The 57671-nt window shown below is 44.3% G+C and carries 45 protein-coding genes and 2 pseudogenes (2 of these 47 cut by a window edge); 20 read left to right on the forward strand and 27 right to left on the reverse strand.

The window, feature by feature from the left end; all coding sequences use genetic code 11:
- From BCU34_RS20710 to BCU34_RS20725, 4 genes are all read left to right on the forward strand, one after another.
- A protein-coding gene (locus tag BCU34_RS20710; protein ID WP_059018605.1) for a serine hydroxymethyltransferase crosses the window boundary here: on the forward strand, positions 1-595 show its final stretch. 698 nt of this gene lie to the left of the window's left edge; 595 of the gene's 1293 nt are visible here — the last part of the coding sequence; its start codon lies beyond the left edge, outside the window; it ends in the stop codon at positions 593-595.
- A gap of 51 nt (positions 596-646) precedes the next feature.
- Positions 647-1027, forward strand: coding sequence for a glycine cleavage system protein GcvH (gene gcvH / locus BCU34_RS20715; protein WP_017105929.1), 381 nt, complete (start codon positions 647-649; stop codon positions 1025-1027).
- Between the two features lie 88 nt (positions 1028-1115).
- Positions 1116-3995, forward strand: coding sequence for an aminomethyl-transferring glycine dehydrogenase (gene gcvP, locus BCU34_RS20720; protein ID WP_102478978.1), 2880 nt, complete (start codon positions 1116-1118; stop codon positions 3993-3995).
- Between the two features lie 124 nt (positions 3996-4119).
- A complete protein-coding gene (locus tag BCU34_RS20725; protein ID WP_157934941.1) occupies positions 4120-4257 on the forward strand; it encodes a hypothetical protein in 138 nt (45 codons plus the stop codon).
- Between the two features lie 163 nt (positions 4258-4420).
- Here the strand turns inward: BCU34_RS20725 and BCU34_RS20730 are convergent, their stop codons facing one another.
- Positions 4421-4867 carry a hypothetical protein gene (locus BCU34_RS20730; protein WP_076670255.1) on the reverse strand — a complete coding sequence of 149 codons (447 nt, stop codon included), beginning with the start codon at positions 4865-4867 and terminating at the stop codon, positions 4421-4423.
- 384 nt (positions 4868-5251) lie between these two features.
- On the opposite strand from BCU34_RS20730, the gene BCU34_RS20735 reads away from it, so the two are divergent.
- The gene (locus tag BCU34_RS20735) at positions 5252-6634 is read left to right on the forward strand and encodes an MATE family efflux transporter (RefSeq protein WP_102478273.1); all 1383 of its coding nucleotides are present in this window, start codon (positions 5252-5254) and stop codon (positions 6632-6634) included.
- A gap of 106 nt (positions 6635-6740) precedes the next feature.
- Here BCU34_RS20735 and BCU34_RS20740 read toward each other — a convergent pair whose 3' ends face one another.
- The 10 genes from BCU34_RS20740 to BCU34_RS20785 form a co-directional block, all read right to left on the reverse strand.
- Positions 6741-7367, reverse strand: coding sequence for a LysE family translocator (locus BCU34_RS20740; RefSeq protein ID WP_102429068.1), 627 nt, complete (start codon positions 7365-7367; stop codon positions 6741-6743).
- A 226-nt stretch (positions 7368-7593) separates the two neighbouring features.
- Positions 7594-8454 carry a delta-class carbonic anhydrase gene (locus BCU34_RS20745; RefSeq protein ID WP_102478274.1) on the reverse strand — a complete coding sequence of 287 codons (861 nt, stop codon included), beginning with the start codon at positions 8452-8454 and terminating at the stop codon, positions 7594-7596.
- 371 nt (positions 8455-8825) lie between these two features.
- The gene (locus BCU34_RS20750) at positions 8826-9296 is read right to left on the reverse strand and encodes a hypothetical protein (RefSeq protein WP_102478276.1); all 471 of its coding nucleotides are present in this window, start codon (positions 9294-9296) and stop codon (positions 8826-8828) included.
- Between the two features lie 188 nt (positions 9297-9484).
- The gene (locus BCU34_RS20755) at positions 9485-9862 is read right to left on the reverse strand and encodes a VOC family protein (protein WP_102432421.1); all 378 of its coding nucleotides are present in this window, start codon (positions 9860-9862) and stop codon (positions 9485-9487) included.
- A 209-nt stretch (positions 9863-10071) separates the two neighbouring features.
- Positions 10072-12108, reverse strand: a complete 2037-nt coding sequence (locus tag BCU34_RS20760) for a M4 family metallopeptidase (RefSeq protein WP_102478277.1) — start codon at positions 12106-12108, stop codon at positions 10072-10074.
- Positions 12109-12578: 470 nt separating this feature from the next.
- On the reverse strand, positions 12579-13601 hold the full coding sequence (trpS, locus tag BCU34_RS20765; RefSeq protein WP_102478278.1) for a tryptophan--tRNA ligase: 1023 nt from the start codon (positions 13599-13601) through the stop codon (positions 12579-12581).
- 297 nt (positions 13602-13898) lie between these two features.
- Complete coding sequence (locus BCU34_RS20770) at positions 13899-14708, reverse strand: hypothetical protein (protein ID WP_102478279.1); 810 nt, start codon at positions 14706-14708, stop codon at positions 13899-13901.
- A 149-nt stretch (positions 14709-14857) separates the two neighbouring features.
- Positions 14858-16189 carry a D-serine ammonia-lyase gene (locus BCU34_RS20775; RefSeq protein WP_102478280.1) on the reverse strand — a complete coding sequence of 444 codons (1332 nt, stop codon included), beginning with the start codon at positions 16187-16189 and terminating at the stop codon, positions 14858-14860.
- Between the two features lie 133 nt (positions 16190-16322).
- Positions 16323-17108 carry a helix-turn-helix transcriptional regulator gene (locus BCU34_RS20780; protein ID WP_102478281.1) on the reverse strand — a complete coding sequence of 262 codons (786 nt, stop codon included), beginning with the start codon at positions 17106-17108 and terminating at the stop codon, positions 16323-16325.
- A gap of 40 nt (positions 17109-17148) precedes the next feature.
- A complete protein-coding gene (locus BCU34_RS20785; RefSeq protein ID WP_050648620.1) occupies positions 17149-17682 on the reverse strand; it encodes a YbhB/YbcL family Raf kinase inhibitor-like protein in 534 nt (177 codons plus the stop codon).
- 243 nt (positions 17683-17925) lie between these two features.
- Here BCU34_RS20785 and BCU34_RS20790 point away from each other — a divergent pair, with 243 nt between their 5' ends.
- Together BCU34_RS20790 and BCU34_RS20795 are read left to right on the forward strand one after the other, a co-directional pair.
- Complete coding sequence (locus BCU34_RS20790; protein ID WP_102478282.1) at positions 17926-19380, forward strand: DUF3404 domain-containing protein; 1455 nt, start codon at positions 17926-17928, stop codon at positions 19378-19380.
- A pseudogene (locus tag BCU34_RS20795) lies at positions 19320-19565 on the forward strand (DUF2861 family protein); the annotation flags it as partial. The gene BCU34_RS20790 and the pseudogene BCU34_RS20795, both read left to right, overlap by 61 nt.
- A gap of 95 nt (positions 19566-19660) precedes the next feature.
- Here the strand turns inward: BCU34_RS20795 and BCU34_RS20800 are convergent.
- Positions 19661-20563 carry a LysR family transcriptional regulator gene (locus BCU34_RS20800; protein WP_102478283.1) on the reverse strand — a complete coding sequence of 301 codons (903 nt, stop codon included), beginning with the start codon at positions 20561-20563 and terminating at the stop codon, positions 19661-19663.
- A 128-nt stretch (positions 20564-20691) separates the two neighbouring features.
- Between BCU34_RS20800 and BCU34_RS20805 the strand changes: the two genes are divergently transcribed.
- The 7 genes from BCU34_RS20805 (at position 20692) to BCU34_RS20835 (ending at position 30485) form a co-directional block, all read left to right on the forward strand.
- Positions 20692-21756 (forward strand): HlyD family secretion protein, encoded by a 1065-nt coding sequence (locus tag BCU34_RS20805; protein ID WP_102478284.1) that lies wholly within the window; start codon positions 20692-20694, stop codon positions 21754-21756.
- Between the two features lie 3 nt (positions 21757-21759).
- Positions 21760-23310 (forward strand): DHA2 family efflux MFS transporter permease subunit, encoded by a 1551-nt coding sequence (locus BCU34_RS20810; protein ID WP_102478285.1) that lies wholly within the window; start codon positions 21760-21762, stop codon positions 23308-23310.
- Between the two features lie 275 nt (positions 23311-23585).
- Entirely contained in the window at positions 23586-25175 is a 1590-nt protein-coding gene (locus BCU34_RS20815) for a response regulator (RefSeq protein WP_102478286.1), read from the forward strand.
- Complete coding sequence (locus tag BCU34_RS20820) at positions 25169-25501, forward strand: Hpt domain-containing protein (RefSeq protein ID WP_017082339.1); 333 nt, start codon at positions 25169-25171, stop codon at positions 25499-25501. Before BCU34_RS20815 ends, BCU34_RS20820 begins: the two co-directional genes overlap by 7 nt.
- A gap of 201 nt (positions 25502-25702) precedes the next feature.
- Positions 25703-28906: a response regulator gene (locus tag BCU34_RS20825; RefSeq protein WP_102478287.1), complete on the forward strand. Its 3204-nt coding sequence runs from the start codon at positions 25703-25705 to the stop codon at positions 28904-28906.
- A 9-nt stretch (positions 28907-28915) separates the two neighbouring features.
- Positions 28916-29392, forward strand: coding sequence for a hypothetical protein (locus BCU34_RS20830; RefSeq protein WP_102432439.1), 477 nt, complete (start codon positions 28916-28918; stop codon positions 29390-29392).
- A 1-nt stretch (position 29393) separates the two neighbouring features.
- Positions 29394-30485 (forward strand): sulfate ABC transporter permease, encoded by a 1092-nt coding sequence (locus BCU34_RS20835; RefSeq protein WP_102478288.1) that lies wholly within the window; start codon positions 29394-29396, stop codon positions 30483-30485.
- An 84-nt stretch (positions 30486-30569) separates the two neighbouring features.
- Here the strand turns inward: BCU34_RS20835 and BCU34_RS20840 are convergent, their stop codons facing one another.
- From BCU34_RS20840 to BCU34_RS20850, 3 genes are all read right to left on the reverse strand, one after another.
- The gene (locus BCU34_RS20840) at positions 30570-30980 is read right to left on the reverse strand and encodes a phosphate ABC transporter substrate-binding protein (RefSeq protein ID WP_102286177.1); all 411 of its coding nucleotides are present in this window, start codon (positions 30978-30980) and stop codon (positions 30570-30572) included.
- A 9-nt stretch (positions 30981-30989) separates the two neighbouring features.
- Positions 30990-32126, reverse strand: a complete 1137-nt coding sequence (locus BCU34_RS20845; RefSeq protein ID WP_102478289.1) for an outer membrane protein — start codon at positions 32124-32126, stop codon at positions 30990-30992.
- Between the two features lie 118 nt (positions 32127-32244).
- Entirely contained in the window at positions 32245-33711 is a 1467-nt protein-coding gene (locus BCU34_RS20850; RefSeq protein WP_102478290.1) for a methyl-accepting chemotaxis protein, read from the reverse strand.
- A 621-nt stretch (positions 33712-34332) separates the two neighbouring features.
- Here BCU34_RS20850 and BCU34_RS20855 point away from each other — a divergent pair.
- A pseudogene (locus BCU34_RS20855) lies at positions 34333-34509 on the forward strand (gamma-glutamyltransferase); the annotation flags it as partial.
- A gap of 227 nt (positions 34510-34736) precedes the next feature.
- Here BCU34_RS20855 and BCU34_RS20860 read toward each other — a convergent pair.
- Both BCU34_RS20860 and BCU34_RS20865 read right to left on the reverse strand, forming a co-directional pair.
- A complete protein-coding gene (locus BCU34_RS20860) occupies positions 34737-35795 on the reverse strand; it encodes a hypothetical protein (RefSeq protein ID WP_102478779.1) in 1059 nt (352 codons plus the stop codon).
- Positions 35796-35888: 93 nt separating this feature from the next.
- Complete coding sequence (locus tag BCU34_RS20865; protein WP_102478780.1) at positions 35889-37220, reverse strand: anaerobic sulfatase maturase; 1332 nt, start codon at positions 37218-37220, stop codon at positions 35889-35891.
- A gap of 137 nt (positions 37221-37357) precedes the next feature.
- On the opposite strand from BCU34_RS20865, the gene BCU34_RS20870 reads away from it, so the two are divergent.
- Both BCU34_RS20870 and BCU34_RS20875 read left to right on the forward strand, forming a co-directional pair.
- Positions 37358-38146 (forward strand): formylglycine-generating enzyme family protein, encoded by a 789-nt coding sequence (locus BCU34_RS20870; protein ID WP_102478781.1) that lies wholly within the window; start codon positions 37358-37360, stop codon positions 38144-38146.
- An 80-nt stretch (positions 38147-38226) separates the two neighbouring features.
- The gene (locus BCU34_RS20875; protein ID WP_102478782.1) at positions 38227-39909 is read left to right on the forward strand and encodes an alkaline phosphatase family protein; all 1683 of its coding nucleotides are present in this window, start codon (positions 38227-38229) and stop codon (positions 39907-39909) included.
- 123 nt (positions 39910-40032) lie between these two features.
- On the opposite strand, the gene BCU34_RS20880 is transcribed toward BCU34_RS20875, so the two are convergent.
- Positions 40033-41127 (reverse strand): substrate-binding domain-containing protein, encoded by a 1095-nt coding sequence (locus BCU34_RS20880; RefSeq protein WP_102431209.1) that lies wholly within the window; start codon positions 41125-41127, stop codon positions 40033-40035.
- An 81-nt stretch (positions 41128-41208) separates the two neighbouring features.
- On the opposite strand from BCU34_RS20880, the gene BCU34_RS20885 reads away from it, so the two are divergent.
- Positions 41209-42327 (forward strand): substrate-binding domain-containing protein, encoded by a 1119-nt coding sequence (locus BCU34_RS20885; RefSeq protein WP_102479200.1) that lies wholly within the window; start codon positions 41209-41211, stop codon positions 42325-42327.
- The gene (locus BCU34_RS20890; protein ID WP_102479201.1) at positions 42324-44798 is read left to right on the forward strand and encodes a putative bifunctional diguanylate cyclase/phosphodiesterase; all 2475 of its coding nucleotides are present in this window, start codon (positions 42324-42326) and stop codon (positions 44796-44798) included. Before BCU34_RS20885 ends, BCU34_RS20890 begins: the two co-directional genes overlap by 4 nt.
- Before the next feature lie 231 nt (positions 44799-45029).
- Here BCU34_RS20890 and BCU34_RS20895 read toward each other — a convergent pair whose 3' ends face one another.
- The 9 genes from BCU34_RS20895 to BCU34_RS20935 all read right to left on the reverse strand — a co-directional run bounded on the left by BCU34_RS20895 (position 45030) and on the right by BCU34_RS20935 (position 56990).
- Positions 45030-45935, reverse strand: a complete 906-nt coding sequence (locus BCU34_RS20895; protein WP_102431212.1) for a LysR family transcriptional regulator — start codon at positions 45933-45935, stop codon at positions 45030-45032.
- 78 nt (positions 45936-46013) lie between these two features.
- Positions 46014-47393, reverse strand: a complete 1380-nt coding sequence (locus BCU34_RS20900) for a BatD family protein (RefSeq protein ID WP_102479202.1) — start codon at positions 47391-47393, stop codon at positions 46014-46016.
- Positions 47390-49114: a vWA domain-containing protein gene (locus tag BCU34_RS20905; RefSeq protein WP_102479203.1), complete on the reverse strand. Its 1725-nt coding sequence runs from the start codon at positions 49112-49114 to the stop codon at positions 47390-47392. The genes BCU34_RS20900 and BCU34_RS20905 overlap by 4 nt, the downstream gene beginning before the upstream one ends.
- Complete coding sequence (locus BCU34_RS20910) at positions 49107-50186, reverse strand: vWA domain-containing protein (RefSeq protein WP_102479204.1); 1080 nt, start codon at positions 50184-50186, stop codon at positions 49107-49109. The genes BCU34_RS20905 and BCU34_RS20910 overlap by 8 nt, the downstream gene beginning before the upstream one ends.
- A complete protein-coding gene (locus BCU34_RS20915; protein WP_102479205.1) occupies positions 50179-50721 on the reverse strand; it encodes a DUF4381 domain-containing protein in 543 nt (180 codons plus the stop codon). Before BCU34_RS20915 ends, BCU34_RS20910 begins: the two co-directional genes overlap by 8 nt.
- Positions 50721-51683, reverse strand: a complete 963-nt coding sequence (locus tag BCU34_RS20920; RefSeq protein WP_102479206.1) for a DUF58 domain-containing protein — start codon at positions 51681-51683, stop codon at positions 50721-50723. The genes BCU34_RS20915 and BCU34_RS20920 overlap by 1 nt, the downstream gene beginning before the upstream one ends.
- 12 nt (positions 51684-51695) lie before the next feature.
- Positions 51696-52679, reverse strand: a complete 984-nt coding sequence (locus BCU34_RS20925) for an AAA family ATPase (protein WP_004730485.1) — start codon at positions 52677-52679, stop codon at positions 51696-51698.
- Between the two features lie 184 nt (positions 52680-52863).
- A complete protein-coding gene (locus BCU34_RS20930; RefSeq protein ID WP_102479207.1) occupies positions 52864-55236 on the reverse strand; it encodes a tetratricopeptide repeat protein in 2373 nt (790 codons plus the stop codon).
- 206 nt (positions 55237-55442) lie between these two features.
- On the reverse strand, positions 55443-56990 hold the full coding sequence (locus BCU34_RS20935) for an arylsulfatase (RefSeq protein ID WP_102479208.1): 1548 nt from the start codon (positions 56988-56990) through the stop codon (positions 55443-55445).
- A 346-nt stretch (positions 56991-57336) separates the two neighbouring features.
- Here BCU34_RS20935 and BCU34_RS20940 point away from each other — a divergent pair, with 346 nt between their 5' ends.
- Positions 57337-57671, forward strand: partial view of an arylsulfatase gene (locus BCU34_RS20940; protein ID WP_077681544.1) — the start only. 1228 nt of this gene lie beyond the right edge of the window; the window shows 335 of its 1563 coding nt (coding positions 1-335); the start codon lies at positions 57337-57339; its stop codon lies off the right edge, out of view.

Here is a 57671-nt window from a genome sequence, read left to right on the forward strand (position 1 = left end):
TACGACAACAACGCACAAGACACTTCGTGGCCCACGCGGCGGTATGATTCTGACTAACCACGAAGACATCAACAAAAAGATCAATTCTGCAGTGTTCCCTGGCCTACAAGGCGGCCCACTAATGCACGTTATCGCGGCTAAAGCAGTAGCATTTGGCGAAGCACTTGGCCCAGAATTTAATACTTATATTGATTCAGTGATCGACAACGCAAAAGTTCTTGCTGAAGTGTTGCAAACTCGCGGTTGTGACATTGTGACTGGCGGAACAGACACGCACCTAATGCTGGTTGACCTTCGCCCTAAGGGCTTGAAAGGTAACGTAACTGAAGAAGCATTAGAACGTGCAGGGATCACATGTAACAAAAATGGCATACCATTCGACACAGAGAAGCCTATGATTACTTCGGGTATTCGTTTAGGTACGCCAGCTGGAACCAGTCGTGGTTTTGGCACTGAAGAATTCAAACTTATCGGTGAATGGATCGGCGATGTACTTGATGGCTTAGTTGAAAGCCCTGAAGGCAACGCTGAAGTTGAGCAACGTGTTCGCAAGCAAGTTAAAGAGCTTTGCAAACGCTTCCCTCTTTATCGTTAAACCGTTTTTAAGATTTAAATTAAAACCTCATAAATTTTTGGAGAATAAGCAATGGACAATACACTAAAGTTTGCAGACAGCCACGAGTGGGTAAAAGACAACGGTGACGGTACTGTAACTATCGGTATTTCTGAGCACGCTCAAGAGATGCTAGGTGACGTTGTGTTTGTTGACCTGCCTGACACTGGAGACGAAATCGAAGCCGGCGAAAGCTTCTCTCTAGTTGAATCAGTGAAAGCAGCTTCTGATATCTACGCACCAATCTCTGGCGAAATCGTAGAAATCAACGAAGAATTAGAAGATAGCCCTGAGTTAATTAACGAAGAATCTTATGAAGGTGGTTGGATTGTTAAAGTGAAGATGTCTGATGCGTCTGAACTAGACAACCTTAAGGATGCGGAAGAATACCTAAGCTCTATCGAAGAAGACTAATAGGTTCCTCATTACGATAAAGCTGCTCTTTAGAGCAGCTTAATTTTAGGGGCTAGCTCACGGCTCCAAAGAGAAAGTAGAACATATCATGACTGAATTACTTCAAAGCCAATTACTAAAAGACCTGGGTACTCAAAACGAGTTTGTTGCTCGTCATAACGGCCCTAATAAAGCAGACCAGCAGAAAATGCTTGATGCGATCAACGCGACTAGCTTAGACGCACTGATCGACGAAACGGTTCCTGCACAAATCCGTCTTGAAAAACCAATGACACTTGCTGCGCCACTGAGCGAAATGGACATGCTGACCTCTCTTAAAGAGATCGCTAACCTAAACCAAGTGAAACGTACTTTCATTGGCCAAGGCTACTACAACACATTCACTCCAAACGTTATTCTACGTAACGTTTTAGAGAACCCAGGCTGGTACACAGCTTACACACCATACCAACCAGAGATTTCTCAAGGTCGTCTTGAATCTCTACTAAATTACCAACAAATGGTAATGGACCTAACCGGTATGGAAATCGCGAACGCATCCCTTCTTGATGAAGCGACAGCGGCTGGCGAAGCGATGACACTGTGTAAGCGTGCTGGTAAAAGCAAGAGCAAAGTATTCTTCGTTGCTGACGATGTTCACCCTCAAACACTAGAAGTTGTTAAAACTCGTGCTGAGTACATCGGTTTTGAAGTCATGGTTGGTGCTCTTGAAACACTTCCAGAGCAAGACGTATTTGGTGCGCTTCTTCAATACCCTAGTACAACGGGTGAAGTTCGTGACCTAACAGACATCATTGCGAAAGCTCAAGCTAACAAAACACTGGTTACAGTTGCTACTGACCTACTTGCTTCTGCTCTACTTAAGCCTGCTGGCGAAATGGGCGCAGACGTAGTTATCGGTTCAGCGCAACGTTTCGGTGTTCCTATGGGTTACGGCGGTCCACACGCTGCATTCATGGGTACTCGTGAAAAGCATAAGCGTACAATGCCAGGTCGTGTAATCGGTGTATCTATCGATACTCACGGTAACCAAGCGCTACGTATGGCAATGCAAACTCGTGAGCAACACATCCGCCGCGAGAAAGCGACATCGAACATCTGTACAGCTCAAGCACTTCTAGCAAACATGGCGTCTTTCTACGCGGTTTACCACGGTGCAGAAGGCCTACGTACTATTGCTCGTCGTACACATCATATGACAGCTATCCTAGCAGCTGGCCTGACTAAAGCGGGTTACGAGCTAACGAACAACAGCTTCTTCGATACCATCACGATCAACTCTGAAGAGAAGACAGATGCACTGTACGCGAAAGCGCAAGCAGCAGACGTCAACCTTCGCCTTCTTAAGGGTAAGATCGGTATCAGCTTAGATGAAACAACAACGATCGACGACGTGAACTCACTGTTTGCAATCTTCGACGTGAAAGAAGACGTTCAAGCACTATCTTCTGACATTGCTTCAAACGAGTTTGCAGCAATTCCAGAAAACTGCCGTCGTGAATCAGAGTTCCTAACTCACCCAGTATTCAATACGCACCACAGCGAAACGCAAATGATGCGTTACCTAAAACAGCTTGAGAACAAAGACTTCTCACTAACGCACGGCATGATCCCACTGGGCAGCTGTACGATGAAGCTGAACGCTGCTGCTGAGATGATTCCAGTAACATGGCCTGAGTTTGGTTCTATTCACCCATTCGCACCTCTTGATCAAGCAGCAGGCTACACAGCACTAGCGAAAGATCTTAAAGAGAAGCTATGTGAAATCACTGGTTACGACGATTTCTCACTACAACCTAACTCTGGTGCATCTGGCGAATACGCAGGTCTAATCGCGATTCAACGCTACCACGCAAGCCGCGGTGACGCTCACCGTAACGTTTGTCTGATTCCAAGCTCTGCGCACGGTACTAACCCTGCAACAGCATCAATGGTTTCAATGAAGGTAGTGGTTGTTAAGTGTGATGAAGATGGCAACATCGACATGACAGACCTAGCAGCGAAAATCGAGAAGCATAAAGAAAACCTATCAAGCATCATGATCACTTACCCTTCTACGCACGGCGTATACGAAGAGCAAGTGAAAGAAGTGTGTGAACAAGTGCACGCAGCGGGCGGTCAGGTTTACCTAGACGGCGCGAACATGAATGCTCAAGTAGGCCTAACTTCACCTGGCTTCATCGGTTCAGACGTATCTCACTTGAACCTACACAAAACATTCTGTATCCCACACGGTGGTGGTGGTCCGGGTATGGGTCCTATCGGTGTTAAATCGCACCTAGCACCTTTCCTACCAGGCCACATCGAAAATGGTGTACAAGGTTCTGACTACGCGGTATCAGCGGCAGATCTAGGTAGTGCTTCAATCCTACCTATCTCTTGGGCTTACATCGCAATGATGGGCGAACCTGGCCTAACAGACGCAACGAAAGTAGCGATTCTGAACGCGAACTACGTGATGGAAAAACTACGTCCTCACTACCCTGTTCTTTACCGTGGCACTAACGGCCGCGTAGCGCACGAATGTATTATTGATATTCGTCCGCTTAAAGAAGACACAGGCATCAGCGAAGAAGATATTGCTAAGCGTCTAATGGATTTCGGTTTCCACGCTCCGACGATGTCTTTCCCAGTAGCTGGCACACTAATGGTAGAGCCAACTGAATCTGAAGATTTAGAAGAGCTAGACCGTTTCTGTGAAGCGATGATCGCAATCCGTCACGAAATGGCAGCAGTGAAAGCGGGTGAATGGCCACTAGACAACAACCCTCTAGTGAACGCACCGCACACACAAGTTGACCTAGCTGGTGCAGAATGGGATCGCCCTTACTCTCGCGAACTGGCTTGCTTCCCATCGAAAGCAACCAAGAACTCGAAGTACTGGCCAACAGTTAACCGTGTAGACAACGTATACGGCGACCGTAACCTAATCTGTTCTTGCCCAAGCATCGATAACTACGAAGACTAATTCGTAGCGGCGCTAAGCAGCGAAACATAACAAAAGGCGAACCAAACGGTTCGCCTTTTTGTTGTCTGAAATTCAAGGTCTACAAATGCATTGACCTTACCGTAAGGGAAAGGTTTAAGGTGAAATGAATCCAATGATGAATGAGGAAACGATGATGGGATGTTGTAACAAAGCGCCAAAAGGTGGAGCCCCTCTTGGCTTGCTTCTAAAAGTCACGATTGGAATTGGTCTTTTTGTGTTTCTGCTGGCTTTGTGGCAGTAGATAGATAAATGTTTCACTTCCAAAAAGCTTGAAGATTATAGCTTCTAACTGTTTGTTGCCCGGGTGATAAATTAACTCTTCTCCGCGCGCGCATAGGAGGGCTTATAATAGTTACCCACACCTCATTTAGAATACTTTTATTGGTGATATCCTCTTTAAGTTATTACAACTTCAAAAGAGCCATTACTCTTTGGCTATCTAAATGCTTATCTAGTCCCGCCATGCTTTTTATTACTTCAGGATGTGAGAACATCTCTTTACCTGCCACTTCACCCAAGATTTGAAAACTTTTTTCCAACGCAACATCTCCTTCATAGGCGATTGCGTCTTTCGTTTGCTCCAAGCAAGCTTCAGTTGTCAGGCGCATAGATAACTTAGCGACATTTTTGTTTGACTCATCCATTTGACTGGGAGTAGCTGCAGAAACTTTGTCTACAGCAGGATGAGCAGACACAGCTAAAAACATCCACTTTACAAGCTCAACCCTATCTTCTTTAGTTGTTGAGCTCACCAAACATTTCGTAAGTTCATCGGTGTAAACACCAGCAACAGCATTGCCAGAAACTAGAACACTTAACAGAGTGCCGACAAGCGCCTTTTTGTTTTTCATTTTTACCCTTAATCTAATTGTAATGAATAGCCACAGAATCTGTGTACTTGAAGGTAAAGACTTCTTCTTAAAACCCTATGCCACTAATTGTACATCTACTTGTAATTACATAACATTGAATGATGTCAAATTTATAAATATTCATTTGAAAAATAAACGTTTAATCCAGTTCAGAGCGTTATCAATCATTGATTAATATGATTGAACTTTGTGTAACATTCATAGAATTTAATTCTATATTTTAACAATCCGACTAACTTAACCCAAAGCTTGACCCTATACGGTAAGGTGTTTATATTGTCGCCCGCCCAACGGGCACATCCTAAAATACACACCGGCCATCCTGCCATCATTCGTGTATTTATATTGGTGTTGTGAACTTCCATGCTAACGAAATTTCGTCCTTTTACTCGTGAATCGGGTGCGCTTATGCATCTTTCGGTTCCAATCATTTTGACTCAAATAGCTACCCAAGCGATGGGATTTGTCGATACGACAATGGCTGGCCAAGTAAGCCCTGCCGATCTCGCCGCTATTGCACTTGGCACCAGCCTTTGGATTCCTGTGTTGCTGTTACTGCGTGGTGTGATTATGGCGTTAACGCCAGTCGTTGCTTATCACCGTGGCGCTCGCGACTTCCAAAGTATCTCTGTCGAGTTCTTCCAGATGGTATGGCTTGCATTAATTGCTAGCGTACTGCTCATCGCTTACCTCGTAAGTGCCAAGCCGATCTTAGAATGGATTGGCGTTGCCGCTGAGATTATTCCTATCGGCAGTGACTATGCGTTTGCCCTAGCCTTTGGTGTGCCGGGTATTGCCCTGTTCTACACCTTGAACGGCTTCTGTGAGGGTATGAATAACACTAAGGTCCCAATGATCATTTCTGTGGTTGGTTTGTTGGTGAATATTCCAGTCAACTACGTGCTTATCTACGGTAAGTTCGGCTTCCCTGAAATGGGCGCTGTAGGTTGTGGTTGGGCGACAAGCTTGGTGTACTGGCTAATGTCGGGAATGCTGTATTCCTACATCAAAGGTCATCATCACTACAAGACCATTATTAGCTTTGCCGATGCAAAACCAAAAGCAAAAGAGATGCTTCACCTCCTAAGATTAGGTTTACCTATCGGGATGAACATCGCGGTGTGTGGCAGCATCTTCGCGGTTATCGCATTGATGATCGGCCGTATTGGTGCAGAGAACGTGGCAGCCGCACAAATTGCACTTAACATATCGAGCCTAACTTACGTGATTCCTATGAGTATCTCTTTTGGCATTACGATTCGTGTTGGACACGCCTTGGGTGAAAAAGATGAACTTGGTGCGATTGAACGCAGCAAAGTCGGTATCTTAGTTGCAGCGTTGATCTCACTGCTTTCGGTTGCGATGTTCCTTTTGTTCCCTGAGTGGATCATTAGACTTTACACGACCGACCCTGCGATAAGTGCAACGGCAGCAGTATTGTTGACCTTTACTGCGATGTACCAGTTCAGCGATGCATTACAAACGTCTGCTAACGGTGCATTACGTGGTTATAAAGATACCAAGATCCCAATGATCTTAGCCATCGCTTCATACTGGGGCTTAGCATTACCATTGGGCATGGTATTAGGCTTAACAGACCACATTGTTCCTGCTATGGGTGAAGAAGGCTTTTGGATTGGTATTCTGACGGGCTTGAGCGTTTCAGCGACGCTGATGTTAATTCGCTTGCGATACGTGATTAAGCAGCGTGACTTGCCACCAGCAGATGCTGCATTAGCAAACTAAGATAGACCAATAATCTAATACAAAAAAGCGCGTTACTGCTACTCGGCAATAACGCGCTTTTTTTATCTAAATTGAACTGTGTTTATCTGTTTATCTGTTTATCTGTTTATCTGTTTATCGCCAAATATGAACCAGCCGCAATCATTATTCCACCAGCACTTTGGTTTAATCTTTTATGAGCGCGTGGTGTTTTAAGTAAACTTGCCATTCTGCCCGCGCCCATTGCAATGATCATTAAACCGGACATCAAAGCAACCGCCGCTAAAACAGCAACCAAGACGATATCTTGTGAACGCAAAACAGTCAGATCAATAAACGTTGGCAAGAATGAAATATAGAACAAAATCACTTTCGGGTTTGATGCTGAAATCAAAAAGCCTTGTGCGAAACTGGCGAGTTCCGATTTCTGACTTTGTTTTGCTGCGAGCTCAGCTGTGCCTTGCACTTCAGGTAGGCTCTTAAACATCTTGTAGCCCAAGTAAATCAAATAAGCGGCACCAACGTAGCGAATCACCTCAAAAGCAAACGACCAGTTCTCAGCAATCGTCGCTAGACCAAAACAGGCAAGCGCCAGATAAATCAGATCACTACAGATCATTCCTACAGAAAGAGAGATGCACTTTCGCCATCCATCGACCATACCACGAGCCAAAATCGCAAATACACCGGGACCCGGAGTAATGCCAAATATAAACATGGCAATAAAGAATGTAACTGCGCCTTCTAACGACATTGGCTTGTCCTTATTTATAACCCAACATGATTGATCACGAACGTATCATGGAGTTTCGATTCAGGTAAAGAGTGTTTTGGTCTGCGAAGATTCAAAAAGCTCATGTTTGAATAACTGTCATACGTAATTTCCCCACAAAGCACCAAGTGTTTTATCTAAGGTAATAAAAAAGCGAGCCTAATGGCTCGCCTCTACAAAATATTGACTACGAATCAACGTAGCAAGATTAGTTCGCCATTGGTGACAACAGCTCTGGGTTAACGACCAAGTTTCTCACACCGTGGGCGTGGTCTTCGTTAAAGTCATTGCCTTCACACCAGTTCCCGACTGTCGCGATGTTTACTTTCGCTACTTGTGGACGAACACTCCATGTTACTTGGAAAGGTGAACCTTGCTCGTTGTAACCTGGGCCCGTTGTTGAACCTGCGTATTGAATCGCTGAACCCGTATCTTGTGGGATGTTGGTTGCTTGGTGCAATCCATTCACTTTTGAGTGCTTAGCCAATGCTTCGAAGTCGAGTGCTTTGTCGTCATTCACTAATACGTATACTTGGGTCTCCACACGCAGTTGCGGATTGGTAATCGCATCGTTGAAACAAGCACCCAGTGTTTCACCCGGCTCTACTTGTGCCGTTGAATACACGTAATGCACTTCGATGGTATCGCCCGAATGCAAAGAACCATGCTCGCTCGGACAAACCTTGCCCTCAAATGGTTTTAGTTCAGCCTCACTTAGCTTACCAGTGTATTTAAAGCCACTCTGGAAACCCTTGCCATCACCGTTACCAGCGTATTGGGTAAACTCGCCACCTTTGTGCTCTGCGTTCTTATGGAAGTGGATATTACATAGGTTCATGGCTGTTGAATCTGGCGCATCAGAAAACAATCGAGCGTTTGTTCCTTCTACTGAACCTAGATCACGAGGCGCTTGCGGACCAAAACCTTGCCCTTGGGTATTTTCAGAAAGCTTCGCTCTTTGTTCTGCGATAACACCATCTGAAACAGACTCATGGTTCGCGTCTGATGCGTTTGCTTGAGCAGATAACATCACCATCGCGACGCTTAAAAACACACTCTTGTTGTTCATATTTCTTCCCTAGAATGTTGATAACTAAACTTAAACCAAACTTAACAGCAAACATCTTACTATGCTCACACATGAATATAAGCCTTGTCTTTGTAAGATTAGATTTCATTGCTTACTTTGGGATGAGAATTCAAATCCTTGGTGCATATAACAAGATCAACAGGTTAAATACGGCGAGCCCCTTCCATAACAAGTAAATACCGAGCTGTGCTGACCTGCCCCTTACTCAAGTCCAGCTCATATTGTGTTAGTGAGCGGAAACAAGACGTTACGTAATCCTGACGAGCTGACTGCCAGTCACCTAATCAGAAACAAAAAAGGCGAACCACATGGTTCGCCTTTTTTGTTTAGTACTAGTTTTTAAAATCGAGCTATTGTGCTGGTCGCGTTCCTGAAGCAAATATTCCGAAAGTCATGACATTTAAAGCATCTGTCACACCTTCCAATGATTTTATGACCTGCTTCGTAGGCCCGTTATTGAATATATGATTACCTAAGCCTTTTTCACTGTGAACCCTTGCATGATCCTCGGTGACTTGTTTATCTGTCACTTGCATCTGTTGATTAGTTTTTGCTGGTTCACTCAATTCATGAGAAGCCGAATCTCCATCGCTATTGATATCACTGGTATCTGCAGTAATAACGGAACTCTCGTTAACGTTATTTGCGACAGGCTCAATGGCCACTTCACTTGCCGTCTCCTTGACCACAGCCTTTTCGACGCTGTTATTAAGCACATTCTCATTGCTTGATGTATTTTCGTCGGTTTGATTTTCACTTGTTGTCGCACAAGCGGATAAAAGCAACAGGCTAATAGTTATTATGATTAATTTTCTGACCATGACGATTGGGACTGGATTAATAAAACATTGTTCGATTGTAGGTAACTTATGCTAGGAGTTCCAGTGACACGCTTGTTTTGTCGTAACCAGATGTGTACATAATTACTTACTACTTGATGAATCAATAGTTTACTCTCAGCTAAACTTAAAGTTCGTTAAGATAATTTCATAGGTAATGATGACTGCCCTTAATAGTTTGATACCTCAATCAGATTACCATCAGGGTCGCGGAGGTAAATTGAGGTGATCTTGGCCACTGCACCGGTTCGCTCTACAGGGCCCTCCTCTATAGTGACACCTTGTCCCGTAATATGATCGAATACCTCATCAATCGGTGTGTTGGTGATGAAACATAGGTCGGCACTCCCCGCTTGTACATGCTTAGCCTTAGGTTCGAACTCCTGCCCTTGCTGATGAAGATTTATCTTTTGGTTACCAAACGACAGTGCCCAGCGCTCCTCACCAAACTGAATCGGTTTCATCCCCAACACTCTCTGATAGAAGTCTACCGTTATCTCGATATCTTTAACGGTTAATACAAGGTGATCTAAGTGACTGATATCCATAAATGATTGCTCTCCGTAAGTGACAGGCCTGCTAATTAACTCCTCTACAAGATTTGATAAAAATCCAGAGCGTTATTCACTCATAATCTAACGCTTAGAAAAGTGATACAACAGCCTTTTACGGCTATAGATCCCATTATCAACGAATAAAGGGAGCACTTCTAAGTACTCCCTTTGCAGCGTTATTCTAACTAAATTGATTGGTTAAATTAGTGACATAAACCTTCATGCGTCCAGTACCAATAGTTTTCAAACGGATCAGCCCCCCAGTTATCTGTTGTAGACGTAAAACGGTTGCCCCAATATTGAACCGACGCCCCAGCTGGGTAGAAAATATTCGGGCTCCATTCTGGCACATCCACACACATGTCCTGAGGATCAGGTTGAGGACTAGGGTTTGGCAGTTCTAGTACAGTGCTGACCGCTACATAAGCGTCTGTTGACCCTTGCGCACCCGATACCATTACGTAGATATCATCCCCTTGTATACCACCAAAGCCACAGTACTCGTTGTTATCCAAGTTAGTAGACGAACAATCGTAGTCATTTGATGATGCTGGACGACCGATAGCAACATATAGATCGACGTTACCGTAACCATTGTAAGTTTGGATCCAAACATCACCTTCAGAGCTGTTCTTCAGAACAAACTGCTGTTGATCGTTACCGCTACTCAACACAGGCGCAGGAACGTTCAATTCTAAATTGTTGATGCCCGGAGTCGGTGTCGGTGGATTAGGGTTTGGATTCGGCTGACCAGAACCACAGTTTTGGACATTAACGCCTACCTGACTAAACGCATTACGCACCGCAGATGCTTCATAACCTAGCTTTTGTGCCGCCTTACAAACCCCTTCCGCACCTGATTGGAAGTTCGATTTTGATGTCCAATAAAGTTGGTTTGCCGTAGCGTAAGTCATGAACGCCTTTTTAATGTCCCAACCGTTGCTGGTGGCTAGATGGTAGAATGCTTTGTTGAAAATACCCGAGCTGTGGTGAACGTCAATCCCGTTGTAATATTGGTTAACGTGATCGATAGACATACCATCTTGGTTAGGTTGAATGAAATAGCGCATCGCAGGGCTGTACTTCATTACGTGCTCACCCATCTTCCAGTTAAAGCTGCCATGAACATATTCGCTTAAAGCCGCTGCAGCCACATCAGAGAAAGACTCATTCATGCCGCCCGACTGACCGCGGTACTCAAGGTTTGAATTTTGTTCAGTAAAACCGTGGCTTACCTCATGCGCGATCACATCCCACGTCGCCAATGGATACATAGATTGGTTACCATCACCAAACGTCATCTGTTGGCCATCCCAGAATGCATTGCCGTAGTTCGAACCGTAGTGCACACGCATCGTTAGTTTTTGCTGGATAGGACGAGTGTTCAACCACTCTTTGTACATGTCAAAAACACGCTGGCCGAAGTAATGTGCATCGTTCATTGGTGCATACGCGCCGTTAATCGCACGGTAATCATTGACGTTCCTACCGTAATTACCATTACAGGCAAACTGATGAACCTGACCATAGTCTTGGCGATTATTCATATTCATCGTAACAACGTTTTGACTGTCCATCTGGCAATATGAGTTAACCTGGAAACCACCGTATTGAGTATTCGGGCCAAAATAGTAACGACCGCTTTTCTCGTTTCCACCAGGGCCTTCGGCATCAATGAACGCAATACCTTCCCACTGGTCGAGTAGCTCGCCAGATTTAGCGTCTACAAGCGTAATTGGTCGTGAAGGTCCCATACCTTTTGTTTGTAAGAAATCAACTTTATAAATCAGGTGTGCTTGTTGCTGTTCATCAAGCCAAATGAGGAGGTCAGCATTTGGATTACGAATCGTAGCTGCAGCCACGCCCTTGTGCTGTGACTTAGCAATCGCTATTGCTTGCTGGGCGTTGATTATCGGCAAAGTAGAACCGATATCAGCTTCGATACCCGTTAAAACTTGCCCGTCTATTGCTTGAGCAATGCCTTGCTGAGAATGATCAACCACCACTGACTGACCATAAACCGGAATGCCATAGTGGAGCTGTTGTTTACGCAGGAGTGTCGTTGTACCGGTATCGACTCGACTTGCTTCATAGTAAGCAAGTGGTTGACTTACAGCACTAAAGCCCTGATTTTTTTGATTTAGAATGATTGATAGATCGACATCGGAATAATTCACTACATTGGCAGCTTGAGAAGTAAACGCTATTGGGAATAGCATTAGTAAATGTGTACTACGCATACATCACCTTTATAATTTTTGTTTTTATAAATTCACCCACTGGATGAGCGCGCATCTTAACGATAGATTATGCGCATGATTAAATGCATTTAGTTTTATATGTGACATTGATTCAGAAGATAATCTTTCACGAAAATAAAAGTGAGGTGGGGAGTCAAAAAACCCATACTTTCCGCCACTTAGCAACAACTCAACAAATCGACGTAAAATATGGAGGGGTATCTAATTTCCGACAATACTCGGAAATTTCATGCTTCGAATCGTTACGAGATTAAGGTTCGATATCGATTTTCAAATAACAGCGCCAACTCACCCCTATTAGATTTAGAGCCCGAAAATCGTTAAAGACGGTTTCGTGCAAAATCGTAATAAGGGTGTATTACCTAGCGTGCGGACTTAACCTAGTGTTTATTAAGCATGCAAATGACCAATTTATTGTTGGCTATCTTAACAAGTGCCATTGCCGTCAATCAGAGTATATTCAGCCCAAACACGTCCTTTACATCGAATAAAACGGCTTCTGTTTTCTCTCTCGATACCTGTGTACCTTTGCGTAAAATATCAATGAGCTGTGCTTTGTCGTCTAATAATTCAGCTCTGCGTGCTCTAATCGGGCGAATCATCTCTTGTAGACACTCTTCCAATACCTTCTTAGTTTGGCCATCCCCTAACCCGCCTCTGCGATAGTGATCTTTTAGTTCATTGACGTACTGAGCGTCAGTATGGAAAGCATCAAGATAGGTAAACACGATGTTCCCTTCAACTTGGCCCGGATCTTCGATTCGTAGATGATTTGGATCGGTATACATGGATTTGACTGCGGCACGAATCTCTTTCTCTGTCGCACCTAAGTTGATAGCGTTGCCCATTGATTTCGACATCTTACTTTTGCCGTCGGTGCTCGGAAGACGAGAGGCATTACTAAGCAGAGGTTTACACTCATTTAAAATTGGCTTGCCCGCGAGTGAGTTAACTTTTCTCACGATCTCGTTGGTCTGTTCTAGCATTGGCAATTGGTCGTCACCCACCGGAATCAAGGTCGCGTTAAACGCCGTGATATCAGCCGCCTGTGAAATCGGATAAGTCAGAAAACCAGCTGGAATTGAGCGACCAAACTCCTTGTTTTGAATCTCGCTTTTAACTGTTGGGTTGCGTTCCAAACGAGCGATAGAAACAAGGTTACTGTAAAACATGGTGAGTTCGGCCAGTGCTGGTAACTGAGACTGGAGGCAAATCGTGGTTTTTGTTGGGTCGATACCTACCGCTAGATAATCAGCAACAACGTTGAGGATGTTAGATGAAACCTTTGAGGGATTATGAGCGTTGTCGGTAAGCCCTTGCATGTCAGCGACCAATATCGTTTGGTCGTGAATATGCTGCAATGAAGTCCTCTGCTGAAGTGAACCTACATAATGCCCCAAATGCAAAGTGCCAGTCGCTCGGTCGCCAGTAAGAATAATTTCCGGTTTGTTCGTATTTTGAGGTGTTTTCATGGGGTATCTCCAAGTAATAAAAGCTACTGGAGATAAAAAGAAACGACATTCTTGGTGACATTCTTAACTACCTTCCAGCAGCTAAAGAATGTGAGTATTCCGTGCTGCTCTAGATAGAGCACCACCAAAAGAAAATTGAAGTTGAAGCAGAAGTAAATTTCATTATTAAAATCTACCAACAATAAGGGTTAACGACAACACTTTTATTGGTAGGTAATAAAACTAACGTACCGAAATCGCTTTTCGAGGCGTTTCAAAACAGCAAACTATTAAAGATGCATATCGTAAGCAAATGAATTAATTACATAAGCCAATAATTCTAGAACGCATTGCTTGATTGACGTTAAAGTGAACGTTCAAAAACTCAAGCTGTGCCAGAGCCGATTCCGCCGTGCGTTCGTAGCCTTGAGTAAAGGTTGGCAGTAACTGAGCAAACTTAGGGAAGCGCGCTTCTAGCCTTCTATCAGACATAAACTCATCGACGAATTCAGGTTGTGAGCTTTCCGTTTGACCCACAAGATCGATCAAACGATCGAGTGCGTAAGATTGGACGAACCGACTGCCCGACAGCTTTTCACCTCGGTTATAGCGAGACATACCCACATAAAGATTGGTGAGAGCTTCACCTATGATCCAGTCTTGGGAATTAGCCTCTACCGCTGTCTTTTGTGGTGGAATACAACAACGAGTATCAAAGTCAGCTTCCTGCCAAACGATTCGCCCTTCAGTAAACGGAATATGTGCTAATTCATGTGGTTCAAACACCGCAAACTCACAGAACACCCCGTCTGCATAGAGCACCTTATAGCCGTCGAACGTATTCCTTAACGCGTAGTCGATTGGATGAATGTCAGATAACCAATGCAAACTGTCTAAGAAATACTGCTTGTGCCCCGTTTGCACGATCGCAAAGAAATCGACGTCTGAGTATTGATCCAGTCGCTCCGTTTCAATGCCAACTGAACCAAGCCCCAACAAGGCATGCGCCTTACCAGAAGCTCTTAAAGAACCTCCAATCGCATCTAAACGTTGTAGTAGTTTTTCTGGTGTATTGACCACCTGTCGCGTTTCTTTTTTACTCGATTGAATCGTTTTATCGGCTTGCATCGTTATGTCCCTATCAAGTTGAATGCTACTCAACCTAACTGACAGTTATAACAACGATGAAGTCTAATTTATAAAATCTGTGTTTAAGGTAACGATCTGCGCAAGTTATTGTTTCATTTAAACGCGTAAATCATCCACCTGCGTTCGATTTACAACGAAGACTTAGCCAGATACGCTGCCATTTCTTGCTCTGGAACCATACCGCCACCGGTTGCCCAAACAAGATGAGTCGCGTTCGCTAACGTTGATTCAGTGATGCCTAACCTCTCCAGATATTCACTGTTGTGTTCAACATGAATAGCCCCCGGCATACCAGCCAGTGCAGAAGGTTCTAATTGAATACCCTCGGCTTGGTTCAATACGCCTAACAATTGGTACATACGTTCATCAGTTAATGTGTAGTAACCATCAAGCAAACGTTCCATGGCTCGACCGACAAAGCCAGATGCCCGTCCTACCGCCAAACCGTCGGCAGCGGTGAGGTTATCGATACCAAGATCTTGCACTGCAATCTCATCATGCAAACCCGTGTGAACACCCAGCAACATGCAAGGAGAATGAGTCGGCTCAGCAAAAATGCAGTGAACATCATCACCAAAAGCCATCTTTAAACCAAATGCAACACCACCTGGGCCGCCGCCAACACCACATGGTAAGTAAACGAACAACGGGTGTTCTTTGTTGACGATGATCTGTTGTTGTTCAAATTGTTGTTTAAGTCTTTCTCCTGCCACCGAATAACCAAGGAACAAGGTTTGCGAGTTTTCATCGTCAATGAAAAAGCATCTAGGATCTTGTTGTGCCTCTTTACGGCCTTGTTCTACGGCAACGCCATAATCTTGTTTATATTCAACAACATGGACGCCATGCTCACGAAGTTTGTTTTTCTTCCAAGCTCTTGCGTCTGCCGACATATGAACGGAAACCGTAAAGCCGAGTTTCGCACTCATGATGCCAATCGACATACCAAGGTTACCCGTTGAACCTACCGCTATGCTGTATTGCTTAAAGAAGTCACGAAACTCAGGTTCAAACAGCTTACTGTAGTCATCACTCTCACACAGTAATCCGCCTTTAATCGCTAGCTTTTCGGCATGCGTTAGTACTTCATAAATACCACCACGAGCTTTGATTGAACCTGAAATCGGTAAATGGCTGTCTTTCTTCATCATCAAGCGCCCTTTAATAGGCTGCTGATAATGCGCTTCCAATGCTGATTTCATCGATGGGGTCTCAACAAGCTCAGACTCGATGATGCCATTGGTCACTTGAGTTTCAGGAAATGCTTTGGCTAGATAAGGAGCAAACCTTTGTAACCTCAAGCTCGCATCATGGATGTCTTTCTCATCCAAGCCGACATAAGGTAACCCTTGGTCTAGTGTTGTGACATTTGGGTTAAACCAAACCACCTCTTCGAGCGCCATAAGCTTATTTAGTAATGGAAAGTCGTTGGTGAGGTTATTTAGATTCAGTTCGATCATGGGCTACCTTCTCTGGTATTTAGCGTTCTGCGCTATTTCAATCACTTGGTGTGCAGCCTATTAGAGCCGTAATCGAGAAATGATTCAATAACCTATACTTATGTCTAACGTCAATAGGATGGTATTTCCCTTACTATGCCCTTGAGGCAACCGTCTTGATGTACTCACTTGGCGACAGACCAAACTTACCCTTAAAGCGCTGACTAAAACGTCCTTCAGACTGGTAACCACAAGATTGAGCGAGCATCGTGACATTGTGTTGGCCATTTTGCATAAGATACAAAGCATGGCTTAAACGCACTTCTGCTAATACCTCACGATATTGCATACCTTCCAGTTTTAGCTTTCGGATCAGTGTCGCGCGGCTCATCGCAAAACGCTCCGCCACCGACTCTAGCGGATGCTTCTCATCTGGTGAATGTGAAAGATAATGGCTGAGCTTTTGGCTAAACGAAACGTTGGCACTGACAAAGAGTCGATGCAACACCCCTTTTTCAGCCAGTTGCTGGTATAAGCCCTGCAACCAAAACTGTTGAGTCTCTTTGCTCATGTTCTGTGTATCAAACGAAAACAGCGCGTTAAGTGAGTCTTGTAAGTTTCGGTCCGCTTGCACCGTAGGCAACCCCAGCTCATTCGACCGCTCCTCACTTAAATCAAGCATCGCCTGAGAAGGTTGGAATTGAAAGCTGAATACTCGCGACAAGAAGCGCCCTTTGTGGGGCATGTTCTCAAAGCTTAGTGAAGCTGATGCCTCACACAGCAACAGCTCAGAATGTGAGAGTTCTGCCGCTGAGTCTTTCCAAAACAGGCGCTTACTGCCTGTAATGATCTGAATGATACTAGGGGATAGAATCCTCACATTACGTAGCTTTTGTAACTGCTCGGCACGAAAGATCGTCACTTGGTATTGATGATTCATCTCATCCCCTTGTTTGCTTATTATCAACGTGTATAAGCTATTAACGCGTATAAGTTGCGGTCAGTTTCGCTTTGTCTAAAGCCATACTGTTCAACGTGAATCCAACCACTGCCGACGGCGTATTTTCGTCTAGATTAAGCTTATCCGTTGGTAATGCCCAAACCGTGAACTGGTAACGGTGCATGCCATCTTTTTCAGGAGGACAGACGCCACCGTAGCCAACTGTACCGTAATCAATGCGACCTTCTTTACCACCGACTTTAGATATATCGACGCCGCGAGGTAGCTCGTTAACAGTCGCAGGGATATCAAACGCAACCCAATGCCAGAAACCACTTTCTGTCGGAGCATCTGGGTCATACGCCGTGATTGCAAAGCTTTTGGTTCCTGCTGGTGCATCTTTCCACATTAACTGTGGTGATAGGTTATCGCCGTCACAACCCCAACTTGAGTATTCAAAAGTCTTCGCCATTGGATGACCTTCTTGAATATCGTTGCTGGTTAATTCGAACGCCTGAGCAGAGCCCGCAGCCAAAATACTGATTGCCAATACTGATTTGATGATTAGTTTCATGATGGTTCCTCTTATTTGGTATGAGTTGAGTATAGTCCTTCCCACATGCTTAATAATGACAATAAGTACATAATTATCTAATTTATCGGAATCAAATGATACTTACTGTAATTTCATCTTATTATTTAAAAGCATGATCCACTCGACAGTTTGCTGTTAAGGGAGCACTTATTGACATTCAGGTTACAAATCTAACCCAAAAGTCTTTAGACTCGCCTCACGACTTTTAATGAGAATGATTGGATGCGCAGGTTTACCTCAGCCCTTTGCTTGACCTTTTGGCTCCCAACTTTAGCCAATGCCCAAAGTTTGCAAGACAAGTGGCAAACCCTGTATCAACTGACCTGGCAATCATCTCCAATCTTAGTATCTCAACAAGAGTTGGCTCAGTACCCAAAAGTTCTGCTTCATGAAAGTAGCCGTTATCCTAATTTCAACCATTTCAGTTGGGACGACATCGCAACGTTAGCCTCAATACAAGATCACTGCAGAGCGATTGAAAACAATAATCCTTCATTACATGACGCCATCGAGTTCGAACTCACTTTGTGTCAGCAACAAGCATTGGATTCCGTTTGGTTTGCAGCACACTCCAAACGACACCCTGCAGGTGGCAGTTTTGCTGATCGTTATTTGGCAGTTTACCCCGACGGAAGCGAGCAGATACGCCCATTTTTGAGTATTGCCAACCCCCAGCACCCTTTATATTCCAAGCTAAAAACGCTAACCGCGCAAGGCAAAGAAGCACTGCTCAATGGATACCGCGCTTGGCAACAAGACGATGTACTTTGGCTAAGTGGCGAACAAGGCTGGAAAGCCATTCCCTTAGATGTTTGGCAACCTATTGCAGAGCAGCAAGAACTATCGTTGACGGGTGACACCTGTACTTTTCGTTACAGCAACATGTGCTTGAGCGAACCTAGCAATGACAACTTAATCATGAAAACGTTGATCTTTTCATTGCTGTTAACGTTGCTTTCCGGACTTGGTAGAGTCTTATACCTAAGAACAAAACAACGCAAAGAGAGGCAGTTCGTTTTGCAGCTTCTCACTCATGAACTGCGTACGCCCATTGCTAGCCTTGGCTTAACTGTTGAGATGTTCAGAAATCGCTACGATGACTTTTCTGATGAAACTCAAAGCGCGGTTTGGCGTTTAATATCTGACTATCAAAGGCTCTCTCAGCTCACCGAAAACAGCAAAGTGTACCTAAGTTCGGATCAGTCAGAGCCTTTGTTAAAGCAAAACGCATCATTAGAAGAATGGCTCGATCATGTGTGTGTAAAGCACAATATTTCTTATCAATGTGAAGCGCGCGAACTTGAACTGAACCTGCCTTATTACTGGCTAACGATCTACTTGGATAATCTAATAAAGAATGCCAAACAACATGGTAGAGGTGAAGTTTTGGTACAAGTCAAACTCGAAGACAAGCTGACTATTGAAGTGCAAGACGAGGGGCACTTCCCTTCGCCCATACAACGACTCATGTCCAGTGTCACGCCAAGTAAAACTCACAAGCAAGACAATATGGGCATCGGCCTGACTATTGTCGAACACTTGATAAAACAAGCTGACGGCCGCCTCATTATTCTCCGCAATCCTACCCGATGTATTTTGGAAATAGCTTATGAACAGGCCTGTCATCGCACGGTTATCAAATCAAAGTCTCTGCTGAGCAACTCAACAAAGGCTTAGAAGCCCAAACTCTTTCTTTGGTATCGCCTAAAGGAAAAGTCCTTCTTGATGGACAACTCGCTTCCAAAAATGAGTATCAAGAGATTGAAACCAATGAAATGTTCATCAAACCCGAATCTGGTGTTTATCAACTAAAGATAGATTCAAACCACTACCAGCTATATTATCGAATGGACAAGTCGTCATCTGGCAGCCCAATCATAGTTAGCTTCGATACGGTTTAGACAAAATTGAATAATAGGAAGCTTAAGTACTTATTTAACCGCTAATGTTCAGCCCGTTACTTGTGCTTCCTATTTTGAAAGGCAGTCAGTAGGTAGTCGATAAAGACCTTCTTACGTTTCGGCATCAACTGCCTGTCGGCATACACTAGGCTTACTGAAACTTCCGGCATCTCATATTCAGGTAATAAACGAATCAGCTTACCTGTCTTGAAGTGCTCACGACAAATGAATTCAGGAAGCACCGCCAAGCCAAGCCCATCAACACACGCTGTTAAGCATGCCGTTATAGTATTCACCCGCAACTGACACGGCAGATCGATCAAAATCGACTCACCGCCTTCCAATTGTAAATGCCACTTGGGCAGACGCGCCGCCTTATTTACCACCTCAATCATTCGGAATGGCGGTTTAAGGTCATTGGGCGAAGAGATTTCACCGAACTGTTCTAAATACTCAGGGCTGGCTACAAATACACGCTTTGATGTTGTGAGGTAGCGAGAAACCAAGCTCGAGTCCACTAGCTCACCAATTTGCGCGTAAAGATCGATCCCCTCCGCAATGATGTCGACTTCTCGATTCGTCAGTTCTAAATTCAAAGTCACGTTTGGGTGCTCTTTTAGGAAGCTGTGGATGTATGTGGCTAATACTTGATGCCCCAATTCAACAGGCAACACAACGTTCAACTGCCCTCGGATCAAATCCTGACTGGCAGAAACCTCTAGCTCAGCTTGGTTCATGATCTCGTGCATTTGCACGCTCGATTGATAGAAGCGCTCACCTTCCGGTGTTAAGACTAAACTTCGTGTCGAACGAGTGATCAACCTCACACCTAGGTGCTGTTCCAGATCGTCAAGCTTTCGGCTGACGGTCGACTTGGTCATGTTCAATGCCTCAGCTGCGTGCGTGAAGCTTCCACAATCAACAACTTGCGTAAAAACAGTCACAGCATTTAAGTCCATCGTACTTCTCCCAAAACCCTATTAGTAAGATTATTGCAACAGTGTTTCCCTTTTTTCCTATCTTATCAATCAATCGAATTCATTTACAATTCGTTACATCTAAATAAAAACAAAATGAGAAATAAAAAATGACAGAGAACAACAACGCTTCGCAAACAGTAAGCACAAAAAAACGTAAAAAAGCTCCGCTTATTGCTACTGCGATCATGCTGTCATTGGGTTTAGCCGGCGCTGGATACTGGTACGGCTATGGCCAGTACTTTGAATCTACTGACAATGCCTACCTGCAAGGCGATATCACTAATATTAGTCCTAAGGTATCTGGCTATATTGTTAAGTCTTACGTGAGTGACAACCAACCAGTAAAAGAAGGTGATTTGTTGGTTCAAATCGATGACCGAGATTACCAGTCAGCACTCGCTCAAGCTAATGCCCATTTATCCGTCGTACAATCTGACGTAAAGAACTTAATCGCACAACAGACGTTACAACGTAGCAAAATTAACCAAGCAGAAAGTGGCGTCGATTCCGCAGAAGCAGAGTATGAACGTGCTATCCAACAAGTACAGCGCTCTCGCAGCTTGTTAAAACGGAATTACGCTTCTCAAGATGAAGTCGACAGCATGGTCGCACAACAAAAAGTGACTCAAGCAGACTTAGAAGAAGCTAAAGCCAACCTTGTCGCAACTAATGACCAACTCATCGTTATTGCTAGCGAAATTGAGCAAGCCAAAGCCTCAGTAACAGAAGCTCAAGCTCAAAGAGAGCAAGCACAACTTAACCTTGATTACACCAAAGTTTACGCGCCAGCAGATGGTGTGATTGGTAAACGCAGTGTGCGTGAAGGCTTGTTGATTCAAGCAGGTGCACCATTGATGAGTTTGGTACCAAATAACCAAGTGTGGATCGAAGCCAACTTCAAAGAGACACAGTTAAGCGGCATTCATAAAGGTCAGACGGTTGAAGTAGAACTGGATGCGTTCCCGGGGCAACCACTTGAAGGTGTGGTCGACAGCTTCTCCCCTGCGACTGGCGCCAAGTTTGCGCTCCTACCACCAGAAAACGCAACCGGCAACTTCACTAAAATCGTTCAACGTGTACCGGTGAAAATCATCATTCCAGATCAGCAAGAGTTGAAAGGTCGATTGCTTCCTGGTTTGTCTGTGGTCGCGACCATCGATAAACGAGGCTAGACCATGAGTAACGCTGGTGTTATCACCCACACTAATGATGATGGTGAGGTTTCAAGACGTCATTGGATCGCCCTATTTGGCGGTTTGATTGGCGCGTTTATGGCGATTTTAGATATTCAGATCACCAACTCGTCTCTCAAAGACATTCAAGGTGCGCTATCTGCCACCTTAGATGAAAGCTCGTGGATCTCTACGTCTTATCTAGTCGCAGAGATGATTGCTATCCCACTCAGTGGTTGGCTTTCTAAAGCGCTTGGAAAACGCCGTTATATCACGTGGACGACGGCCATCTTCACCATTTCATCTTTGTTGTGTTCGTTCTCTTGGAACATGACCTCGATGATCGTGTTCCGTGCAATGCAAGGTTTTAGTGGTGGTGCTTTAATCCCGCTTGCTTTCTCGTTGGTGATTCAGTTATTGCCTGTCAACAAGCGCGCTGTGGGTATGGCACTGTTTGGTGTTACCGCAACGTTTGCTCCATCGATCGGCCCTACCTTTGGTGGCTGGCTGACCGAGAACTTCTCGTGGCACTATATTTTCTATATCAACATTCCTCCAGCTTTACTGGTGATCACCATGATCCGATATGGCTTGGATGATGAAAAGCTCGACCTTGGTACGCTGAAAAAAGCCGATTGGTTTGGTATCGCCACCATGGCGTTAGGATTGGGCTGTCTAGAAGTAGTGTTAGAAGAAGGTAACCGTGAAGAGTGGTTCAGTTCGAGCTTCATCATAGGCTTGAGTATTGTGTCTGCAGTGAGCTTAGTTTACTTCGTCATAAACGAACTCCAACACAAAAAGCCACTGGTGAATTTACGGCTATTGCGAGATGGGCAATTTGCTATGTCTTGTATCGCCTATTTGATTCTAGGGATGGCATTGCTCGGCTCTATCTATGTGCTGCCTATGTATCTAACTCAAATCCAACAATACAATGCGATGGAGATTGGTGAAGTCTTGATGTGGATGGGTTTCCCACAGTTGTTGATATTCCCAATCGTCCCTAAGCTGACGCAAATCATTAAGCCTAAGTACTTAGTGACCTTTGGTTTCGCGATGTTCGGTTTCAGTTGTTACGTGAATACACATATGACGATTGATTTTGGTGGCCAGCAGCTGATTTTGTCTATGGTTCTGCGTGCTATCGGTAGCCCATTTATTATGGTTCCGCTGTCTTTGGTTGCCATGAAGAACATCAGCAAAAAGGACACGCCAGACGCATCAACGTTAACCAACGTGATGCGAAACCTAGGTGGTGCTTTCAGCATCGCGATTATCGCTACGCTACTCGATAACAAAACGCGTGAGCACTTGGCACACATCAAGGAGTCATTACCTTCTGTGAGTCAACTTGGTTGGCAGACGCTTCAGCAACAACAAGCGTTTTTCATTCAGTCAGGAAGTGATGCCGCAACTGCGATGCAACAAGCACAAGCAAGCTTGCTCGGCACAATGCAACGTGACGCTGCGATCATGGCTTACAACGATGTGTTCTTAATGATGACGGCGTTCTTGGCTCTCGCTGCAGTATTGATTCTAAACATGCGTGATTAGCGCTAGAGTTTCGGTAATTAAAACTTCAAACATAGAACAGCATTCGAATATAAACTCGAACAATGAAATAGAGAGGTAAGCTTATCGGCTTGCCTCTTTTTTATTTCTAAAACACGTATAACCTAACAAAAATCAGGTAAAAGTAACCTGTGTTTGAAGGCTTTCATAAATGTTTTAATTACCAATAGTTTATTGAGTGTTTGTATGTGATATAGGCACCTTGACAATGTGCAACCTAACACCTAAATTAAAAATAACATTTGGTATTGAGGAAAATGGATTTGACCTTACCACCTGACCTACGAGTTTTAATTGTCGACGACTCCAAGAGTGCAACTATTCTTATAAAGCAGCAACTCTCGAGCTTAGGCATTTCACATGATTGCATCTTTATTGCGACCGACTATCGACAAGCCATTAAAGCGGTCGAAACGCACTCTTTTCATGTACTCCTCATCGATTATCACTTAGAGCAATCCTTCACTGGGTTTGAGCTTTTGGGGATTCTGTATCGAAATCGCCTAATAGACCACACTGTAGCGACAATCTTGCTCTCTGGGGATATGCGTCAAGAAACGGTATTAACTGCCCTTTCAGGTGAGGCACACCATTTCGTATCTAAACCGATTCATACTCAGAGGTTAGGTAAAAAGATCCAAAGTGCTGTGTCCGTGTCGAAGAAACTCACCCAACTTAATGATTTATATCCAATCTCCTCTCAAGAGAGATTAGCTCAAGCTTTGGCGGTCTCCCCTAATGGCACCAGTGTCCAGTTCGAAGCGACATTGATTGAACATTTAATTGCAGGTAAGAAATGGCAGTTGCTGTCTAACGTCATTAACAACTCGAAAACCAACATGCACCCAACAAAATTAGTGGCTGAAGCGCTAATTCTCGACAGCTTAGGCAAGCCAAATTTAGCCATAGATAAGCTCCACAATTTTCTGATAGCGCAGCCACTCTCATTGAGCGTTATTGATTGCTTAAGCTGTATCTATGAAAAACATAAGATGCTGCTGCCTGCTCTTAAATTGGCGATTCGTGCATTTGAAATGACACCAAGTATCAGCCATCGTGCAATTAGGGCGATCGACTTAGCTGAGAACGCAGATAACACACATATGATCATCAAGTTAGGTGAGATGTATGCGACCCACATTTCAGCTGCTGACATTGATGTCATCCATTCCATTGGTGCGCACTTTAATTCGTTAAAAGCAACTTACCAACGCGAGACGCAACTAAAGTACAAACGTATTTTGCTTGAGCACGCCAACCAATTCACAGAGTTGGTAAACCTGAAACTTCCGGTAAAACAACAGCAGCAAGTTTTGGCCAGCCTTGCCCTATTTCAGAGCAGCATATTGCTCATCGAAAATAGCCCTCAGGTTGCCCACAAAAAAGTGATTCGAGCTTCGACACTGTTAGCGAATAATTTCCACAGCCAACCAACTTATTTGCTTGCTCAACTATTACCACTGCTCGCCCACTTTGGTGAGTACTCTCTTTATCATTTAGCCGTGGAATGTCTAAAATCTCGTGGAGAAGCAATAAGCCACAAACTTGAGTCCAAAAATGTCGACCCTTCAACTTGTATAAACATTGAAAACTTTGGCTCGATCCAGGAATTAAAAGACTACATTCACAGTTACCCATATTCAGTTGCCGCCAAACTTGACTATATATATGCCGTCAATAAAGCGCATATAGATGAGAAACTTAGCAACGACTATTTAGAAGAAATCTTACAATTAGAACTTCCTCCAAAATGGAACCAATGGATTAGTGATTCATCACGGTATGGTTTTTCCACTAAGCCGCCTAGCCCATTTTCAACATGCAGCCGACAGGAGTCCACATGCTAGACTTTGATGCTTTAAACGCCTACTTAGACAACGACAGAGAAGTCATTTACGCCGTTTTGTCTACATATCAAGAAGACCATGGCAATTCGCTACAAGAGATCGAAGAGTTGGTTCAACAACAGGATTGGGGCAAGCTTCATTTTACCGTGCACACCTTAAAAGGCATCCTAGCCAGTTTTGGGGAAGAAACGGCGACTGTTGCATTAGAAAGAGTTGAACAAAACACATTCAACAAGCTTGCACCACAAGATGATGATCTTTCCGTTATCTACAGCGAAATGAAGATCATCAATCAGCAAATCGATGAGGTTCTTAGCACTTATTAATTAATCATCAATAATAGAAAAATCAAATCGACTGGCCATCTATATAATTTGCCAGAAATGAGTCACATTCATCATGTAAGCCACAGAATCACAAGAACTTATACCCCTCCCACACTTCCATTAAATTTACCGTTTCAAGGTTTCCATATCCGCATTTTTATTCTACTGTTTTTATATAAAAACAGTTGGATGGATCCTTATATGGCGATTACGGTCTGGAATAACCTTTCAGTCAAACATAAACTCTTTGGCTTAGTTCTACTTCCCATTTCACTACTGCTCTTTCTAGCAGGCAGACAAGCGTATATTTTAACGACTCAGTTAACAGATTTTGAACGAACCAATCAGTTATCTGTGTATTTGCAAGATATTTCGATCTTATATCGGAGTACTCTGGCTTCGAGCCCTGAAGAATTCGCGACACAAAGCAATCAAGTAAAGGCAGAATTAAAAACGCTGTCACCCATCATTTTTTTAGACGCTTCGGATGATATGAATCAACTGGTGGCTGACTTCAGTGAAGCGACCCTATCCACGATGGAAGCGACTGACACTTACGATAAGTTGGACGCTCTTGAATGGCAGAGTGATTTATACAAGCAGTTGCTCCTTGAGATAGAAAAAGTCCCATTCGAAAATACCAAGCGCGAAATTCAACAACACCTCACCGCATTACAACAACTCGAATGGTTGATGTTCTGGTCGAACGAAGAGTTCAAACTGGGCACTTCACTGATTGAGATATTCCAAACTAGCCAAGAGTACGACCCAGAACTTGCTGAACAGATCGAAACCTTGAGTGAAAGACAGCAACTGTTCCTAGAACGCTTTGTATCGTTGAATGCCAACGAACATCAAGTGTCATTGATGGTTGAGGTATTTAGAAACGACGTGTTTGCTCAGAGCCAAGAGATCAGAAACGCACTGCTTGATCTAAACGCCATTAGCCAACTGACACCCCAAGAGGTTTCTGTTGGGTTAGAGGCGATGAGTGCTCGACTCAGCTTATTACAAAGCCTCGGTAATGTTATCAAGCAAGAGTTCCAACAAGAAGTTGAGCAAGCGATCTCAGATGCGCAAGTGCAACGAACACTGTTTATCTCCATCGTTGCCCTGCTCGCAGCCATGGTCATGGGGCTAACCTTAAGTTTAGCGAGACAAGTAACCAACAACCTCAATTTGGTGTTGGCTTTCTTAAAAAGCGAAAACGCTGAACAGCGCCCTTCTTTAGACAAACTAATTCAGGGTAAAGATGAGCTCAGCCTATTTGCTCAACAAGTTAAGCGATTGACCATCGAGCGAGAGCTCGCTAAAGAGAAACTAACACTAGCCAAAGAAGACGCTGAGAGAGCCAAAGAGGACGCCGAACAAGCGAAAGATCACGCAATACAGGCCAGCAAAGCGAAAAGTAGCTTCTTAGCTAATATGTCTCATGAAATTCGTACCCCACTCAATGGCGTTATTGGTATTTCTGAGATTCTTGCAGACACCCCTCTCACACCGACCCAACGCGATTATGTTGATACGATTGAGACCTCGTCCCAACTGCTACTGAGCCTAATCAACGACATCTTGGACTTCTCTAAGATTGAATCTGGCATGCTAATGATCAGTCCACACTCAGCATCCGTTAGAGAATCGATATACGACATCGCCTCTATTGTGGCGCCAAAAGCGAAAGAACAAAAAATTTCAGTCAACGTTGATATCAGCCCTGACACACCTGCTCGTGTGATGATTGACGATCACCGCTTAAGACAGGTCCTAATGAACTTCATGTCTAATGCGGTGAAGTTTACTGCAGAAGGCGGTGTCACCCTATCAATTCAAACACTCGACAAGTCAGAAAATAGTGTCACCCTTAGATTTGCTGTACGAGACACCGGTATTGGGATCGACAAACAACAACAGAAACAAATATTCGAACCCTTTGCTCAAGAAGATGATTCAACCACACGTCAATTCGGAGGTACTGGTCTTGGCCTAGCCATTAGCACACAGTTGGTTGAACTGATGGGTGGCCAGATTCAGCTCGACTCCGTCAAGGGCGAAGGCAGCTGTTTCTACTTCGACTTAGAATTACCCGTCGATATTATGCTACCGAAACCAAGCACAGCAACAGCTGACATATATGTTCTAGGTAACGAGAACATGCTCTCTAAACGCATAGAATGGGATCTTAACCTTTACGGCTTGAAGGTTACTCAGCAAGTGAGTAACACAGCTACGATCACACAACAGCTCGTAACTCAAAAACACAATAAACCAATCACCGTAATTTTTGCTGAAGATGACGAGTTCCAAGCCAATGACTACACCACTGATTTAGATAAGCTGCACCAAAACGGCATCACTATCTGTTTGATTCGTTCTTTCTTAAGTGAGCCAGCTGACATCGGTAACAGCGTTACTGCTCAGGTATCGCAGCCCCTACTTGGATTACGTTTGATTAAAGCGGTTGAGCTCTGTGATACGCAAGGTTTAGCTGAATTGTCAGAAGCCAACCAACAAACTACGACCATCCAACACAAAATCCTCATCGTCGAAGACAACAAGATCAACCAAAAAATTGCTGGACTCCACGTCGGTAAAAGTGGTTTTGAATTCGAGTTTGCGAATAATGGTCAAGAGGCCATCGACATGTTCACCGCCAACCCTCATTACGCTGCGATACTCATGGATTGCATGATGCCAGTAATGGATGGCTTCAACGCAACAAGCAACATCCGACGATTTGAAAAAGAAACTGGCGCAACGCGCCGCATCCCTATTATCGCCCTCACCGCCAGTGTGATTGATGACGATATTCAAAAGTGTTTCGACGTGGGTATGGATGATTATGTACCAAAACCATTCAAGTTCGAGATGTTGAAGGAGAAAGTGCTTGCGGCTGTAGAAGCAATGCCACTGCCAGTTACACATAACGCGCCAGCAGCATCAACAAGTTCAACCGTTACTCCTATTCATAGTGCACAAACAGCCAAGAAAACATTACCAGAGCAAGCTGAGCCTAACTTTGTGCCAAGCAAATCTGAGAAGATCCTTTTGGTTGAAGACAATCGCGTAAACCAGAAAGTTGCTTCAGTCATGCTCAAAAAGGCCGGTTACGCCTTTGAAATTGCAGACAACGGGCAAATCGCCGTTGATATGTATCGGAATGACAGCAGTTTCGACATTATTTTAATGGACTGCATGATGCCGGTGATGGATGGCTTCACCGCCACTAAGGAGATTCGAGAACACGAGAAAAACCTAGGCTTAAGCAAGACTCCTATTATCGCGTTAACCGCCAGTGTTATCGATGATGATATTCAAAAGTGCTTTGATTCCGGAATGGATGGGTACGTAGCGAAGCCCGTAAGAAAAGAAAAACTATTCCACCAAATAGAAAGTGCGACTTGTTAGGAGAAACCAATGAATTGGATCAAAACAATTAAAACGCTCTCGAGCAGAGCGCTGTTACCAGCAGTGGTAGGGTTGTTTGGAAGCTTACTTCTTCTCAGCCCCGCTCATGCTGCAGAAGAATACGCCATATTCTCTTTAGACTCAGGGTTTGAAGAGATATCAATCAACAAAGCGAGAAAGCTATATCGAGGTAAAACCAAACGTCTCAACGGCAAGCGTGTAGAACTCTCTGATTGGCCTGAAAACAGCGCCGAAAGAGAGGCATTTTATCAGCTTCTACTTGGGAAGAACGCCGCTCAAATGAACGCACACTGGGCTGGCTTATCTTTTTCAGGAAAAGCTCGTTATCCAAGAGAAATCAAAACGGCTTCAACCGACAGTTTAGTCGACTGGCTAGACGAAAAACCAAACCGTATTGGTTACTCCCCACTCTCTTCGGTTCCTCAAAATGCAAACATTCTCTACGTTATAAGTTCGGAGAAATAATATGAAAAAAATAATTACGTTAGTGCTATGTGCTTCGATTGCCTCTCCGGCCTTTGCCATTATTGAACTTACCGATAATTTATCTTTAAGTGGTTTTGGTTCAACATCTTGGGCAACATCGGATAACGATAATCCATTGATCATCAACCGCGGTTTTACTGATGAGAGCTGTTACGACTGCGATACCACATTTGGTGTTCAACTCGATTACTTCTACAACTCATTCAAAGCTTCCGTGCAAGTTGTCAAGCCACCCCAATATGACTGGAGTGAACCGCAGCTAGAGTGGGCTTATTTAGGCTATGAATTTAATGACTTTGATGTAAGCGTTGGTCGATTGCGACTGCCACTATTCCTTGCCTCTGAGTACTACTATGTAGGCCAAGCCTATATGACAGCAAGGCCACCGACAGAGGTGTATAACAGCGTTCTCGGAATCACAGCTTTCAACGGCATAAAAGTGAGCTGGACTCATGATGTCAGTGATGAAGCAACGCTATTGCTCTCACCTTTCTTCGGTGTAAAAGACAAAAACAAAGTCGACTTTAATTCGAGTACAGAGCTGGAATTTGAAACCAACCGAATGTTCGGTGCCAATCTTCAATTGAGCGGTGAAAACTATCGTTGGAACTTATCATTCCTCGACTCCAATTTTGATCAAACCGTTTCTGGCACGATTACAATCCCTGGAACTTCGATAACAGCTCCATTCAGTAGCAAACAAGACAACCAACACATTCAACTTTGGTCGTTAGGTACTGAGTATGAATTAGGTCAAGCGGTGCTTGCAAGTGAAGGACAAATCAGTGACTTCTCGTCCTCGATATACGCTAGTTTGGGCTATAGACTAGATTTATTCACTCCATACGTCGTTTACGGAGCAGAGTTTGACTCTAATGAACATCTAACAGGTAACAGCTATTTAATTGGTGTTGATTACGACGTGTTACCTAACGTGTCCATCAATGGTGAGGTGCAGTACTTTGAAGCTCGTAAAACAAATGGTGCCTTTGTTGAAGATTTTAACGCCCAGACAGGCTTTGATGATAAAGACGCTGTTCTTTACACCATCATGTTGAGTTTCGTTTTCTAACCTAGAATTCAATCGTCATTCAAATCAAAGCCCAAGGTACTCACGTAATCTTGGGCTTTTTTATGATGAATAAGTAACAACGGATCAGTATTTAAAGAGAACCTTCACGTCACCTGTCACTGCCGTTTCATCAACATATCCGATAGCGTTAGTTTTAGAAGCTACCGTTGTAATTGCGGCACTATAGTCAGCGACCTGAATAGGAGCTTCGGCTTTACCTGTAAAGACCAGTCGTGACCAAGCTGATTGAAGCTGTGATTCACTGCGCCCTGTCGCTACCTCGTGAAAGGCGAGTCGCCCCTCAGAACCATCAGCCAGTTCGACAATTTGTGCTTTCGTTCCATTTGATAGTTTGCTCTTTTTACCCATAAAGAGTTTTTTAACATCAGATTTTGATAATGAATCAACACCTGCATTGTTACCAATAACGACCATTCCTGCAGAAGCATTAAATGAAAGAACCGCTATAGTTATTGCTGTCAGTAAACTTTTCATGTTGCCTCCTTAGAATACGAAATCAAGACGTGCTGAATAAACAATAGAGCTGTCTTCAAGGTAGTTACCAGTCGCAACTCTTGGATCCACCGTTGTCTCAACATTACTTTGGAAGCCACCGCTTGTATCTCGGTAATCCACATAAGTGACATCTGCTTTCAAAGACATATTCTTGGCAAAATCCCAGCGGCTACCGACAGAGTAAGAAAGGCGCTCGTAATTCATCGACTCTTTGATGGCTGTGCTTGTCATATTTTCACGAACTTCGTTATCAGTAGTTTCAACCCAACCAACAGAAACGTAAGGTGTAAATTCATTGACTCGATAGCCGACCAAGCCAGACACCGATTGATAGTCGTAAAACTGCCCTTCCAATTGGACGTCTGCAGCTTCTACGTTAACCAAAAGATCACCATTGTCATATTGAGCACCAAGTGAGATAAACTGGCCATCTTGGCCATCTAGCAATGCGCCTAGCTGACAGTACGGATCTTGTGAACTTTGGAAATCACAAGATGGGTTAGATTCAGCAACAAAATATGAACCACGGAAGGTAAAGTCATCTACGTTCCAGTTAGCACTGATACCGAATAATTTATCCAGTTTCACTTCACCCACAATTGAGTCATCTTCATCAATAGTGCCAATACCCACTACTGGCTGAAGAAGAATGCTTGAGTCTTCAAGCTCAATTGGAATCAATAAATCAGCACCCGTGTAACCCTTCAAAACAATGTTTTCATACAATTCTTGAGAGGGTCTGATCATAGGATATGCGTAACCAAGATCGGTGTAGTCAGAGTAGAAAAACAGAGGTAAACGCAGCTTACCTGCACGAGCGGTAAATGAATCAAAATCATAAGAGGCGTAAGCCATTTCAATTTTTGGTTCATAGTCATAACGACTGTTTGCAACAATTTGGGTCACAAACTTCGCTCGCTCGTTAACTTGAAAATCAAACTGCAAGCCCGCTAGTGTTTCTTGCTCCCAATCCAATTTTTCGTCCGTGTAGCCAGCATAACCGATTGCGTTATCTGACTTACCGATACCTACAGAACCAAATCCACTAATACGAAGGTTATCCATATTTGCAGCATTTGCTCCAAACGCCATACTTACTAGGGCAGCAACCACTGTCTTCTTCATAACTAACTCCAATTTGTTATGTTGTTTCTTGTTTTTATGTAATTAACCCAAATTTTGGGCATACTCCCGCCCTCCTTGAGGCATAGCCAGAAAGAGAGAAGGAATGATTCTAGGGGGCTTAACTCACCTTAAAATGGCCAGTTAATGTTGATATGTTACGAGTAACTTCTTGAATATTTTGGGCAACTGCGTCGACTTGTTTAACACTGTTGCTTGTACCTTCTGCCATTTTTCTAATTTCTTCGACAAAAGTTTCTATACGAGTTGAGGTTTGCTCCTGCTCTTCAGTTGCAGCGGCAATACTTTCGTTTCGCTGACTGATTTCAGTGATCTCAGAAGTGATTTTTTGTAGTGAATTTTCAGCAACAAGTGACTTTTCTACGCAGGTTTCAGCTTTCGTCACACTATCCGAAATGATTGTAGAGGCTGTTTTTGCTTGTTCTTGTAGCTGTAAAAGTACAGATTGGATTTCTTGTGTCGACGTTTGTGTTCTTGATGCTAACGTTCTAACTTCATCAGCAACCACAGCAAAGCCACGACCTTGTTCACCCGCGCGCGCCGCTTCAATTGCAGCATTAAGCGCGAGTAAATTAGTCTGTTCAGCAATAGCGCTGATCGCCTCTAAGATAGAGCCGGCACTTTGAGTATTGTCATTCAACTGCTTAACCACTTGTGAAGCATTACCTACATCGTGCGTCAGTTCTTGCACGGCTAAAATGGTACTTTTAACCTGCTGCTCTCCTAGAGTCGCCTGCTCACTGGCACTCGAAGCTGAAGTCGAAGCATCATTCGCGTTGGTCGCAATCTCTCTAGCAGCAACAAACAACTGATTTAATGAGCTAGATACTTCTTCAATAGAAAGATGTTGTTTGGTCGAAAGTTCGTTCGTGACCTGACTAGAGCTCACCAAAGCGCTAGAAATAGTGTCCAATTGAGTGACGTTCTCGATTGTATGCGTTACATTTTGTTGTAGATGAGAAACAAAACTATTGAATGATTCAACGAGTGGTTTTAGTTCGTCGTTTTTCTCGTGTTGTAAGCGAACCGTTAAATCACCATCCCCTTCCGCAATATCGCGCATTTTGTCACTGATATTTGCTAAATCTTTGCGTATTCCTTTCACCACGAACCATCCAAAGATACACATTGCAAGCATGGCTAATGCACCTGAAATACTCATGATTTGGTTAGCTGTTTTGTTATTTGATTCTAACTCTTGTACTGCGTTCTCAAACTCTGACTGACGAGCCGACGAAAACTCACTCATCCCCGTAGTGAGCTCTTCTAAGATTGCAGTGCTTTGCTTTGCGAGACGACCCGCCTCACTAAGACTAATCTCTTCGTCAATCATGCCTTGCGCGATACGATAAGCCAGATCGAAATATTGATTGGTTTGATTTTGTAGAAGTGCTGACGAACCTTGTAAAGACGGGTCCAATGAAATTTGAATATTGAAGTTACTTTGAATCGCAGTAAGCGTTTGCTTATTCATCTCCAAGATCTCTTCATCACCAAGAATGACCGCTAAATTAAAGCGCTCTGCTAATTGAGAGATCAAAACACTATTTAGCGAAGCAGAATTCATGACGGGATAAGTGACTTGGTCAATTCTATTAACCTGCTTGGTATTGCTAGTGAGCGTATCCCCACCGACAAATAGAATACTAATAACCCCGACTAACGACACTAAACATAGCGCCAAAATTCGATTCTTAATCGATAGTGTAAACATAAGCTTCCTTGCTAAACAGTATGACAAACCGCACTATTATTTTTCCGAACAATAACAGATCTGACCAGTTATTCAATCGGTCAATATGAAAATAGTGATAAATATGTAAATATTGTTTATAGATTGTAGCAATAAAAAAATAACCATATAAATCATGAGTTTTAATTTTTAACTTTATCAAATACAACTCAACTTCAAACTTAATAACCTGTTTAAAACTTAATGTTTATTAGGAGCATTACTCGCACCCTATTTGGGGATGCTTGTAATCCATAGGCTTTGTGTCGAGTTGAAAAATATAAAAACGCTGATTCAAACGATCACCCCAGTAATTAAATTCTCCATATGCCCTACAATTTAGTAACTCTGTCAACATCGTCAGTATCGTGTAAGAAGGCAACAGGCTACAGAGCTTCCTCTTTTTTATTCGGTCAACCTTAGAGCGAATAAACAGATACCTTAAACGGAGAACGCATGCGAATAGCGACTTTATCTTTAAGCTTGGTTTCAGCGGTCGGTTTCGCGGCTGAACCAAACCCTTTTCCAATAACGCCCGACGAAAGTGGCGAGAAGTTTATGGTAAGTGCGACAAACCCATACGTAAGCAGCACTGGGTATTCGATACTCAAGCAAGGTGGTAACGCCATTGAAGTCAAAGGTGGCAACATCTACGGTGCAACAGACCGTCGTCGTGCATCCAGCTCAATGGGCGAATAAATTAATGAGGGTGAGCTGCTAAGCTCACCCATTTTGAAGTCTCTTGCTTGTGTCTTGTTCTAACGATACATTTCAAACAGAACTCCAAATACAAAAAAGCCAATCGAATGATTCGACTGGCTTTTCAATAACTACTTTCCGTTTATCAACTCACTCAAATATTATGAGTTTGGCTCTACTCGTTTCTCTTTTAGCTGATCAATCACATAACCCGGCGCCACTTTCGCAAGCTCTACTAAGCATTCGTCTGTTTTCTCATTGCCGTAGCGTACGTAAATGTCACAGACGGCGTACAACTGCTCTGGAGACCCCGATATCAGATACGCTTTTTCGAATGACTTTGTCGATTTATCGATGTCTAAATCTTCTTGTAACACCCCATTGAGGTACCAGTAGTAGCTGTTGTCTTTAGCTAACTTAGCTGCTACTTCAATCTCATTGGCCGCTGCGCTCTTGTCTTCAAGGCGAACCAAAGTTAATGATTTAGAGTAATGTAGAGCTGCGTTGTCGGGTACATGTTTCAAGCCGCGATCCAATACATCGACCGCTTGTTGGTCTTTTTTCTGCGCTCGGAAATTATCAGCGTAACTTAACCAAACTTGTGGCTCTTTTTGATGCGTTTTGATGAGTTCTAGATAAACCGTTTCTGCCTTATCCCACTCGTTGTGCCAGCGAAGTACATCAGCAAACAATAATTGGTACTTTTCTGATTCTTGCGTCTCTAGGAAACTGATAAGCTCTTTTACTGGTGGCTCGATTTGTCCTTTTTGTTGTTCATCTAAGGCATTAAAGTCGCGAATTAGATTCGATGTTGCCGTGTGGCGAACCATGGTGTCGCTGTCTTTTAGTAGTGGTGATACCAACGCCCAACGATGCTCAAGTTGGTAAGGTTCAGAACCGATGACCGCGGCCTCACGGACTTCAGGGTTTTGATCTTTTAAGCCTCTAGCAACAGCCACCAACGCGTTTTGGCTTGGGTAAGCTGCCAATTCTTGCAGCGCACCAGTACGGTTTTCGATAGACTGGTTTTGATCTTGTGCCATGTAAGACAACTGTTGAATACGGGTTTGAGTGTCCGTCATTTCAAGCACTTGATTGATATTTTGTGCTGGTGCATCAACGATTTGTTGAACGCCATTGGCTGCGATTGCTGACGTTGATAACAATGCGGACGTTGCAACCAATAAAGCAACCGCTGTCGCTAAACTCTTCTTGATCATAGTATTACCTTAAGTTGGAGAACTTAGCCCGTCCCTAGACTCATATCTGATTAAATTTCGTTAGGATCGATAACTCTAAACCTAGAACTTGACTTAAAACTTTGTCTCAAACGTCGTTTGTTTTGCCAGTTCTGCTCGACGCGCCATCATCACAGAATCACTGTACTTACCATGAGCAACGGGGTGTCTCATCGCACGCGCGATATACGCCATCGATTTATCAACATGAGAAAAGAACTTGTGCCAGCCCGCGCATAAATAGTTCAATCCCGGCTCACCTGCACGAGTTTTGATAAAGCGGTTTTTAGGGCATTCACCATGACAAGCAAACTTGTAGTCACATTGCTGACACTGGCTCGTCAGTGTGCGTGATTTAGCGAAACCAAATTTTTGTTGTGGTGCGCTGTATGCTAGGTCATCAAGCTTCTCGTGATGGATGTTGCCAATTTTATATTCAGGGTAAACATAGTGGTCACAAGAGAACACATCGCCGTTTGGTTCCATCGCCAAGCCCTTACCGCAAATCTCATTCAGGGTACAAAGCGGGTTCGGGCGACCAATCCACGTTTCTAAGCTCGCTTCAAAATATTGAACAAACACTTTACCGATGTCTTGCTTCGCCCACTCATCAAACACCGCAATCAGGAAGTTGCCCCACGCTAAGTCCGATACACACCATGATTCCATGATCGAATCTTTATGACCCGGGATAAGACGCTTGTCACCTTGCTTGAGTTGCTCACTAGCTTGAGAGGTTTGCGGCGCAACGGTTCTAAAGGTTTTCTGTTCTACGATAGGAATAAACTGCATTTGTGGAGACTTCACCACGTCACGTAAGAAGCGATACACTTCTAAGGCGTTTTGACTGGTCAGGTTATTCACACAGGTTAGCGTTGCGAATTTAACTTGGTGTTTGTGCAACAGCTCGACAGCAGCCATCACTTGTTTGAATGTGCCACGACCCGCGCGGTTGGTACGGTAAGCGTTGTGCAGCATTTCAGGGCCATCAATACTTAAACCGATCAGGAAGTTGTTCTTTGCTAAGAATCGACCCCAATCGTCATTCAATAATGTGCCATTAGTTTGTAGGTCATTTGAAATTAACACACCTTCAGGCTGATACTTTTTCTGTAGCTCAACCACACGCTCAAAATAAGCCAAACCTAACATAGTCGGTTCGCCGCCCTGCCATGAGAAGATAATTTCAGGCGTATTTTGACCTTCGATGTATTGTCGGATGTAAGTCTCTAGCGTCTCATCATCCATTCTTGGAGAACTGCCTTTCTTGTACTCCAACAAATCTTGCTTACTTAGGTAATAACAATATTTACAGTCAATGTTGCACGCTGCGCCAATCGGCTTAGCCATAACATGCAGGCGCTTAGACGCTTTACCGTTATATTGTGGACCTTGAGTAATGTGCATGATTTACCTACCTATCTTAGTGTCTTGTTCCCATCATAATTCCGAATTAAGTCAGTGGCATGTTATACCCTTTATAACCAATAGGAATGACCAAAAACGTTAGAATCACACCCTATTTCGAACATTTGAGGCACGTGATGAAATTTATCAATTACAAACATTTAGCAGCAGTTAGCGGCGTCACCATGACTATTTTCCTAAGCGGCTGTGCAAGCGTGCCTACACACCCTATCGCTCAAAAAATTGACCAAGAGATGGTGTTGGTTGAAGGCGGAACATTCACCATGGGTTCAAACAAACCGGAAGCGACCAAAGCAGAACGACCAGCCCGTGAAGTAACTGTAGATAGTTTCTACATTGCGAAGTTTGAGGTGACTCAAGAATTGTTTGAATCGGTGATGGGTTCATCTCTCAGTTATTTCCAAAACCCACAAGTTCCGGTCAATAACCTTAGCTGGCAACAAGCGAACTATTTCGTTGAGCAGTTGAATGAATTAACGGGTGAAGAATACCGCCTACCGACTGAAGCGGAATGGGAATTTGCAGCGAAGGGTGGCAACAAAAGCAAAGGCTATACTTACAGTGGTTCCAACAACTTAGATGATGTTGCGTGGTACTCAGCAAATTCGAAAAATAGCGCGCATCCTGTAGGGTTAAAAAAGCCAAATGAACTAGGCTTATATGACATGACAGGAAACGTTGGTGAATTTGTCATTGATGCCTTCGATGACACCTTCTACAGATTCGGGCCAACAGACAATCCAAATAACGCTAAACACAGCGACGTAGGCTTATCGCACAAGTCTGTTCGCGGTGGCAGTTTTGCTTATGACGAAAATGAATCGGAAAGTTACCGTCGTGATTTCGCAAGCCAATCCATCACCATGTCGGACATGGGACTGCGGTTGGTTAAAGATACGAACTAGATACGTGAATAACCCTATCTCAACGTTAAAAATCTGACCACACGTTAGAACGCTACGGCAACAGTGAATAAGGAAACCCTATGCAATACACCAAGCTTTCAGGACTTACACTCGCGTTACTCTGCGCTCTTCCTGCATCGGCTGCAGAAAAGCCAGACCTTGTCCTTCAAATCACGGTTGATGGTCTACGCGCTGACCTCATTGAACGATACAAGCATAATTTTGGTGAAGGTGGCTTTCGCTACTTAATGGATGACGGTACTTATTACACCAATGCGAACTACCAACACGGCAACACAGAAACCATTGTTGGCCATGTGTCGCTTGCAACAGGCGCTCCACCTAGCGTACATGGTATGGTAGGTAACGTTTGGTATGACCGTAGCGAAGAACGCTTGGTGTATAACGTAGAAGATGGCAACTACAAAATGCTGACTTCTGGCGCGGGTGTCGACAAAGCCACCGAGATTGACCCAACACAGAAGACAGCGCAAGGTGACGGTCGTTCTCCGGAGCCAATACTCGCCACCACTTTTGGTGACGAGCTGACGATTTCCAATAGTGGCAAATCAAAAGTGTTCGGCGTATCAGTGAAAGACCGCGGTGCTATCTCATTGGCAGGACACAGTGGTAAAGCCTTTTGGTTCTCCAAAGCACAATCTGAATTCGTCACGAGTAACTATTACTACGACGAGTATCCAGACTGGGTATCACGCTGGAACGAGAAAGCGATTGCTGCTCAGTATTCCAAACAAAAGTGGGAGCTCTCATTACCGCGTGATAAATACACGTTGCAAGAAAATGATACCGAACACAAAGTGAAAGTCGGTGATTTCCAACGCACTTTCCCTCACCCATACGGCCCGGCAAGCTACAAGTACTACAGCACAACGCTAACCGTGAGTCCTGCTGGTGACGAGATCACGGAAAACTTCGCTAGCACCTTGTTGATGCAAGAGAAGCTTGGTCAAGGTGACGTGACTGATTATCTGTCAGTGAGTTTCTCATCAAACGACTACGTGGTACACCTTTATGGCCCTGAAAGCCTAGAAACAGAAGACAACCTTATCCGACTTGATAAGACTCTCGCTAAGCTTTTCAAAACCGTCGACAACCAAGTTGGGTTAGAGAACACCTTAATCGTCTTGTCTGCCGATCACGGTGTTCCTGAATCTTCACCTGCGGCAAATGCTCTAGGTTTCAGTCAAGCTCAGTACTTCGACAAAGACGCACTACTATCGAGTGGTGTAGAGAAACGATTAAAAGATGATTTTGGCTTAACCAAAGACGCAATTCGTTTGTACGCTCAGCCTTATATCTATCTTAATCACGACTTAATCGCTCAGAAGAAACTGGATCTGGCTAAGGTACAAGAAGCTATTGCTGGTGAAATTGCCAAAGTGAAAGGCGTTGCGTTTGCGGTATCAAGCAGTGATATTGCAGCAAACCGAGTCCCTGACACTCATGTGATGCAGCTCATCAAAAACAACTACCACCCCGCTCGTTCAGGCGATGTGTATGTGGTATTTGATCCGCGTAGCTACATTAACGATATGGAAGGCCTGCAAATTGCCTCGACTCATGGTTCCCCTTGGAAATACGACACGCACGTGCCAGTGATTTTCGCAGGTTATGATGTGGACGCTAAGAAGGTTTCACGTCCAATCACACCATACGATATTGCACCGACGCTTTCGAACAAACTCGGAATCACTCAACCAAGTGGTTCGATTGGGCAAGTGCTAGAAGAGATTACTGACTAATCACAATTATTAGGTTTGTGAACCAAACATGCTCACAGAGTCTCTAACATAAAAAAGAGCCGCTTATTCTGATTAAACTGAATAAGCGGCTCTTTTTATCATGCAGGATAGATTGAATCGTGCTTAATTCTTTCCTGAGTAACGAAACGCTTCTCTGGTGAGTTGGTTCAACTGGTCGTCATTCATCTTATTGTGCACAACCGTGATACGACCTAAATATACCAGCGGAACTTCAGCTTCTCTCTCTTCTAAATGAAACTTGATCGCTTCAGCAGTCGCTACACCAAGGTCATCACTCATGCGCATTGGTGTTGCATCTAACTCATCAGAGCGAATCTTCTCGATCTCTATCGCTGTGCCGCCCCAACCCGTTACATAGATCTCAGACAACATATCAGCTTGGTTTAACGCATCGACCGCCCCCATGGTCATCGCCGTATTGGCATTATGAACCATGGTCACCTCAGGGAAGTTACCTAGCACTAATCGGATCCCGTCTGCGCCGCCTATTTTTTGATATTGCCCAAAATGCTCATAAACCGTTAACCAGTCACCTTTCTCTTCCACGCAATCAATGAAGCCTTGTGAACGTTGAGTGTCCGTGATTCCCGGGATCCCGCGATTGGCAGAGAACTCGACTTCACTCCCCAACTCTTGCACCACATGGTCACACAGCACTTCCGCGCCCATTGCACTTGAGAAGTCAAACCAACTGTCTGGTTGATGTTTCCATTGTTCATTTGGCGTGTGAAATGCCCAAATAAAGGTTTTGAATTCTGTAGAAGCCGATAGCTTTTGAATGTTCTGAGCTTGTATTCCCAGTTCAGAAGGGCCAAAAATCACGAAGTCATAAGGTGTGTCAGCATTCAACACTTGATCCGTATATTGAGTCTGCAAAGAGTGCTCAATTTGTCTTGAGGTAAACTCGCTGATCTCGAATGGCAACTCTAAAGCGATCAACCTTTCCTTCAATGCAGTGTAATTTCGTCTCCAAAAGTCAGAAATATCTGCACTTGGGTAAATTAGGGCAATTCTGACCGGTTTCTCAACCGACATTGGTGCTAACGAAATCGGCTCGCCACTCACAGTCTCTTGAAATTTTTCGAGTTTCTTTACATCTGAGTCCGACCTTACCCCATCAGCGTATACGTCAAAAGGAAGGATAAAACAAGCTGTCAGTAGGGCTGGTAATACGTTTTTATAAATTTGACCCGGCATAACTGTTACCAAATGTTTGAATGTTTATTAACAATATTATAAATATATAGCGATAATAATTTAAAGCGTTTTATAACCCTTATGAATAAAACAGTGTATTTTGCGAGTTTGTTGCTCGCTACTACTTGCAACTCACCGAGTTTTGCGGGTAATCCTGAGAACAATTTCTTCCATTACGCAGAAGAAAAAGTGATGCGTGCGGTTTCCAACCAACGAACCTGGGATGGTCCAACACAAGGTCCAGCAGTGCGTCATGAAAAGAACGTTATTTTCGTCGCGTCTGATTTACGTAATGGTGGCGTATATGGCGTTGGCAAAGGCATATCTGAAGCCATCTCTAACATCAATTGGCACCTTAGGTTCATTGATGGTTTGGGTTCTGAAGTGCGTCAAGGTGCCGCGATCCGAAAAGCAATCGGTTTTGAACCCGATGCCATTGTTTTAGGTGGCATTGACGCGGTTCGTCACAAAACCATTTTGAAACAAGCAGAAGATCTCGGGATTGTTGTCATCGGATGGCACGCGACGGAGCTTGTTGGCGGAAACCCAGAGATCGGCTTATACACCAACATCACTACTGACCCGCTTGATGTGGCTGAGGTAGCAGCCCTGCTCGCCATCGTCAACTCCAAGGGTCAAGCTAAGACCGTGGTGTTTACCGACCCTAATTATGAAATCGCGATGATCAAAGCCAACGCCATGGTTAACACCATCAAGCGTTGCAGCAATTGTGATGTCCTTGAGCTCAACTACCTGCCTTTAGACAAAATTGCTGAGCAAATGCCCGCGACATTGAAAGACCTTGATAACAAGTACGACGATAAAATCACTCACATATTGGCCATCAACGACTTGTACATCGACTATGCGATACCTTCTTTGGAGTCGAGCCTTGAAGAGTTAAAAATGATCCCGCGGAACATATCTGCAGGTGATGGCAGCAAAGCGGCCTACAAAAGAATCTATAGCGGACAATTCCAACTGGCAACCGTTCCTGAGCCCTTATATTTACAAGGTTGGCAGATTGTTGACGAGCTCAACCGAGCCTTCAATCAAATGCCTCCTAGTGGCTACTCTGCCCCTGTACACCTCGTTACACCGGGTAATGTTGAAGAGCTTATTAGCCAGTCAGACAAAGGCATCTATGACCCTAAAAATGGCTACCGTGAAGCGTATCTGAAAATTTGGAAGCCGCAATGAAACTACCTCAGATCAACATCACCCAAAGGCTCATTATTTCGAATCTGGTTTCGCTTTTGATTGTGAGCCTTGCGGTCATCATGGTGATCCGCTCACTCTATTACGTCGAGTCGACGCTCAAAACGGAAACCTCAACACACGTGTCAGATCTGATTGTTAACTCTGAAATCAGTCGTCGCGTATTTACATTAACCTCTCGTGTGAAGTTACTGGAGCAAACCTTTCTGTTCAGTGAAACCACCTTGTCTGAGGAAGCATTCAACGTTGATTTCCAACTGCAACGCTTGAGAGATTTGTCGACCAACGAAGGTTTCTCGCAAAAGATCGATGCCTTTATCGATAACTTCCATCGTTTCTTAGGCAGTTCGCTAGCACTGAATCGAATCCTCAAGCAAACCAATCAAATCGATGCTGCATTAGCCGAGCAACTTAATCAACTCGAATTTGCGATAGCCGACAGCAAGCTTAGGCACTTAGACCAACCTAATTTCATCCGTTATAACAATGAATTAGATCTCATCAACATGCTACGAGAGTCGTTTCTCACCTCAGGAAAAATGGTCGGTGACATTCACAGCCGCATCACGCCAGAAACGGAGAAAGTACTGCTTATCGAGGTCGAGAAAGAGCTCGATATCTTCTTACTCCACTTAGAAAATGTTGATATAGGAACGGCTGTGGTTATCGCAGAGAAGAAACGAATCCACCGTACCGTGAAGCGATACAACGCCGCGTTAAAACGGATTCGCGCTAATCTGGAACAACGTTGGTTGGTGATGGCTTCGCTATTAGAGGCGCAAGGTGACTTGTTAGAGATGGTAGAAAACACAGAGTCACGCGTACAGAGCCAAGCCTTAGCACTAACCGACCAGCTTGAAAAAGAGATTGGTCTATCAAGACTGAACGCCATTGTTATTAGCTTTTCAGCCGTCGTGTTGTCGATGTTGCTGGTTAACCACGTGGTGAGACATCATATTCGAAAACCGCTCAATGCGCTGAGACATGGCTTCGACCGTTTAGAATCCGGTAGCCTCAAGAATCCTATCAATTTGGGCAGAAGTGACGAGTGGTCTCACTTGGAAAAAGCCTATAACGACATGGCTTCAAGGCTGTCTGAGGCCTATCTCGACCTCACTGAAGAGAAAAAGAACTTCGACTTTCTAGCACATCACGATCCGTTGACTAATTTGGCTAATAGATTGTTAGCAACCAAGCAGTTAGATAAAGAAATTAAGATCTCAAGCGAGAACCAAGCGCCCTTTTTATTGTTTTATCTCGATATTGATGAGTTCAAAACGATCAATGATTCGTTAGGTCACGCACCTGGAGACAACTTGCTGGTTAACGTTTCTGACATCCTTAGCAATCTCGTCGGAGATAAGGGGTTTGTGGCTAGAATGGGCGGCGACGAGTTCTTGGTTGTGTATTCGAACGTTGGTTTAGAAGAAGGTGAACCCATCGCTGATCGCCTAAACCAAGCATTAAGAAAGCCTTACTATATTGATGATAACTCTATCTTCGTTTCAGCAAGTATTGGGGTATGTGAGTACCCTACTCACGGCTTAGATCGTGAAACCTTAATTAGAAACGCAGACACCGCTATGTATCACGCAAAACGTAACGGTAGAGATCAATACAGAGTCTATGCTGATGAAATGACCCATGAAGTCAATGACTTAATTGAAACAAACATGGGGCTTCATCAAGCCATTGCAAACGACGAACTGGAAGTCTTCTTCCAACCAAAAGTCGACTTGGATTCTCAAGACATCATCGGAGCCGAGGCTCTCATTCGCTGGCGTCACCCCAAACTTGGATTGCTTCCACCTATCGATTTTCTTGAAGTCGCAGAGAAAAGCGATCTTATTATCGACATCGATAAGTGGGTATTTAAGAAGGTTGCCAACCTGATCACCGAATGGCAACGCTCAGGTATCGACCTACAAGGTGTGATTTTCTCTATCAACTTCTCAGCAAGAATGTTCTATATGACTGACCTCGCAGAGCAGCTACAAGTGATACTGGATGAAACAGATTGCCAGCCACATCAACTGCTTCTTGAAATCACTGAAAGAGACATGATGCGAGATTTCGAAACCTGCTCAAGAACCATAGAGGTACTTCACTCGAAGGGTTATAAGATTGCGATTGATGACTTTGGTACAGGCTATTCATCGCTGTCGGTATTGAAGAATCTATCTGCTGATTGCGTCAAACTCGACCGAAGCTTTATTGAAGACATTAACTCATCCAAGGTCGATTACGAGATCACATGTGCTGTATTAAAGCTTGCACAAATTCTGAATTTCTCGGTGATTGCCGAAGGGCTTGAAACGCAGAACCACGTAAAGACTCTGCGCCAAATAGGTTGTAAATACGCGCAAGGCTATTTCTTTGCAAGGCCGTTGCCGACTGATGATTGGGTGTCTTACTTCTTGCTTAACTCTGAGCAGAGCCAAAAAGAGGCTTAGTGTCTGTTCCTTAAGTTAATTAAGTTTCAGTGAGTTAAGTTCCTTCACAGATTTTTGACTGAATAAGTGTAGCCTTCGGGCTGCCCTACCGGCCAAGCAGCCGTAACAAAAAGCAACCTCAAAGATCGCACCAGTAAAGCAGCTTTTACCTATAGTCAAAGTGCCACTGTGTTGGCTTTCTTTCCGTTTAAAATCGCGCGAATGCTTTCAATGGCTATGTCCTTGTATAGGCTAACTTGATAACTCTTTTGCTGCTGCTTTGATCTTAGCTCGTAACCACTTATGGCTTGGTTCATTAGTACGGCTTGGATGCCAAATCATACACATCTCCAGGTCTTCCAACTCGAAGGGTAATGGCAGTGTTTTGACCGCGTACTTTTCAGCAAAACAACGCACCGATGAAATAGGCATTACACCGATGTACTCAGAGCCTTCGATAACAGGAAGCATCTCAACAACACCTGCAGCACGATAGACTATTCTACGTTTCTCTAGATCACTGTAGTGTTCAGAGCTCAATAAGCTTTTGCGCGCATGCCACCTAGAGACCACCACATGTTCGAGTGCTAAGAACTGTTCCATATCGATTGTATCGCCAACAGTAGGGTGATCACTACTACACACCACGACCAGCTCCTCTGTAGAAATCACCTCATGCTTAAGCATGGTTCTTCCTTTTGGCGTCATATCGACAATCACATCGTGTCTTTGGAGCCTTAAATCAGACTCGTAATCTTCCGTAAACAGAGGGTGAACTTCGAGTGCGATACCGGGTGCAACCTGGCTGATTAACTGCATCACTCTTGGCATCATTTCATAGCTAGCTGCCGAGACGCAGGCAATAGAAAACACGCGGCCTGAGGTTTTAGGATCGAAGTCTCTTGATGCGGATAAGGTAGACGTAAAGTTTTTAAGCGCAGCGGCCATTGCAGGGTAGATATCAATAGCGAATGTGGTTGGCTCTACGCCTGATGTGGTGCGGTGAAACAATGGCTCATCATAGATATCTCTCAACCTTGCAAGTGCTTTACTCACTGCTGGTTGGCTTATATCCATGCGATTAGCAGCCCTAGATAAGTTCTGTTCTTCATAGATAGCAACAAATATAGGAATTAGATTTAGTTCGGTACTTTTCATACAGTTCCATATTAAAGAAGCAGGTTCCCCATAGTAGAGAACCTGCCGATTATGTTCGATGCGAATAACTAAAGTTTGCTACTTAGTTCTATCTTTTAAGTCTGGCAAGCCTTTAGGGATTTTCAAGCGGGCGAAAATCGAACGAGAATGCCTTGAGTCTGTTTGAGTACTGGGCAGGCTACGTAACTCTCTCCACAAGCGAGTAAATACGTTTTTATCTTCACGCCCTTGTTGGAGCGCTTCGCTGTCTTCCACCCAACGTTTTTGTCCATTTGATTTGCCAAGTTGCGCTTTATTCATTTCTAGCTGCGAGGTTTGTTTTCGCAATTGACGGTAGATAAAGGTTCTCAATGCAGACCAATTACCTTGCTTGAGTAAACGACGGAATACCAACCAACTCGGTGTTGGTCGGTTCTTGTAATAACGCTTCAAAGAAACAAATAACGCAACACACAACACTAATACCAAACCTACGCTGATAAAGACCGACATGTAAGCTTTGATAAAGGATTGGAGTGTATGTTTTGCTTCAAACACTTCACCTTTTATGACAACGCTTTCAAGACGTTGATTCTTACTGTCCCACCACTGGAATGAGAAATCCGGCAAGATAAATTCGCCACCTTGTTGAATCACATAAACCGTTTCTTCGATGCGGCTAGAACGGTAATCACCACGCTCTTGTGTATCGTCTAAACGATTAGGCTGTGGGTAAGCTTGATATTGCTGAGTCGCTTCATTGGACAACACATCTGGCAGTAACACAGACAAGCTGTCTTTCGCTTTAATCGTCACGGTGCGTGTAACCGCATCGCCAACTTTCAAGTTTTCATTCGAACGTTGCCACTGCTGTTCAACATCCACATCGGTTGCAGAAAACCAAGGCGATTCATCACTTAACAAACCTGAAGGTAATGAAGCTTCAAACTTAATGGGTTGCGTATAAAGTGTGCCACCAACGTTTGAACCATCAGGCGCTGAAACTTGAATTCGAACAGGCACAGTAGGAATGACGAATTCGCCCGAAGTCATCGGATAAAGCGTCACTTCCCAGCGTTGGCGTGACCATGTTGTGCCGCCCACTCGTTCCGTGTAGTTCGTCGCCAGCTGGTTGCGCTGCTTAGCAATAACATTCGGGATTTCGATGCTGCCAATTCGGGTTCCCCCAGTTAGCCAACGCGGTGTCGCCACCTCAATGTTCAGAATCACTTGTTCATTAACGCTAACTTTCGTAGGCGTAATCTTGTCGCCAGACTTCGGTTTTTCTCCGACCCAAGCGATCAATTCGACATCGCCAGTCCTCTGCAGGTCATAAATATCAGCCGCAGAAGCAAGTGTAGAAAAAGCAGTGCTAAACAGTAGAACTAGCGACACAAACAAGGCCTTCGTTAGTCTAAAAGACTCCGAGCGCCCTGCTTTTTCTAGAAGCACTGCAAGAGTTAAATCAACTCGACTCATTGTATTTGCTCCTGTTTTAGCGACTGTTCCTGTTTTGAAGACTGTTCGATCGAAGGTGCAGGATCTCTTAACTGAATTTGGAACTTGGACTTCAAGAAGAACTTAGGATCCGCTTCAACGCGTTTTAACCACTTGTCGGCAAGCTCTTGGCTGCCTAAGATTTCATTGGCATTAAGCGTTTCCTTAAGCATCAATTCCGCTACCGTTTCTTCTTCAGCTCCATCTCCCGTTCGAGGCTGATCGTCTTCGAGTTCTAAAGACTCCTCAGGGCCATCTGTGGTTCCAGACTGGCTTTCACTGGTTCGGTTTACCTCTTCGACAATTCCACTAAGCACAGCAAGATTGTTCTCCACATCCGTTCTTAGTTCTGGTGACAGATCCTCTTTCTCGAATAATGATTTCAAAAGGTCTCGTGCCGCAAGGTATTCACGCTGTCTGGCTAACGCACTGGCTGCATTGTATAAGCCAAGGTCAGTTTTGGTTTGCAAAAAGGCACTGTGAGCTAACTTAAAATCACGAGCATAATAATAAGCCGCGCCCTTTCTCATTGGCTCCTTAAAATGCTTGGCCGCTTCAAGATATTCCTTCTGATTCAATAAACGTTGCCCTTGTTGATCAGGCGTTAACCATAAGTCCCACCACCATTGAGCTGTTTTATCCCAAGCTGTAAGCGGCTCCACCACGACTGGTTTCTCAGCAGTTAGATTGACTGTTTTCGCCAAAGTGCTTGGTGAATAGATGCTACCTGAAATCACTAGACCAACGACACACCACTGTACCAACCACCCTTTTCTGAACCACAACAACATGATGATTGCCATTGGAATAAGCAGGCCATATCCCATGTCTTTCCAAGGCATTGAAGACTCACCATTCAGTTGCATGTTTCTTTCAACCGCTTGATTGAGTTGTTGGATATCGGAGTTATCAACGGTCACTTCGATCAGTCGTCCACCCGTCTTGCTCGCTAGGCTGCGCAATGAATCTAGGTCGACAGGGTTATCGCTCACCACATTACTGTTTCCTGCGGCTAGAATCAGCAACTGATACGGATTGTCGTTAAAGAAACTCTCGTACGCCCTAATGGTGCTTGGGTTTACACCATCAGATACCAACAGTACAGAAGAGCCTAACTCACCAGACAGTTGCTGATTAATCAGTGGCAGTGCTTCTTCTGCTGACTTACCTGATACCGGCATGATATCGGGTGTGATAGCCGCTAGAAACGGTTCGAATACCTTGCTGTCTTGAGTGACGGGCATCGCGACGTGTGCGCTGCCTGCGTAAACCACTAAGCCCGTATTACCGCCTTTCCGAGCTGCCAATAAGTCTCTAATTTTCTGCTTAGATCGTTCTAAGCGACTTGGAGGCAAATCTTTAGCAAGCATGGATTCACTGTTATCGAGTACAACCAACATCGATGCTTTATCTTCACCAAAAGGCGAAGCTTCACGCTGCCATGTTGGGCCAGAACAGATAATGATGGCGATGGTCACAATCACCATTAATAGCTTCAGTGGTAACTGTTTGCGCCAACCGGTTTCACCGATGGTTAATGCATCACGTAAATGTGCAGGCAGAATGTCTTTCCACGTTGGTTTGGTCTCTTCTCTCCAGCGAATCCACAATAGGAAAAACATCGGGATAAAGGCCAACAACCACAATGGTCGGATAAAGTGAAACTGGGTAAAGAACTGTTGCAACATGAGAGAATCAGGCATCGTTCTCTCCTTTCAAATTTTTCATTGAAGAAGCCAAAAGCGAGCGTCGGCGGATTGTTGCTAAACTAAACGCAGTCAAATACATCACAACAACAATGGCCATCAGGTAATGGTGTAATCCCTGTTTAGGACGATAAGTCGTACTCTCATACAACTGAGGCTCTAGCTCACCAATTTGAGCATAAGCTTTAGTCAATTCATCGCGATTAAGTGCTTCAAAGGCTTCACCACCAGACTCTTGAGCCACTCGTTTGATGGTTTCCATATCCAAAGCTACTTCACCAACGGTTTGTGGGTCACCCATGGCGATCACGTGAATACGAACGCCTTTCGCCTTCGCAACTTTTGCGGCATCGATAGGTTCGACAAAGCTTCCTGTGTCATTGCCATCAGTTAGTACAATCACAACTTTCTCTTTCGCGTTGGCATCAATGCTCGGGTCTTGAACTGCAGTACTTTGCTTTTCGCTTTGTTCAAACACCTTAATCGCAAGACCAATAGCATCGCCTAAGTGCGTGCTTTGCCCTGCCATCGCGACATCGGTTTGATTAAGCAGTTCAAACCATACATCTTGATCAGCCGTAAACGGTGTTTGTACAAACGCTGCATCACCAAACAAGATCAAACCGAGTCGGTCCCCTTTTCTGGTTTTCGCAAAATCGGCTAACACCTCTTTGGTCGCATCTAAACGAGAGATTTTATCGCCTTGCTTAGAGGTGAAATCTTGCTCCGCCATTGAGCCGGATAAATCGACCACCACCATCACATCACGACCCAATTGTTCACGAACCTGTGGCTCACCAAGAATGGTTGGTTTCGCTAACGCGCACACGACCAATACCCAAGTAATAATGAGCGTAGTTCGTTGCCACCAGCTTGGTGTTAACTGGCTTGCACCTTCTGACGGCGCTTCCCCAATAGCTTCAACCAATTCTCGAAAAAATGGCACCTTAATCGCCATTTGCTTAGTTCGATAAGCTGGTACGGCGAAGTAGACCAACAACGGCAGAGGTAACGCGATAAACCACAATGGGTGCGCAAATTCGAAGCTTGCAGATAAAGCATCAAACATTATCTTGCCCCTCAAACGTTACTTGTACATCCGGTTTATGAAGCTTTAGCCACATCATCGCTGTTTGAATCACCTCTAAACGCTGTTCAAAGCTCAAACGCACCTTAGGGTCGATTAAACTCTGCATCCATAGTCCCGAAACTTCATCGGCAAAGAAAGCATTGCTATTTTTACTCTCGTTAACGTTAACAGGCAGATAAGCGTTCAAACGGTTCACATATGCTTGGCCAAACAGCTTTGCATTGCTGCTGTCTAGGTAACGAAGCACCACTTTCAGTACCTTGAAGGTTCGTTCGGTAGAGTTCTTGTCTCTTGCATCCAATATCATGAGCTCTTTAAGTGCTTCTTTACGATAACGATTATTCCACCATCTCTGCGCCAAACGATAAGCCAGACAGATAGCGACCAATAACAGAATAACGCCGAGGATCTTCCAACCAATGGTTTGCGGCATCCAGCTCACGCTCTCGGAAATGGCGACATCATGTAGGTCGCGAAGGATGTAAGTACTAGGAGGCGTATGTTCAACGGTCATTAGCGCCCTCCCACCAGCTTTTGCAGCTGTGATATGTGATTGCCTGACGTGTCTAGTTCTATATAAGGAAGGTTTTTCATCGCCATCAATTTAGCAAGAGATTGTTTTTGGAGTGCCGCTTTTTGGGCAAGGCCTTCACTTGCGAGGTTAACCTTAGATTGGCTATCCAGATTAAGTTGAAATCGACCATCACCCACTACCCAGTTTGCACTTGCAAGATCGTGAGGCAGTGATTGTTCTAAGGGATCGGTCACCATAATAGCTAAGATATCATTGTGTTGTTGCAATTGCTTAAGGCGATCAAGGTGTTGTTCTTGGCAATCTCGCCAATCACTAATAAAGATTAAGGTCGACTGTTTTAATCTCATTCGTTTGATCAGTTCAATCCATTGACTGAACCCGACACACTCGCTGTCACTCACACTCACGCCTAAACTTTGATTCGCTTTAGTAAGGTGTTTAAGTTGAGCGAGCAAATCAGACTGTGAGCGCTGTGCTTTGGTATGAAAGAGCTTTTGGTGCGAGGCTAAAACGAAACCGACACGGTCACCATCTTTAAGCACTCGCCACCCACACAGTGCCGCCACTTCGGCGGCTACAACGGATTTCATGGTATTTTGAGACGCAAAAAACATCGAACTGCGCTGATCAACACAGATCATCACATTACGGTCTTTCTCTTCGGTATAACTACGAACATGAGGTTTACCTGTTCGCATCGTGACTTTCCAATCGAGGTTACGAATGTCATCACCAAGTTGGTAGTGACGTAGCTCCTCGAAATTCAAACCTCGACCTCGGAACAATGAATTGTGTCTACCCGAAAGCACGCTGCCCGCCTTTAGGTGAGGCAGTAGAGAAAACGACTCAGCTTGAGCCTGTATTCGCACTAACCTTGAATAATCGCAGTATAAGCGAGGATCAAGACCTTGCGATTTGGGAGCTTGTGTTGGCTTCGCCATGACGCCCCCTAGTTATCCGATCTCAACATTATCAAGCAGTTCTTCAACCACTCTTTGATGGTCAACACCATCGGCTAATGCATCGTAAGACAACGAGAATCGGTGGCCTAATACGGTTGGTAACATGGCACGCACATCGTCTAACGTGACGTGGTCACGCCCTTGCAGCCACGCATAGGCGCGAGCACATTTATCCAATGAAATAGAAGCACGAGGACTTGAACCAATTTCAATCCATTTCGATAAGTCTGATTCTGGATAACGCTCAGGTTTTCGTGTCGCCATTACCAAAGCCACGATGTAGTTCTCAACTAAATCGGAAACGGCAATGTCTGGAAGTTGGCGGCGCGCTTCAAGCACCAATTCAGGTTCAATATGTTGTGGAGTGACTAATTCTGAACTCGTTTCGCTACCCAACTCTTCACTGCGCACCAGTCGAATGATGTCGCGTTCAGCTTCATCTTCTGGATAGTCGACCGTGACTTTCATAATGAAACGGTCCATCTGTGCTTCAGGCAGTGGATACGTACCTTCTTGCTCAACTGGGTTTTGCGTAGCGAGCACCATGAATAGATCAGGTAGGATATGAGTTTGACCACCCACCGTAATCGTCCCTTCCGCCATGGCTTCAAGCAGAGCCGCTTGTACCTTTGCAGGAGCGCGGTTCACTTCATCGGCTAAAACAATACTGTTGAAAATAGGACCCGGTTGAAAGTGCAACTGAGGCTTTCCATCAAGCTCTTGATACACTTCTGTACCGGTTACATCTGATGGCAGCAGGTCAGGCGTAAACTGAATTCGACCAAAACTGGTGTTCAGTAGGTTCGCCAGCGATTTCACTGAACGAGTTTTCGCTGTACCGGGAAGTCCCTCTAAAAGCACATGCCCATTAGTCAATAACCCTATCACCAGAGCCCGAACGACGTGGCTCTGACCGATAACACTTTTCTCTGTTTGTTCAATCAGTTGGTTAATTGCTTGTTGCGCATGGTTCATAGGTCTTCCCTTAATTCAATCTGGCTGCGTACATCCTACTCACAAGCCCCATAACTATTAGTTATACACGTGATAATTGTTCATCAGCGCGATAAGTTATAAACGTGATAATTGCTCATAAGCGCGATAATTGGTTACAAGCAGAATAAGCAGCAAGCACAATAGCCAAGCTCACCTCATCGCTTTATTTAAACTTAGCTCTCAATTGGTTAATGGCCTCCGGCGGTGCCACTTTGCTCAGTGATGAAATACATTGCTCAAACGCCTTTGGTACGCCCGGTATATGGCTGTTGCGCGCCAACACTTCACACTGGGCATACAGGTGCTGTGGGTTGCGGCTAAATTGGTAAGCCTTGTGCAGTGATTGACTTGCCGCAAGCACATCAGATTTCTCCAAAGCCAATCCGTACACATACCAATATTGTGGGTCGGCTTGCGCAGTTTCAGCGGCTTGTTTAAGGTAGTCCGTTGCTTGTTCGTAATCTTTCACTCGAAGCAGAGATAACCCTGTGCTGTATGGCAATACACTCGATTTAGGCTGAGCTTCAATACCTTGCTTCAAGGTCGACAGCGCTTTTGCTTCGTTACCTTGCGCTCGATACAAATCCGCCAAGTTGGCGTAGCTGTTTTCGAAATAAGGCTCGATTTCGATAGCACCTTGATAAAACTCAATCGCTTTTTGATATTGGCCTAGATCGCGGTAAACATTGCCTAGGTTAGTACGTCCAAATCCTCGATCGGAATTAAATTGCTGTATTTCAATGTACTCTTCCAATGCAGGCTTGATTTGGTCTTTCTGCAAAGGATTCATTTCTCCCCAGTAACGTACCAATGCACCTGCGGTTTCTGAACGAATCGACAATACAGGGTCTTTCAGCAACGGCTCTAGAATCTGCCAACGGTCAGTAAATTGGAAACCAGACGAGCCTTGCACCACACCCAAACGGATCATCTCGTCATCGTGTTTCACCGCTCTTGCCAGCGAGATAAGCGTATTCTTACCCGTATTACCGCCCAAACGTTCTAAGCTCGATGCTCGAATGATATTGCTTAAGCTGGAGTCCTGAGCCGAGTATGCCAACGCATCCTCTGCACCTCGGTGTCCTATTGAATCAGCATAAAAGGCAACGGCAAAATGCTGCTGGTTACGATACTTAGAATCTGGGAACCACTTACCGATTTGCTTATCTGCCCACTGGTCGGTTTGATCTTCATGACAGCTAGTACACACGTTTGGTGTTTTAATGTGTTGGCTAATATCAGGACGCGGGATATGCCAACTGTGATCACGTCTTGGGTCGACCTCCATGTAAGTCGTCTCAGGCATGTGACAAGTCGTACATTGTGAAGCTTCGGTATTCGCCTCGTGGAAGGTGTGCTTTTCAGGCGTGTACTCTGATGCAATGTGACATTGGCTACACACCGCTTCTTCGGCAATTTTCAGTTCTGCAGTATGTGGATCGTGACAGTTAGTACATGTGACGCCTTTTTCAGCCATCACTGATTGCAAGAAAGATCCGTAAACGTAATCTTCATCGTAGATTTGACCATCGTTATGGTAAAGCTCAGGAGTAATCAAACTTAGACGATACTTATCAAAGAAAGACCCGTTAACGTGGTCGCCTGTTTCATTCAACTGAGTGCGTCGGCTATGGCACTGAGCACAGGTTTGAACTTGATTGGTATGAATGATGTCTTTTGGTTGCAGTGTTGAATTACCCTCTTGATAGATCCACTCCTTCACCGACTTCGACAAATCGCGGTCAAAGCCGTAATGCGCCGAGACATGGGCATTTTTTCCCCCTTTGGCTGCGGTTTGCTGGTTATTTGTTTGCTGGGCTTGTTCAACGTGCTCACTCGCAGGGCCATGACACGCTTCACAACCGACATTAATCTCCGACCATGTGGTGTCGTAGGTATTACTCGCGCTATCGTAGTTCTTTTCTAGGTTCGTTGAATGGCAATCAGCACACATGAAGTTCCAGTTTTGACCGCTATTGGTCCAGTAGAATTCATCCGTGTTGGTGGTATCAGGATAAAGGTGAAACCAGCGTTGACCGCCTTCACTCTTATCTCGAGAATCCCAAGCGAAAGGAATCAACTGCACGCGTCCGTCTTCAAACTCAACCATGTACTGTTGCAGAGGTTCAAAGGCAAAGGTATAGCTGATTTTGTAATCTTTGAATTGACCATCAGGCCCTTCAATGTTTACCCAGAATTCATCACCTTTGCGGAAAAAGCGATTAGGCTTTCCTTGATGGGTGATGGTTTGGTTATTGAAATCACCGAGAACGGAATCTTCGGTAGCATGCTTCATCGCCATGTCGTGATGAGAACCTTGCCATGCTTCCACTTCCGCGCTGTGACAATCAATGCAAGCTTCAGATCCGACATATGTCGCTTGAGAGCTCGCATGCGAAGCTTCTGATAAAGCCTGTTCATTGGCATGCGTGTTGAAACTAAGTATCGACAACACGGGTAAAGATAACATTGCGGATAATACTGCAACTCGCTGGTGTTTCAATCCGTTCACTAGCAAGCACAACCATGCAGACATAACATTCCTTGTTTTTATACATCCTTATGCTTAATAAGGTAGACGCAAAAACAATGAATTTACAATTATTTAGTGGCAGCGAGCACGATAGTTGTGATTCATATTCACGACTGGTATTTACTCATCGATATGCGCAAAAAAAAGAGCTCTTAAGAGCTCTTTGTGTTTTCAGTTTCATCAAGCTATCAGTTTCAATAAACCAAAGCTTACTTGTTATGGTTCTCTTGAAGTTTTTCCATAACCTGATCCAAGCTAAAGCTTGCTGCTTTTTGGCGTGGTGGGTATTCAGCAAATGTTTCTAAGAATTTGCCCACATACGCTTGAGCAGGAACGAACATATAAGCGTGGTCTAACAACCAGTCGTAATATGTGTTCGAGGTAATATCTGCGTTTTCGTATGGGTCCATACGAAGGTTAAACAGCTTAGGAAGGCGTAACGTCACGAACGGTTCAGCCCAGATTTGCATCGTACCCGTTGCTCGTTGCTCCATGAACACCGCTTTCCATTGGTTATAACGAAGTGCTGCTAAATCACCATCATCGGTAAAGTAGAAGATCTCCGAACGACGACCTTTTTCTTCTTCACCCGTTAGATAAGGAAGAAAGTTATAACCATCTAGGTGAAGCTTAAACGTTTTATCACCTGCAGTATGGCCTTTCAGCAGTTTCTCTTTGATTTGATCATCACCTGCGGCTGCTACGAAGGTTGGCATCCAGTCCATGTGATGCATAATTTCGTTAGAGACACTGCCCGGTTCAATCTTACCAGGCCAACGAACCATTGCTGGTACACGGTATGCGCCTTCCCAGTTGGTGTTTTTCTCACCACGGAACGGGGTTGTGCCCGCATCAGGCCAAGAGTTCATGTGTGGACCATTATCCGTTGAGTAGAAAACAATCGTATTGTCTTTAATACCCAATTCGTCAACTTGTTTCAGTAACTGACCAACGTGGCGATCGTGCTCAACCATACCGTCGGCGTAATTGCTGATGCCGGTTACACCTTTGCTGTCTGGTTGCACATGCGTTCTAAAGTGCATGCGCGTTGCGTTCCACCAAACGAAGAATGGCTTGTCGGCTTTCACTGCGCGATCCATAAAATCAAGCGCGGCATCGAGCGTTTCTTCGTCAACGGTTTCCATACGCTTACGTGTTAATGGGCCCGTATCTTCAATCTTGCCGTCAGCAAATGATTTGATAACACCACGCGGGCCAAACTTCTTACGAAACTCTGGGTCGGTTGGGTAATCTTCATTTTCTGGTTCTTCTTCAGCATTTAGGTGATAAAGGTTGCCAAAAAATTCGTCAAACCCGTGCGCTGTTGGAAGAAATTCATCTTTATCGCCAAGGTGGTTTTTACCAAATTGACCTGTCATGTAACCCATAGGTTTAAGCAATTCAGCAATGGTTGCATCTTCTGCTTGAAGGCCAATATCTGCACCTGGCAAGCCTACTTTACTTAAGCCTGTTCTCAGTACACTTTGACCTGTAATGAACGTAGAGCGACCTGCGGTACAAGATTGCTCTGCGTAGTAATCGGTAAACATCATGCCTTCTTTGGCGATGCTATCAATATTCGGGGTTTTGTAACCCATGAGACCGAAGGTGTATGCACTCACATTGGATTGACCAATATCGTCCCCCCAAATGACCAATATATTTGGCTTTTCTGCCGCAAAAGTGGCGCTAGACGCGGCCATCATTGCTGTACCCAAAATCGCTAATCGACGTTTAGCGCCATATTTCGCTGTCATAGAAACCTCTTCGTAAGTTATTTGCATCCTGCCCTACAACGTATAGTCCATTTTTTGAACGATCGCGAGATTCGCTAAACTATTAATCTATTTGTCATTTTTATTGAGATATGGACACCGGAATCATCGATAAGGTTAACGCCAACAAACATGATAAGGATCACACATACAAACTAAGGACTTATTCATTCAACCCACTAAAAATGATATTGATCAATGGGTTAACTGAGCATCATAACGATTGGTTATAAGCACTATAAAAGGACGAAGCGGAATTTTGGGAATAACATTTGTTCATCGATGTGTTGCTCTAACGCATTAATCTTTAAAGTGAATCGGAGTCCTTATGGGTACTAAAATTAATAAACTAGCATTAGGTGTTGGCTTATTAGCAGCTTCTTCAGCGGCAACGGCAGCAGAAAAACCAAACATTCTTGCTATCTGGGGTGATGACATTGGTGTATTCAACATCAGTGCATACAACAACGGTATGATGGGTTACGAAACACCTAACATCGACCGTATAGCTAACGAAGGCGCACTATTTACTGACCACTACGGTCAACAATCGTGTACTGCTGGTCGTGCTGCATTCCTAACGGGTCAAGAACCTTTCCGTACAGGTCTATTAACTATCGGTATGCCAGGTTCTGATCACGGTATCCCAGATTGGGCTCCAAC

This window comes from Vibrio sp. 10N.286.45.E10 (assembly GCF_002874195.2).
GTDB lineage: Bacteria > Pseudomonadota > Gammaproteobacteria > Enterobacterales > Vibrionaceae > Vibrio > Vibrio crassostreae.

Excerpts from the sequence above, each read along its gene's own strand:
- BCU34_RS20750 (WP_102478276.1), bottom strand. The coding sequence starts at position 9,296 with ATGGTCAGAAAATTAATCATAATAACTATTAGCCTGTTGCTTTTATCC.
- BCU34_RS20915 (WP_102479205.1), bottom strand. The coding sequence starts at position 50,721 with ATGACCGTTGAACATACGCCTCCTAGTACTTACATCCTTCGCGACCTA.
- BCU34_RS20745 (WP_102478274.1), bottom strand. The coding sequence starts at position 8,454 with ATGAACAACAAGAGTGTGTTTTTAAGCGTCGCGATGGTGATGTTATCT.
- gcvH (WP_017105929.1), top strand. The coding sequence starts at position 647 with ATGGACAATACACTAAAGTTTGCAGACAGCCACGAGTGGGTAAAAGAC.
- BCU34_RS20760 (WP_102478277.1), bottom strand. The coding sequence starts at position 12,108 with ATGCGTAGTACACATTTACTAATGCTATTCCCAATAGCGTTTACTTCT.
- BCU34_RS20905 (WP_102479203.1), bottom strand. The coding sequence starts at position 49,114 with ATGCCTGATTCTCTCATGTTGCAACAGTTCTTTACCCAGTTTCACTTT.
- BCU34_RS20920 (WP_102479206.1), bottom strand. The coding sequence starts at position 51,683 with ATGGCGAAGCCAACACAAGCTCCCAAATCGCAAGGTCTTGATCCTCGC.
- BCU34_RS20755 (WP_102432421.1), bottom strand. The coding sequence starts at position 9,862 with ATGGATATCAGTCACTTAGATCACCTTGTATTAACCGTTAAAGATATC.
- BCU34_RS20825 (WP_102478287.1), top strand. The coding sequence starts at position 25,703 with ATGGCGATTACGGTCTGGAATAACCTTTCAGTCAAACATAAACTCTTT.
- BCU34_RS20800 (WP_102478283.1), bottom strand. The coding sequence starts at position 20,563 with ATGGACTTAAATGCTGTGACTGTTTTTACGCAAGTTGTTGATTGTGGA.
- gcvP (WP_102478978.1), top strand. The coding sequence starts at position 1,116 with ATGACTGAATTACTTCAAAGCCAATTACTAAAAGACCTGGGTACTCAA.
- BCU34_RS20830 (WP_102432439.1), top strand. The coding sequence starts at position 28,916 with ATGAATTGGATCAAAACAATTAAAACGCTCTCGAGCAGAGCGCTGTTA.
- BCU34_RS20770 (WP_102478279.1), bottom strand. The coding sequence starts at position 14,708 with ATGCAAGCCGATAAAACGATTCAATCGAGTAAAAAAGAAACGCGACAG.
- trpS (WP_102478278.1), bottom strand. The coding sequence starts at position 13,601 with ATGAAAACACCTCAAAATACGAACAAACCGGAAATTATTCTTACTGGC.
- BCU34_RS20880 (WP_102431209.1), bottom strand. The coding sequence starts at position 41,127 with ATGCCGGGTCAAATTTATAAAAACGTATTACCAGCCCTACTGACAGCT.
- BCU34_RS20925 (WP_004730485.1), bottom strand. The coding sequence starts at position 52,679 with ATGAACCATGCGCAACAAGCAATTAACCAACTGATTGAACAAACAGAG.
- BCU34_RS20780 (WP_102478281.1), bottom strand. The coding sequence starts at position 17,108 with ATGAATCATCAATACCAAGTGACGATCTTTCGTGCCGAGCAGTTACAA.
- BCU34_RS20890 (WP_102479201.1), top strand. The coding sequence starts at position 42,324 with ATGAAACTACCTCAGATCAACATCACCCAAAGGCTCATTATTTCGAAT.
- BCU34_RS20870 (WP_102478781.1), top strand. The coding sequence starts at position 37,358 with ATGAAATTTATCAATTACAAACATTTAGCAGCAGTTAGCGGCGTCACC.
- BCU34_RS20820 (WP_017082339.1), top strand. The coding sequence starts at position 25,169 with ATGCTAGACTTTGATGCTTTAAACGCCTACTTAGACAACGACAGAGAA.
- BCU34_RS20840 (WP_102286177.1), bottom strand. The coding sequence starts at position 30,980 with ATGAAAAGTTTACTGACAGCAATAACTATAGCGGTTCTTTCATTTAAT.
- BCU34_RS20775 (WP_102478280.1), bottom strand. The coding sequence starts at position 16,189 with ATGATCGAACTGAATCTAAATAACCTCACCAACGACTTTCCATTACTA.
- BCU34_RS20785 (WP_050648620.1), bottom strand. The coding sequence starts at position 17,682 with ATGAAACTAATCATCAAATCAGTATTGGCAATCAGTATTTTGGCTGCG.
- BCU34_RS20850 (WP_102478290.1), bottom strand. The coding sequence starts at position 33,711 with ATGAATTCTGCTTCGCTAAATAGTGTTTTGATCTCTCAATTAGCAGAG.
- BCU34_RS20790 (WP_102478282.1), top strand. The coding sequence starts at position 17,926 with ATGCGCAGGTTTACCTCAGCCCTTTGCTTGACCTTTTGGCTCCCAACT.
- BCU34_RS20730 (WP_076670255.1), bottom strand. The coding sequence starts at position 4,867 with ATGAAAAACAAAAAGGCGCTTGTCGGCACTCTGTTAAGTGTTCTAGTT.
- BCU34_RS20875 (WP_102478782.1), top strand. The coding sequence starts at position 38,227 with ATGCAATACACCAAGCTTTCAGGACTTACACTCGCGTTACTCTGCGCT.
- BCU34_RS20835 (WP_102478288.1), top strand. The coding sequence starts at position 29,394 with ATGAAAAAAATAATTACGTTAGTGCTATGTGCTTCGATTGCCTCTCCG.
- BCU34_RS20740 (WP_102429068.1), bottom strand. The coding sequence starts at position 7,367 with ATGTCGTTAGAAGGCGCAGTTACATTCTTTATTGCCATGTTTATATTT.
- BCU34_RS20845 (WP_102478289.1), bottom strand. The coding sequence starts at position 32,126 with ATGAAGAAGACAGTGGTTGCTGCCCTAGTAAGTATGGCGTTTGGAGCA.
- BCU34_RS20735 (WP_102478273.1), top strand. The coding sequence starts at position 5,252 with ATGCTAACGAAATTTCGTCCTTTTACTCGTGAATCGGGTGCGCTTATG.
- BCU34_RS20885 (WP_102479200.1), top strand. The coding sequence starts at position 41,209 with ATGAATAAAACAGTGTATTTTGCGAGTTTGTTGCTCGCTACTACTTGC.
- BCU34_RS20935 (WP_102479208.1), bottom strand. The coding sequence starts at position 56,990 with ATGACAGCGAAATATGGCGCTAAACGTCGATTAGCGATTTTGGGTACA.
- BCU34_RS20860 (WP_102478779.1), bottom strand. The coding sequence starts at position 35,795 with ATGATCAAGAAGAGTTTAGCGACAGCGGTTGCTTTATTGGTTGCAACG.
- BCU34_RS20805 (WP_102478284.1), top strand. The coding sequence starts at position 20,692 with ATGACAGAGAACAACAACGCTTCGCAAACAGTAAGCACAAAAAAACGT.
- BCU34_RS20895 (WP_102431212.1), bottom strand. The coding sequence starts at position 45,935 with ATGAAAAGTACCGAACTAAATCTAATTCCTATATTTGTTGCTATCTAT.
- BCU34_RS20900 (WP_102479202.1), bottom strand. The coding sequence starts at position 47,393 with ATGAGTCGAGTTGATTTAACTCTTGCAGTGCTTCTAGAAAAAGCAGGG.
- BCU34_RS20930 (WP_102479207.1), bottom strand. The coding sequence starts at position 55,236 with ATGTCTGCATGGTTGTGCTTGCTAGTGAACGGATTGAAACACCAGCGA.
- BCU34_RS20815 (WP_102478286.1), top strand. The coding sequence starts at position 23,586 with ATGGATTTGACCTTACCACCTGACCTACGAGTTTTAATTGTCGACGAC.
- BCU34_RS20725 (WP_157934941.1), top strand. The coding sequence starts at position 4,120 with ATGAATCCAATGATGAATGAGGAAACGATGATGGGATGTTGTAACAAA.
- BCU34_RS20865 (WP_102478780.1), bottom strand. The coding sequence starts at position 37,220 with ATGCACATTACTCAAGGTCCACAATATAACGGTAAAGCGTCTAAGCGC.
- BCU34_RS20910 (WP_102479204.1), bottom strand. The coding sequence starts at position 50,186 with ATGTTTGATGCTTTATCTGCAAGCTTCGAATTTGCGCACCCATTGTGG.
- BCU34_RS20810 (WP_102478285.1), top strand. The coding sequence starts at position 21,760 with ATGAGTAACGCTGGTGTTATCACCCACACTAATGATGATGGTGAGGTT.